Below are 40,865 nucleotides of genomic sequence, written 5' to 3'. Positions count from 1 at the left end.
TTCATAAGAGCAAGCTCTTAATCCATTCGCTCGACTTGCATGTATTAGGCACGCCGCCAGCGTTCATCCTGAGCCAGGATCAAACTCTCCAATAAAGTTAGTTTGTCTAGCATCTAAAATAAAAATTGACGTTTCACGTTGTTTGTTTCGTTCAGTTTTCAAAGAACTACTTAGTCGCTCATTTGCGACTTCCTTATGTTAACATCTTCATTTTTCAATGTCAACTAAGTTTTTTAATTTCTTTTTTGTCGTTTTCTGCGTTTCCGCATCAGCGACGGTTATTAATATATCATGCAGTATATACAGGGTCAATACTTTTTATAAAAAAATTTCACATCCCGTTAAAAACTTAAAAACCGCTGTAAAAATCATTATAGCATCCATTCATTCTTGGCTTTCCTCCTATTCATTTCATATCTTATCTCTTTATCAATTTACACGAGAGTGAAAATTCTAAATTTTATGTTATATTATTAGTATAGGAGCGTGGTGAGAATGAGCATTAAGTATTCAAACAAAATCAATAAAATCCGGACCTTTGCATTAAGTTTAGTATTTATCGGCCTCTTCATTGCATACTTAGGTGTCTTTTTCCGCGAAAACATTATTATTATGACAACGTTTATGATGGTTGGCTTTTTAGCTGTTATCGCTAGCACTGTCGTTTACTTTTGGATTGGTATGTTATCTACTAAGACTATCCAAATTATTTGTCCAAGCTGTGATAAGCCAACCAAAATGCTCGGCCGTGTCGATGCATGTATGCACTGCAATCAACCTTTAACACTAGATCGAGATCTAGAAGGAAAAGAATTTGATGAAAAGTATAATAAGAAGAGTTATAAATCATAAGTATCAAGGGAAATACGAATTTGCAACAATACAAACGTTTCAACTCATTAAAAAGTTGATTTCTTAAAAAATCAACTTTTTAATTGTTTTATTAAATTTATTACACCTATTTTTTCGAAATAACAGTAAACATCCCTGTCATATTAGGCGAATAATCTTTAAAATCATATTTTTCGTAGAATGATGTTTTACCTTGCGACGCAAACAAACCAATGAATGCTTTATCTGGAGTATTCCCATTTAAGTATTCTACTAAAGTATTCATTATTTTCTTTCCAATACCATTCTTTTGATAATCTGGATGAACCACTATATCTTGAATATAGAAATAGATAGCCCCATCACCAACAATTCTCCCCATGCCGATGATTTGATTATTATCCTTGACTGTTATACAGTAAATCGAATTTTGAAGTGATATTTCCGCCACCTCAAAGTTCATATAGTTAGTCCATCCCACAGAATCACATAAATATTTATATTCTTCCAATGTTGGAATGTTATTTTTAATCTCATATTTCTTCAAAATGTCCCCTCCAAGAATTCATTTCCACCAATACAAAGTAAATTCGACAAACTTTTATCTAACCCTTCTTACTAACTTAGCACTGTAAATCCCGATTAACCTCACGCTAATCCTTATATAATAAAGAAAGAGGCTGACGTATAGCCGTCAGCCTCTTTCTTTATTATATATTACGCCTTATGACACTCTGGACAAACGCCATAAATTTCTAAGCGATGACTATTGATAACGAAGCCTGTCGTTTTCGCAGCTTCCTCTTCCAGCTTTTCCAAGCCTCCATAAGGAAAATCAACAATCTTACCACATTTTTCGCAAATCACATGATAATGTTGACTTGTAACATAATCAAATCTACTTGAAGCGTCTCCATAAGTTAATTCCTTTACAAGTCCAACCTCTTTAAACACACGTAAGTTATTATAGACAGTTGCAACACTCATATTTGGAAACTTACCTTCTAATGCTTTATAAATATCATCCGCTGTTGGGTGCGTCATTGATTCCACAAGGTACTCTAAAATAGCATGACGCTGTGGAGTAATGCGTACACCCGTATTTTTCAGCATTTCTAGCGCTTCTTTTAATTCTTCTTTGACCACCGTCATGCACCCCGATTCTATACGGATTATTATTTTATAATTCTTATAAAGAGTGTACTCCTTTTCTTATAAATCGTCAATATTTCTACTATAAGTATGTAGTTTATTTTTATATTCAGGACTTGTTTTTATGTATCTTTCCCTTTTTTCTTCATATATTCCATAGAAAAAAGTGCGACATAATCGCACTTGGAATACTATCATCTGAGGAGGTATGCCCTACACTTCCACTTTATGTAAGGCAGTAAAATATGTATAGACACTTGCCTTGTTTCTGCATATTTTATCTCCAATGTAGATTTATTTTATATAAGAAAGAACATCCTCAATATGTCCTTTCACTTTCACTTTACGCCACTCTTTTACAAGTTCACCGTCTTTATTAATAAGGAATGTAGAACGCTCGATTCCCATATACTCTTTCCCAAAGTTCTTTTTTAACTTCCAAACATCGTATAACTCTGCTACTTTATGATCTTCATCTACTAAAAGTGTAAATGGCAATTCATGTTTCTCAATGAATTTCAAATGTCTATTCGCTGAATCAGGACTTACTCCAAGAATAACCGTATCCTTCTCTTGAAATACTCCATACGCATCACGAAAATCACATGCTTCAGTTGTACATCCTGGCGTCATATCTTTCGGATAAAAATAGAGAACTACATTTTTACCGCGGAAATCAGCTAGGCGAACTTCTTCTCCGTTACTTCCCTCTAATGTGAATTCTGGTGCCATTTCTCCTACTGTAATCATAGTTATCACTCCTACTCTTTTCCTTTACTATAACAAATGCTTCCTTATTTTTCATTGTCTATTACAGACCTCATCACAAAAGCAAAAGGGAGTGTATATCCAATTAGCGCTTCTGCGATTGCAATCCATCGCCCAATTCCAATCGGAGATATGTCACCATATCCAACAGACAATAGAGTAACTGCGCTAAAATATAAACAAACTTCGACGAGTTGAAAAGAATGAGCGTTCAAACTTTCTCCGTCCTCTTTCAAAACTGCGAAACCCATTTCCTCTAATACAACGTAACTTAATCCAAATGCGATTAGTACTGTTGTATAGATTAAAAATAATGTGGCCAAATTATAGAGCGAAAAAAAACGCGTTGAATCCGAATAGGAACTCCATAATAATTGGACACTTTTCAAAATAGCGATTGCTGCAATTAATAGAATAAATCCCCATAACATGTCCTCCACCTCATTTTATATGTATGAGGTGGAGAACTGATTTATCCCTTAGAAACGAACAAGCTTCTATAATTAATTACCCGCGCCACGATACCTTTTTACCCCTTGATTCCAGAGGGTGATTGCAATCGTAAAACAGATAACACCAACAATTGGCGTCGCAAATGCATAACTATTCCATTCTGTTTTTCTTAAAAAGTATGCCGCTGGATATACTCCAACAAACGCAAACGGTAAAACAAACGTTAAAATGAAACGAATTACACGATTATAAATATTAACAGGATAGCGCCCGTAATTACCTATGTTATACATAAGAGGCATAATTGAACTTTTCGCATCCGACCAAAAACCAAGGCTCGCCAGCGTAACAAATATCCCTCCATATACAAGTGCTCCTCCTCCTACCATCAATATAAATAAGAAGAAATCATACCAGTAAAAAGATAATTGTAACTCCACAGCTGCATATCCCATTACAACAATCCCTGTAATAGCTCCAATTAAAGATTCAAGTTCCATTCTTTCTAATATAATTTGAAATAGGCTATGGATCGGCCGCGTTAATACACGATCCATCTCCCCTTTAATAATGTATCGATCATTAAAATCCCATATATTAAAGAAAGCTGAAAAGATGGCAAATGGTACTAAAAAGAAACCATAAATAAAGATTACTTCTTCTCGACTCCATCCCTTCAATGCTTGTGTATGCCCAAATACAACGAGAATAAATATTAAATTAACTGCTTGAAGCGATAAATCAGAAAGTAAACCAACGATAAAATCGCCTCGATACTCCAATTTTGTTTTTATATATTGACTTGCATATTGTAAAAATAAGTTTATATATAGCATCTCATCATCCCCCTTGTACAATTAGACGTTTTCTCGCCGTTCTCCACATGAGTACAATTGGAATAATAAGTACAATCGCCCAAATCACTTGAAATACTAAAGCCTCATACAACTTACTCCCCTGTATACCTTCAGAAAAAATCATACTTGGAATATAACTAATAGCCTGAAACGGTAAAAACATCATTGCTTTTTGGGCCCATAGCGGATAAAAACTAATTGGTAATAATAGACCTGAAAATAAATCAATAACAACGCGTTTTGCATACATAATCCCACTATTATTAAATAGGAAAAACGTAAGCATTCCCGTCATTAAATTAATTTGTGTATTAATAATAAAACTAAATATTAAAGATAAGAAGAAATATAACCAAGTTTGAAAATTTGTTGTAATTTGCAACGAAAATAATAACGTAACGATAACCATGCCTGGAATGGAAAAGAAGGCAAAACGGAATATTCCCTCGCCAAGACCTTGCATAACTTTCATTCCCAAATAGTTATACGGACGAATTAATTCTACAGCCACACGTCCTTCTTGAATCTCCATCGCAATTTCCCTATCTATATTATTAAAATAGAAGGCACGTGCCATCCACGCGATTGCGATATACGTGGTCATTTGCGAAATAGATAAACTTTCAATATTCTCTTTTCCGCTATAAATTGCTTGCCATAAAAAATAGTAAGCACCTATATTAATCGTATAAATTAAAATCCCGCTATAGTAATTTGTACGATACGCAAGCATCATTAAAAAGCGAATTCGAATCATTTCAATATACTTACCCATGCGTAATACCCTCTTCATAAATGTTACGAATAATTTCCTCTGTAGACACTTCGTTAATTTTTAAATCTTTAATTTGAAAGGCTTGTACTACTTTAGAAATAAGCATTGAAATAATAACTTCTTCATTCGGAATTTTTGCAACCCATGCATTTTCCTCTTTTGCTTTCGACCAAACGACATGATTATCTGGCATAACCATTGATAAAGCCTGATAGGAAACTGGTGCAACAAACTGAAAGTGAATTTCCTTCTCCGCTCCCCACTGCGTACGAAGATTATTTAAAGAACCGTCATACATAATATTTCCTTCATCCAGCATGATAACGCGCTCACATAAAGCTTCAATATCAGTAATATCGTGTGTTGTTAATAAAATTGTTGTTTTATAACGTTCATTCATTTCTTTTAAAAATTCACGTATTTTCAATTTCACAAGTACATCTAACCCAATTGTTGGCTCATCTAAAAATAATAACGGTGGATTATGAATTAAGGCTGCCGCTAATTCACAACGCATCCTTTGACCAAGAGATAATTTTCGAACTGGTTTATCTAATAAGGGCCCTATATCTAACGTTTCAATTACGTGCTCCATATGCTCCTTATACTGAGCGTCTGATACACCATACACTTTCTTTAATAAACGAAACGATTCTTGTACTGCAATATCCCACCAAAGTTGCGAACGCTGTCCAAAAACAACACCAATTGTTCTTACAAATTCTTCTCTTTGTTTATGTGGGTTCATTCCATTTACTGTGATTTGCCCTGATGTCGGAGTTAAAATCCCCGTAAGCATTTTAATTGTTGTTGATTTACCAGCACCGTTCTCACCGATATAACCAACCATTTCACCTTGCTTTACAGTAAAAGATACATCATTTACTGCTGGTACTATTTTATAATTACGATTTAATAAATCGCGAAATGCACCCTTTAAGCCCGGACGACTTGAATAGGCTGTAAACTCTTTACGTAACCCTTGTACCTCAATTACCGATTTCATAATCGGACCCCCCTCCTAAATGTCACAACGAATAGTTTACCCAACTGCCTTCGCTATCACAAACAATACGTCTTTTCGAAAAACATGTTAGAATAATACATAGATTTTTGTAAGGAGATGAATTGTAGTGAATTTCACAAAGTCAGAAGCATTACATAAAGAAGCTTTAGAGCATATCGTTGGCGGTGTTAACAGTCCTTCTCGTTCTTTTAAAGCAGTTGGCGGCGGCGCTCCTGTTGCTATGGAACGTGGGAAAGGCGCTTATTTCTGGGATGTAGACGGAAATAAATATATCGATTATTTAGCAGCATACGGTCCTATTATTACTGGACATGCTCATCCGCATATAACAAAAGCAATTACAACAGCTGCTGAAAATGGGGTACTTTATGGAACACCAACAGCGCTAGAGGTAAAATTCGCAAAAATGTTAAAAGAAGCAATGCCTGCATTAGATAAAGTCCGTTTCGTAAACTCTGGTACAGAAGCAGTGATGACAACGATTCGTGTTGCTCGTGCTTATACAGGTCGCACAAAAATCATGAAATTTGCTGGTTGTTACCACGGTCATTCTGATTTAGTACTTGTGGCAGCTGGATCTGGCCCTTCTACTTTAGGAACTCCTGACTCAGCTGGCGTACCACAAAGTATTGCACAAGAAGTTATTACCGTTCCATTTAACAATGTAGAAACTTTAAAAGAAGCTTTAGATAAATGGGGTCATGAAGTAGCAGCTATCCTGGTAGAACCGATCGTTGGAAACTTCGGTATTGTAGAGCCTAAACCTGGATTCCTTGAAAAAGTGAATGAACTTGTTCACGAAGCTGGCGCACTAGTAATTTATGATGAAGTTATTACTGCTTTCCGCTTTATGTACGGCGGTGCTCAAGACTTACTTGGTGTTACACCTGACTTAACAGCGCTTGGTAAAGTTATTGGCGGTGGCTTACCAATCGGTGCTTACGGTGGTAAGAAAGAAATTATGGAACAAGTTGCTCCGCTTGGACCTGCATACCAAGCTGGTACAATGGCAGGAAACCCTGCTTCTATGGCATCAGGTATCGCTTGTCTAGAAGTACTTCAACAAGAAGGGCTTTATGAGAAATTAGATGAACTTGGTGCAATGCTTGAAAAAGGAATTTTAGAGCAAGCAGCGAAACATAATATCGACATTACATTAAATCGTCTAAAAGGGGCTTTAACTGTATACTTCACAACTAATACAATTGAAGATTACGATGCCGCACAAGATACAGACGGTGAAATGTTCGGTAAATTCTTCAAGCTTATGCTTCAAGAAGGAGTTAACTTAGCACCTTCTAAATACGAGGCATGGTTCTTAACTACAGAACATACAAAAGAAGATATTGAATATACAATCGAAGCTGTCGGCAGAGCATTTGCTGCCCTAGCAGACAATAAATAATCCCGTCATTAAAAGGAAAAAAGAAAGCTCACCTTTCTTTTTTCCTTTTTTCTATTTCATAAATTACGTATTAATAGTATAATTATTCATAATTATCTGTTTTATATTCTTTTACAGCATTACTATCTCTGTGTACAAGGTGATTTGCGCCTTAAATAGTAAGATTATTCTAACTTTTAAAAGAGGGGGGATTGACGGATGCTCAATAAAAAAAATACATGGACACCGTCTTTATTTCGAGATTATAGAAATGCAGAACATGATGCGTGTGGAATCGTTTCCGTTATGGAGAAACGAAAAATTGCTACAAAAGAAAACATTGACCTTTGCATACAATCACTCGTCAAAATGAATCATAGAGCTGGTTTCATTAATGGCGAGGGCGATGGCATCGGCATTCACATTGATATACCAAAAACACTTTGGAATGAAAAACTAAAAAGTAGCGGATATAATCCAACGATTGTGGATCATCCCCACTTTATCGTTGGACATTTTTTTCTAAATAAAAAAGAAAACATTACTGCCTTAAAAGATTATATTCGTACGCAATTAAACAACAAAAACTTTACTATTATTTTCGAAAGTGACGATGCAACAAACTCAGATGCGCTCGGTCCACTTGGTAAACAAGAAGAACCTTTATTTTGGCAAGTTGCCCTTATCGCAGAAAACGAAATTATAAATATTGAGCAAACATTATTTTCTGTCACAATAAAAATAGAGGAAAACGAAGCAATTCATGTTGCTTCATTAAGTCATGATCATGTTGTATATAAAGTTCTAGGTGCTGGTGATACGCTTGTTGCCTACTATAATGATTTACAACATCCGCTTATCGCTTCAACTATGACATTAGGACATAACCGCTACTCTACTAATACATTATCTAATTTTTTTCGTGTACAACCATTTAGCATTCTCGGACATAATGGTGAAATTAACACAATTGCGAAATTACGCGATCAAGCTGAAATGATTGATGTACCACTTACTGCAGGAGGCAGTGACTCTCAAGATTTAAACCGCACCTTAGAAACCCTACTTGTTCAATACGGCTACAGCTTATTTGAAGCAATGGAAATTCTATTCCCACCAATTATTAATGAAATTAAACTTTATGAAACACCTTTACAAGATTTATATACGTATATACGTGAAGCATGGGGACATTTTGCACAAGGACCAGCTGGCATCATTTCCCGTTTTAAAGATGAAGCTGTTTTCAGCGTTGATTCCCTTGGATTACGCCCAGTATGGAAAGTAGAGACAGAGAGCTCTTATATTTTCTCTTCTGAACCTGGAGTTGTATCACCAACTAAATATGTAGCAGAACCAAAACCACTCGCTCCTGGAGAAAAAGTCGGATTAAAATGGAATGAACAAGATGAACTTGTTCTTTATGAATATGACAAATATCAAATCCAAGTATATAACCGTTTTAAAAAGCGAATTGATACTACCAATTACCATTTAAATTTATCTATCCCTGAAACGAAAAAAATCCAAGGGCTATGTGATTCTGTTCAAGTTGAAACGAAAGAATACGTCGCTTTCGGATGGGACCGAGAACATATTCAACTTCTTGAACAGATGGCAACAAAAGGCGTTGAGCCAATACGCTCACTTGGGCATGACTCACCACTTGCCGCACTCGATACTGATAGACGAAATATCGCTGACTTTATTAAAGAAAGTGTAGCTGTTGTTACAAACCCTGCAATTGACCGTGACCGTGAAATTGAACACTTCTCTACACGTACTGTACTTGGAGAGCGTCCAAGTTTATTAAGCGGCGCAAAACGGCCATTTGTAGTTGAAATGCTTTCACCAATTATTTTAGAAGGCAGCGTGGCACAACCTATTGCAGAGGAATTACACACAATTACGTACGAACAACTCATAGAGCTATTTAAGACTCATAACTCTATCGCCACAATCTCTGCTACATTCAGCTCGTCAGAAACTCTGCAATGCGCATTAAGCCGCATTAGTTCTGAAGCGATAGCTGCTGTTAACAATGGCGCTTCCCTACTAGTATTAGATGACGCAAAAGCCCATCTAAATGAACGATTGTGGATTGATCCACATTTAGTTACCGCTAAAGTACATCAAGCATTAAGTGAAAATAAATTACGCCGCAATTGTTCTCTCGTTATACGTTCTGGTGCTCTTCGCTCCTTACATGACATTGTCACGCTATATGGATTAGGAGCAGATGGTATTAATCCATATTTATTATTCGCGACTGTAAATGATGGAACAAAAACACCAATTACGAATCTATATACTGCACTTAATAAAGGATTAGAAAAAGTCATTTCAACAATTGGAATTCATGAGTTACGTGGTTACGGACGTCTCTATTCATCTATTGGATTACATGAAGAAATCGCAAATATATTACAGATTACAAATTTCTTCGGTTCAAATGATTTAGCCTTTTCACTTGAATCACTTGTTGAAGATGCAAAAATACGAGCAGAGGATTATAACAATCCTAAAATTAGAATGCGAAAATCATTTCATATATTCCCGCGAATTTGGAAAGCAATCGGCGATGTTGCAAAAGGAAATTCTTATGATGATTACCGTGACAAGTTAAGTGAACTAGAAGAGAATAATCCAATCGCAATCAGACACCTTGTTCAAACGAAACAAACAAAACATGTCGTTCCAACTGAAGAAGTATCTATCGGCATCAAAAATCATAATTTACCATTTATTATTAGTTCTATGTCATTTGGTTCTCAAAACGAAATTGCCTTTCGCGCATATGCAGAAGCAGCCGATCAGCTAAATATGATTAGCTTGAACGGTGAAGGCGGCGAAATTAAAGATATGATTGGAAAATATCCACATACACGTGGACAACAAGTAGCATCTGGGCGATTTGGAGTAAATGCCGAACTACTAAACTCATCAAACTTAATTGAAATCAAAATCGGTCAAGGCGCAAAGCCTGGGGAAGGTGGGCATTTACCTGGTTCAAAAGTGACAGCCAAAATCGCTGAAGCACGTAATGCGACAATCGGCTCAGATTTAATTTCGCCTTCTAATAACCATGATATTTATTCAATTGAAGATTTAGCTCAAATGATTACAGAAATTAAAACAGCTAATCAACTTGCCAAAGTAGCCGTGAAAGTCCCTGTTGTTCCTAATATCGGAACAATTGCTGTCGGTATCGCCAAAGCTGGCGCTGATTTTATTAACATTAGCGGATTCGATGGCGGAACAGGCGCTGCACGTATTCACGCATTGCAGCATGTAGGTCTCCCTGTAGAAATTGGTGTTAAAGCCGCTCACAACGCTTTATTAGAAGCAAGCATGAGACATAAAGTAGAGATTTGGGCAGATGGTGGTATTCGAAGTGTAAATGATGCCTTGAAAATCATGCTCCTCGGAGCAAACCGTATTGGATTTGGCACACTATCAATGATTGCAATCGGCTGTACTACTTGCCGTGGGTGCCATCTAGATACTTGCCATGTTGGAATTGCGACACAAATCGAGTCTGAAGCACAAGCAAAAGAACACGGGTTACGCCGCTTCGTCCCACGCGAATTAGAAAGCGCAGTTGCTGGCCTGCTAAATTTATTCACCTCTTTCGGTGTAGAACTAAAACGATTAACAGGACAGCTTGGTTATACAAATTTACAAGCAATTGTTGGGCGTTCTGATTTATTAGAGCAAGTTCGAGGCGAAAATTTATTAAACTTACGTAATTTACTACAAATAATAGAACATCCATCTGTTACAACAACAGAAGGCGTATCGGAAAAACAATTTAAGACAGTTCATTCCGCTGACTCAAAAGAATTGGTAGGCGTTGGTGTAGAGCAACGCGTTATGGGTGGTCTAGAATCATGTTATCGCGTTCGCAGTAAACTATATGAAGCTACTCAACTTGAACCACTTACATTAAAGTATACGAATGGTTCTATTCCCGGAAATGGGTTAGGTGCTTACAATAGTGAAAATTTATTTATACACGTAAATGGCGGCGCACAAGATGGCATTGGTAAAACTTCCTTTGGTGGTGGGATTTATATAACGAAATCAAAAGGAAAAGACGGAGTATATTATAACGGTTCTGTCGGAAAAGGATTTGGATATGGTGCACAAAAAGGGGCACTATACGTACAAGGGAACGCTGATGCTCGCGCTGGCATTCGCCTTTCTGGGGCAGACATGATAATTGGAGGTAGAATAACAAAACCACTCCGTGAAAAAGAGCAAGGAAATATAGGTGCATACTCCAATATTAAAGGTTTTGCTTTTGAATATATGACAAACGGGCGAGCGCTTGTTTTAGGTGACCCTGGTCCATGGATTTGCGCTGGCATGACTGGCGGTGTTGTTTATTTGCGTCGTGATTCAAACTTAGGCTTAACAGAACAGGCCTTAAAAAGAAGAATCGCAAAAGGCGCAAATGTTACATTACAACCAATTAGTAAAAATGGTTTGAAAGATGTAACTGAATTATTGCTAGACTATATTCGTGTACTAAACGAGCACGAGCAATATGAGGAAGTTGCTTTGTTAACACCATTATTAGATGATATACAGAACAAGTTTTTTGAGATTATCCCGAAAAAAGAACAGGCAGATCCATCTATCTCAACAGAGTAAAATGAGTAATTTTCATTATTAAGAAAAAATTGACGAAGTACGCTTCTCATAGTAATCTATAGTAACAATTTGAGACCTGCTGAAATTCAGCAGGTTTTTTTACTAAAAACTGATGTTTAAAAGGAATTAGGAAAAATTATAAAGTGAAACTTTAATTAGCCTACACCAATCGGACGTTTACCGGCATCCAGCTTCTGAATTTTGAGGCGCGAATCTTACTACTCACAATTAGCGGGATAAAATGAACACTAATTTCTTTTAACGTCACTAAAATATCACTTGCTAACATATTGTAATGAATGTATAGTATCATGTTGTACATTCATTATGACAAGAGAAAGGATCTTATTAAGGGTATGAAACTTGGTGCTCGCATTTTAAAAACGGGTATTGCCATCACGTTAGCTTTATTTGCTTGTATTTTACTTCAATTACCGAGTCCGGTATTTGCGGGAATTTCAGCTATCTTTGCTGTTCAACCGTCTGTATACCGTTCTTATTTAACAGCACTTGAACAAATTCAAGCAAATGTAATTGGTGCGATATTTGCTATCGCATTTGCTACTGCTTTTGGACATAATCCTTTTATTATTGGATTAACATGTATATTAGTAATTGCTCTTACATTACAATTACGATTAGAAAACACAATATCAATTGCTTTAGTAACAGTTATCGCCATTATGGAGTATCAAGGCGAAGATTTCTTTAGTTTTGCCTTACTTCGATTTGCGACGATTATGATTGGTATTATTGCGGCTTCACTTGTAAATTTAGTATTTATGCCGCCAAAATATGAAACAAAACTTTATCATCGTATCGTTGATAATACAGAAGAAATTGTAAAATGGATTCGAATGAATAGCAGGCAGGCTTCTGATTTTACAACGCTAAAAACTGATATTGATCGTATGAAAGAAAAAATGATCAAACTAAACCATTACTATTTGCTGTATAAAGAAGAAAGAAGCTACACGAAAAAAGTAAAGTTCGCAAAAATTCGTAAGCTCGTTTTATTCAGACAAATGTTAGCGACAACAAGCCGTGCTTTAAGTACGTTAAAATCATTACACCGTACTGAAAATGAACTGCGCTATATGCCGGAAGAATTTCAGGAATCTATCCAAAACGAACTTGACTCATTAACGCATTATCATGAACAAGTTTTATTAAAATTTATTGGTAAAGCAAAAAAACAACAATCAGTCGAAATGCTTGATGAAGTTGAAACAGGTAAACAAGAATTAATTGATATCTTTATGGAATATCAAAATAAAGACGATGAAGAAGCATATAAAACATGGTTACATCTCTTCCCTCTTATTTCTTCCATCATTAACTATAGTGAAGAAGTAGAGCATTTAGATTTGCTTGTAGATAGCTTCTACACATACCATAAACCAGAAAAAGAACTCCAAATCGATGATAAAAAAGAAGACGAATAAAAAAACAGCTCCTTTTATGCTAAAGGAGCTGTTTCTGTTATATGTTGAAGTTGATATAAATTGTAATAAAATCCTCTTTTTTGCATTAACTCTTCATGAGAACCAGTCTCTTTAATCTCACCGTCTTCAATGTAAATAATCGTATCAACATGCGTAATCGTCGCTAATCGATGTGCAATTATAATCGTTGTCCGGTCAGCAGCTAACGTCTGAAGCGCCTCTTGAATATACCTTTCATTTTCTAAATCTAATGCTGAAGTTGCTTCATCTAATATAAGTACCGAAGGATTCTTTAGAAACACTCGTGCAATTGCCACGCGTTGTCTTTGCCCGCCCGATAGCTTCACACCACGTTCTCCAACGACAGTATTATAACCATCTGGTAAGTCTATAATAAAATCATGAATTTGCGCAGCTTTAGCAGCTGCAATCACCTCTTTCTCTGTAGCCTTCGGGTTTCCATATAAAATATTAGCTCCAATTGTATCGCTAAACAATAAATTATCTTGCAGTACAATTCCAATATGACTACGCAAATTTCTCATATTATACTTTCTTACATCTATGCCATCTACATAAACCGTGCCTTCAGAAACATCATAGAAACGCGGGATCAAACTAGCAAGAGATGACTTTCCTCCCCCACTTGCTCCTACAAGCGCTACTTTCTCTCCAGGCTGCATAGTTAATGACAAGTTGTGTAATATCTCTTTTTCATCTACATTATAACGAAAAGAAACATTGTCAAATACAATTTCTCCATTTAATTTTTTCGTTTGTACCGCATTTGGCACATTAACAATATCGTATTTTTCATCTAACAGTTCAAACACACGGTCCATCGATGCAAAAGATTGTGTTAATGTTGTAGATGAATTAACAAGGCGGCGAAGCGGACTATATAAACTATCCATATATCCAACAAAAGCTACCATCGTTCCTAGCGTTAACTGTCCTTGAATTACTTCATATGCTGCAAAACCAATCACAAGTAACGGACCTAAATCGGTTAACGTATTTACTGCCGAAAATGTTCTTGCCGTCCAACTTGTATGGGTTAATGCTTTCGTTAAAAATTCATTATTTCTTTTTTCAAACTGCTTCCCCTCATACTCTTCTAACGCAAAGCTACGTGTCACTTGCATTCCTTGAATACGTTCATGCAAATACCCTTGCATCGTCGCTAACGCTTGTGAACGCTCTTTCGTCAATTTCCGAAGACGCCCGAAAAAATATTTCACTGCAATTACATAAATAGGTAAAATCAATAACGCAACAAATGTTAATTTTATATTCATAGAAAACATAACAATGATAGCAATAGCAATTGTTGCAGTATCTAACCAGACGTTCATCAAACCAGTAATTACAAAATCTTTCGTTTGTTCTACATCATGGATGACACGCGAAATAATCTCCCCTGTTTTTGTATTGGAGTAATAACGTAAACTTAACTTTTGTAAGTGACCGAAAATATGCTTCCGCAAATCATACAGTATTGTATTTGCGATACGTTGGGCGAAATATTGACGATAATATTCAATCGGTGGTCTTAATACCGCAAAAATAAAGAAAGCAATTCCAATCGCTGTTATTAATTGAGATGTTTTATCTTGAAGTGAGCCAGCGCCTTGAATTACATCATCGATAATATACTTTAATAACCACGGCATAATAAGTGGGATACCGAACTTAACTAGTCCGATAATAATTGTAATAGCAATAAGCCACCGATATGGTTTAACAAATTGTAAATATCTTTTTATGCCTTGCACATAATCCCCCCTCTAATAGGACAAACCTGCCGGGAAGCCCCCTGCAGGTTTGTTTTAATTTCTGTACATTAAATATCGTTCATACCACATATCTACGAAATCTGGTGCAAATGGACCTTTTCTTTGATGAATCCACTGTGTTAAATGTGCTACATTTCGTTTTAAAATTGTATCAATAACAGGTGGATACTGCATAATTTCACTATGTTTTTCATACTCATCTTCATCTAGAAGCGTATATGTCATATCTGGATATACTTTAATATCTAAATCATAATCAATATACTTTAATGCTTCAGGATCATACGCAAAAGGTGAGCTTAAATTACAATAATAATATACGCCATCTTCCCTAAGCATCCCAATCACATTAAACCAATAGTTGGCATGAAAATAGCAAATTGCTGGTTCACGAGTAATCCATGTTCGGCCATCCGATTCTGTAACTACTGTACGATCATTCGCTCCGATTACAAGACTCTGTGTCCCTTTTAAAATTGTTGTTTCTTCCCACATTCTATGAATGGAGCCATTATGTTTATAACTATGTATTTGTACTTTTTCTCCTTCTTTGGGAAATCCCATATATGCTCCCTTCTTTCAACTGCAAATGCCCTTTGAACGGCATTCACTTTTTTTCTATTATAACTTTTTTGTCGAAATTTTAAAACTAAAGGGATAAGACTCTATTTTTCAAACTGAATATGTAGGAGGTTTATCGTTGAATACTATGCCCCCACCGCTTCTTAGGAGATAAAAGGATTGTACTGTATTATTTATAAGCGAGGACATGTAATAGAAAAAGCCCTTCTCTATTTCCATACAAAGAAGGACTTTTCACCTAAAGATAACAATATATCTTATCCTAAATTTGAAATCATTTTTTCAGTTGCAAAAGATTGAATTACACTATTCGTTTGCTCTTCAAATTTCTCATGTAACATCTTCAACGCTACTTCTGTTCTATATATTTCCTGGCGGATAAAATGCAGTTCTTTTTTATCGCACGTATCTTTTTCATTCATTTCAATTTGTTGATACTTCTCTAGATGTGCTTGTAACTTTAACAATTCATCCATCGTTTCTAATTGCTCCCCTACCAACTTATCAAAATCGTTCATTACTTACCCCCTTTTGGACTTATTCATCAGTTATTATTCCTAATTACATAATTCTAATTGTTAACTTCCTTCTCCTTTGACTACATTTGTTGACTTATTAGAAGTTATGTCGTTCGCTTTCTTTTCATTACAACGATCCACGCAAAAAGAAAACACTTCTCCCGAATTAGAGAAGTGTTTTTCTTTCATTACTGATTTGAGCTAGAAGATTGTGATTGTTTTGCAGCTGACTTAGCATTTTGTTTTTTCACAGCATGCACGTCTGTTTCAGTTGCAAATTCTGTACCATAACTAGCGTTTGCACTTTGTGCACCAGAAGCTTGTGCTTTCTTTGCTTCTGATTGTGCGTTTGCTTGTTTTACTGCTTGTACATTTGTTTCAGTTGCAAATTCTGTACCATAACTAGCATTTGTACTTTGAATGCTAGCACCAGAAGTTGCCTTGTTATAACCTTGTTGTTTTTTACTCATCTTTCTCACCTCCACAATCAATAATGTAACCAATTCACTTAGAAGCTATCCGTAATTTTCTTTTGAATAATTTCCGCATATATCTTTTGTTACTTATTCAAACTATAAGAAATGGAGGTGGAAATATGTATATAGGACGCGATATGACTGAACTAACGATGATTTCAAAAAATGAATGGAAAGAAGATGAATTAGCTTATTTTCATCACTCACTACAACAGGTTCTGCCTTATTTAAATGTAGAAGGGCAGAGTATTTACAAAGAAATTGTAGTAGAAATTGAATCAAGAGGCGGCTTACAAGAAGGTGAAGCTAGTTGGACTCATGGGACAAAAATTTCTTACGATTAAAAAAGTGTTCCCTAGATTGGGAACACTTTTTTATTTATTGCATTGTAATTTTCTCCACACAATTTTCATAAATAGTACGGTGTGATTTTGAGAAAGGTAATTGCTCAAACACCTCTTTCGATACAAATTTTAATGTATCTGTATCAACAATATTACCGGTTACTTTTCCGTAAAATACAAATATATCCCAAGTACGATGTGTAAACGTATGTTGTACATTCATTGCGTATTCATCAATAGAAACCTCGAGCTCAAATTTTTCTTTCATATAATCTATAAGCTGTTCCTTCTGATTTCGAATACCTTCTCCAAGTTCAGCATTAGGAAACTCCCACATGTTAGCTAACAAACCTGTACTTGGACGTTTATTAATAACGTAACGACCGTCTTCAGTTTGAAGTACGCCTGCAACAATAGGTACCATTTTAGGAGCTTTCGCTTTACTTTTTACTGGTAATTCTTTTTGAACACCTTCAGCATATCCTCTGCAATGCTCACGCACAGGACAAAGTAAGCACGATGGATTTTTAGGAATACAAATCAATGCACCTAATTCCATCAATCCTTGATTAAAATAAGATGGGTTTTCTACTGAAATAATTTCACGCACAATCTCTTCAAAAACTTTTCGAGTCTTTGGTTTTGCAATATCATCCCATACTGATAAAATACGAGATAATACACGCATAACATTTCCATCAACTGCCGGCTCTGGTATACCATATGCGATACTTAAAATAGCACCTTTTGTATATGGTCCTACTCCTTTTAACTTTTCAATTTTCTTTACATCACTTGGTACAACCCCACCGTATACTTCTTTTACCTCTTTTACTGCCGCATGTAAATTACGTGCTCTAGAATAATATCCTAAACCTTCCCATGCTTTTAATACTTCTTCATCATCTGCGTTCGCTAACGCTTCAAGTGTAGGAAACTTCCCCATAAAATTTGCGTAATATGGTTTTACAGCTTCTACTCTTGTTTGCTGCAACATAATTTCAGAAACCCAAACACGGTATGGATCTTTATTCTTTCTCCACGGTAAGTCACGCTGTTCTTCTTCAAACCAACCAATTAAATCATTTTGAAACTGCTCTATATTAAAATTGTTTAGTATTTCAAGTGTCAAACTTGATCCCCCTCATTTTTTTGCATATAAGTACTATTATAAAGATTTTAGGAAAAAATTTAAGTAAGATGACATAGGAAATAGAAGGCAAAGGACTTGAGGTATCGAATAAAAAGAGTTACATTAATAAAAAACGGAGGTGGATTTCTATGGACACAGCCACTCACCTTGTTATGGGTGTCACTTTAGGTAGCTTAGCAACATTAGATCCAGCCATAGCACAAAGTGATATTGGCCCCCAAGCTGTTATGCTTGCTACAATTGCTGGTTCCAACATTCCTGACATTGACACAGTTCTAAAATTGCGTAATAACGCTAAATATATAAGAAATCATCGTGGGATTACTCATTCTATTCCCGCGGTAATTCTTTGGTCATTCCTTATAAGTGGCATCTCTTTCGCCTTCTTTTCAGAAGCTCCATATCTTCATCTACTACTTTGGTCATTTATTGCCGTCTTTCTTCACGTCTTTGTAGATATTTTCAACGCCTATGGTACACAAGCATTACGACCTTTCACAAAAAAATGGGTCGCACTTGGCATAATTAATACATTCGATACCGTAATTTTCTTTATCCATATACTTGCAATTGCTTGCATGCTCGTCGGTTCTCATAAGGGATATACAGCTTTAGCGGCATATATATTAATGATTGTTTACTATATCGGACGGATTATGATGCACAGAAATATAAGAAGCGTTGTACACAAACGTTTCAAAAATGTCGAAAAGATTATCATTTCTCCTTCTTACCGATTTTATCATTACCATTTAGCAGTCGTTACGGCTGATTATTACTACGTTGCGAGATGGCACCGTGGTAACATCATGATATATGACAAGTTCGATCGGGTACCGTTCCCAGACAACAATATTATGCGAGCAGCTAAACAAGATGAAAACATCTCAGCCTTCCTATCTTTCTCTCCTGTATATCGCTGGGATATTTTTGATCATGACCATTATTATGAAGTACGATTCATTGATTTACGATATCGAAGTAAAGATTATTATCCATTTGTTGCAATCGTTCAGCTCGACCACAATTTAAATATTATTAATTCCTATACAGGATGGATCTTTAGTGAAGAAAAGCTTCGAAAAAAACTGGAATTACTTCCACATTAAAAAAAGCGACTTAAGTCGCTTTTTTTAATGTTTCAAATGATCTTCTTGATTAATTAAATGACTATACTTCGGATTATTTGTCCGCATTTCATGAAGGCGTACACCATGATTATTAATCCATGATCGTACCACTTGTTCCGTCATTTCATCGCCTTGATAACGACCTGATTTTGCATAAGTTGTTTGAAAATCTTCCCATAGTAACTCAACCCACGCACGAGCTTGTGCGTAAGAAAGCTTGTCATTCTTGTCTAATAATTCTTTCGTTAATGTTTCATAAATATCATTCATATTATAATCTCCTTTTACCTATTTATCCCTTCATTTCTAAAGGATAGTTTCTTCAATTTTGCACATTCTATAATTGATACTTCTTAAAAAGGTATCAACCGATAATGAGGAGGGCGTTCGCAATGGGTAAACAAGCCGAATTTTGGTCTGAGTCAAAAAACAACAGCAAAATCGACGGTCAACCGAAAGCGAAATCACGCTTCGCTTCGAAACGACCTAACGGCACAATTAACACGCACCCACAAGAACGTATGCGTGCTGCAAATCAGCAGGAAGAGTAGTACAAATTAAATTAACTTCCTACACGAGGTGATAAAGATGAGCTACCGTGATCGCTTAGATAGTCGTTCTGAATTATTTAACCATACGTGGACTCGTCCAAAACATGCGAAAGCGCAAGTTAACGGACAGACGCAACAAACCCAGTCTCTCATTATATTGGCAAATGAATGTAAAAAACGCCAATTTTAGAATCTCCTATCTCCTTTAACGCCTACCAAAGATGAAAACCAGAGAGATATGTGCTCTCTGGTTTTTATTTTTCTTGCAATAAGGAAATTGGTATGCCAATCTCTTCATTATCATTTTGCTTATATCCCCAAGCAAATACCCCATTGAAATACGTAATTTTAAATAATACACCAGGTTCTTCTACTAATTCATATGTTTCACCAATATGGAACTTGTTTATATCCGTCATATAAGCACGAGCCATTGCCATTTTTCTCATTAATACATCAAATTCATTGACAATCCCAAGCTGCTCAGCTTTTACTGCTTGCTCCTTCAAAGCGCCAATTTCTTCCCTTAGCTCATGCGGTGTCATTTCACTGTAGCGTTTTGGCATATTCATCTTATTCTCCTCATTCCTCTTCGCGTTTCATTTGCAAAAATATCTCGATTTCATCAATAGAGAATCCTTTTCGATATAACGCTTGTTTCATCTTGTTTTCAAATGTCCATCCATCATGCTTCTTATATTTCTCATAATATTTATTCCCATGATAGTGTAACGCTTCTTGTTGCTTTTCGTCATCTTTTTCGTCTTTCAATTCTTCCAAACAAATTTGAATTACTTCTCTAGAATATCCTTTTCGAACAAGCATCTCATCTAACTTTAGTTTCATTTGTAAAAAAGAATGTTTTTGATAAGATTTTTTCTTCTTCTCTATGAGAAACAAGGCATTCTCAATTTGCTTTTCCTTCGGATATTCTTGTAAACTATGTGTAATAATTAAATCCTGAACACCTTTATTTAATAACTCTCTTTTAATAACAGTTGGACCTTTTCGATTCACATTACTTTGCGTTCGCGTATATAAAACAGCATACTCTTTATCATTAATATATCGGTCATGTAATAATTTCGAAACGACTTCAGAGATGATGGCCTGTCCCACTTCTTTTTTTCGTAAAAAATCTTCTATTTCTTGTTTTGTTCTCATTTGATAGGATAAATAGGAGATTGCTTGTAAATATGCTTTTTGTACTTCTTCATTGTACAAAATATTCCCTAACTCGATTTCATCAATTTCTAAGCCCTTTTGTAATCCATGTTTTATTAAGATTACTTGATCCACACTAAATCCGTACTCTTCGCCTTGACCTTTATCAATATAAATATTAAATCGTTCTTTCGATCGTTTTTGTACTTCTATTTTTGTAATGACAGCCATACTCTCACCTCTCTATTATTTTAACATAGTCGAGGAACATTTTTTCTTTTCAAGAATATATATAATGAGGAGGAAATACTTGTGAAAATCGCAATTTCTGGTGGTACAGGCTTTATCGGTAAATCCCTTTCTACTTTTTTTATTCAAAAAGGATATACTGTTTACATTCTCACACGAAAAAAAACTACTGAAACTTCCGACCCTAACCTTCAGTATGTTCAATGGACACCAGATTTACAAACCTTCCCCCTCTCTTCTATTGATGTAGTTATTAATCTAGCCGGAGAGTCTATTAATAGTAGATGGACAAAGCAACAAAAGAAAGCCATTTTAAACAGTAGAATTCAAACAACAAAAGGACTCATTAAACAATTGCAGGGACTCCATACAAAGCCACACACATTTATTAACGCAAGTGCTATTGGATACTACGGAACATCTGAAATAGAGTCTTTTACAGAACAGCATGAGACTCCTGGAAATGACTTTTTAGCAAATACAGTATATTCATGGGAACAAGAAGCATCTAAAGCACGTTCTCTCGGAATACGAACAATCTACGCAAGATTTGGAGTCGTATTAGGTGCAAATGGAGGAGCTCTTCCAAAAATGCTACTTCCCTATCAATTCTATATCGGCGGCACCATTGGTTCTGGGAAACAATGGTTATCATGGATTCATATAGACGATGTCGTTCGTATGATGGATTTCATCATACACAAAAAAGAAATTGATGGTCCTCTTAATATGACAGCACCAACACCCATAAGAATGAAGGAATTTGGAGAAAACATTGCAACTATAATGAACAAGCCTCATTGGTTGCCTGTACCTTCATTTATCATTCAAACTTTATTAGGTGAAATGAGCATACTTGTACTAGAAGGGCAACGTGTATTACCCATTAAGGCAATTGAACATGGATACCAATACACATTTCCGGCAATAGACCATGCATTACAAAATATACTTTCGCATACAATGTAGTACTTCTAAAACACAATTTTACATGGGCTCTTTCAAAACTTTCATTTTCTAGGATCCGAAGCATTACCATACAAATAACCTTTCAGTTACTTTCCCTTAACTTCCATTAGCATTATAAAGTAACAGAAATGAGGTACCTATGAAAATATTGCTCAAACAAGCCATTGTATACCCTATTACATCTCAAAAGTTTCAAGGCGATGTACTCGTTACAGGAGAGCGAATTACCGAGGTCAAACCTTTTATTCAACCTACTCAAGATATGACCGTTATAGATGCACGAGCACTCCATCTCTTACCTGGCTTTATTGATGTCCATACTCACCTTGGTCTCTATGATGAAGGCACTGGTTGGGCTGGAAATGATGCCAATGAAACATCTGAAGTTTCAACACCACATATTCGTTCTTTAGATGGAATCCATCCTTTGGATATCGCCTTTCAAGACGCTGTACAAAACGGAATTACAACCGTTCACGTTATGCCTGGCAGTCAAAATATTATCGGGGGGACTACTTGTGTAATAAAAACAGCTGGAACTTGTATTGATCATATGATTATTCAAGAACCTGCTGGTTTAAAGATTGCCTTTGGAGAAAATCCTAAAAAAGTCCATAGTAATGGAACAAAAGAATCCATTACACGTATGGGGATTATGGGGTTACTTCGGGAATCATTCTATGAAGCACAACACTACGGGCACGAAGCTGATTTTCGAATGCTTCCTATTTTAAAAGCATTACGTCGTGAAATACCCGTACGTATCCACGCTCACCGAGCAGATGATATTAGTTCTGCGCTACGCTTTGCAACGGAATTCAACCTCGATCTACGTATTGAACATTGTACAGAAGGACACTTTCTTGTTGAAGAGCTTTCGAAACATAATTTGAAGGTTTCAGTTGGTCCCACTCTGACACGTCGTTCTAAAATCGAACTAAAAAACAAGACATGGGATACTTACCATATATTATCTAAAAATGGTGTGGAAGTTTCTATAACAACAGATCATCCCTATACACCCATTCAATATTTAAATATTTGTGCCGCTGTCGCAGTAAGAGAAGGATTAGACGAGAAAACAGCACTAGAAGGAATCACCATATTCCCAGCGCGAAATTTGCGTTTAGAGGATAGAATTGGAAGCATCGAGGTTGGAAAAGACGCCGATCTCGTGTTATGGACTCATCATCCTTTCCATTATTTAGCCAAGCCTGTACTAACTATGATTGATGGAAAAATAATTTACAAAAAAAATAAAAAAAACTAGTTTATTTTTTTGACTAGATAAAGTATTATACGATTATAAACTGAATGAAACCATAATCAATTTGTGTCGTGATTATCATTTTCAAATTGATGAATGGGGAAGGCAAATGGTGCGCCACCAGCGTTAGAAACTGGTTCTAGTGGGTTCGATTCCCACCCCGAAATTTTTTAAAGATTGATATAAAAATTTCGAGGGTGGGGTGTTTTTTCGTCATGCTACCCTCGTGTGAGGAGGAGTTAGTATGTTGAAAAAACGCGACTTACACGACAGCCACGTTCTATACGAGTTAATGGTGGATCCAGCTGTCTTCCCTTTTGTGCGTCAAAAGGCTTATTCTTATGAAGAATATTTATTCTTAACAAAACAAACGATTGAAGCTGAAGAGCGTGGTGAATTAATTTCACGCACAATTTTAGATGAATGGGGTAACCCTATCGGAACAATTACTTTATTTGATGTGCAAGAAAAAGCTGGATTTCTCGGGACATGGCTTGGCAAACCATATCATGGAAAAGGCTATAATAAATTGGCAAAAGATTCATTTTTTAGTGAACTTTTCTATGAATTAGATATTGAAACAATTTTCATGCGTATTCGTAAAATAAATATTCGTTCTATTAAAGCTGCAGAAAAACTGCAATATGTGAATCTAGCAAACGAAACAAGAAAAGCCGTATATGATGAAATTAACGCAAACGAAGAAGTATATAACTTATATGAAATTCCAAAAGATCAATACACACTTGCTACAATGCGAGATACAACCTTCCAAGATGCTCATCAATTAAAAGAAGCATAATCTAAATTTTCTGAAATGATAATCAATCATTAACATTTTCCATATGCGTATATCCCCTCATGTCTTTGGAAACGATAAATAGTAACTTTAAGACACGAGGTGATTTGTAATGGATAAAAAGAAACGTGATAAAGCAAAAAACACATTATCTAGTACACAAGAAGTTCTCTATCAACGCGAATTTCAAAAAGCAGATCGTGCAGCAGGATATCGCTCGAAAAGCATTTAAAGTGAAAATGAATAATTAGAAGTTTCCCCCCTAATTATTCATTTTCATTACATAATTTTCTCGATTGATAGAAGTAAGCAAAAAAGCCCCTTATACATAATGGGCTTTATTTGCTGTGGACAACTTTATCCACAAAACCAACAGAATTGTTAGTAATTTTCAAAAACATTTAATATTTTTCTATATTAAAGCATATATCAGCTGTTTTAATTGTGGATATTTTTCTAAAAATTGTGGACAATGTGGATATAGTTGTTAATATTCCGACTTTACTGTTTAATGAAAGCGCAATCCTTTTGTGGATAACTGGCTGAATTTTCTTTGAAAATAATAAAGAACCCTCTTTACATATACAAAGAGGGTTTCATATTAAGTAAAAGATTGTGCAAGAGCAGGTGATTTAATAGGTATATGACGCGGTTCTGCATGATTTTCTGCCAAAATTGCATCTACAATATGACCAGCTGGCTCTGGAAGATAGATGCTTTTCATTGCTTCTTTCATTTGAAGAAGCTTCACATCATCTTGTAATAATGCCTCTGTTTTTGCAAAAACCTCACTATCATCGCGAATGACAACTGCTGCTCCCTTTCTTTCAAAGTACATCGCATTTTCATTTTCTTGTCCTGGAACAGGCTTATATAAAATGACAGGTACTTGCAACGCTGCTGCTTCACTTAATGTTATTCCGCCTGGCTTCGTAATCATACAAGAAGTAACACGGAATAATTCATCAATATTTTCAACATACCCAAACACTTTTAATACATCGGAATTTTGCTTCTGTAAACTTAATAAATCCTGTTTTAAAGCTTCATTTTTCCCACAAACGACAACTACTTGTAAATTAGGCACTGACATAAATGATTGGCATAGTTCTTTTACATTTCCTAATACCCCATGAGCACCTGCTACAATTAGTAAAATCTTTTTATTCTTACATAACTGATATTTAGTATATATGATTTCTGGATTTACCTTTAACTCAAAACTACTCCGAATTGGAATTCCTGTTTCAACAATTTGTTCCGCAGGTACACCGATATCAACCATCAATTCTTTCACATGATCCGTTGCAACAAAATAACGATCTACTTCTCGATGAATCCATATTTTGTGCACGCAAAAATCCGTTAATACGTTATAGACAGGAATTGAAATACCTGTTTGTTTCTTCAATTCTGGTACAGCGATAATTGGAAATGTATTAATTACAATATCTGGTTTCTCCACCTGTAATAGTGTTTTCAAACGTTTTCTTCCAAAGTTCGCATACCAAGATGCTATTTTCTTATCATAAATTTTTTCTACCCCGTAATAAAACAAACGATATAATTCTTTTCCTATTGTATAACTTTTTAAATATAGATATTTTGTAATGTCAGTTATAAATGGATGTGATTCTCCAAACAAGTCGCATACAATAACATCTTCAATTCCTTTTTGGCGAAATGTTTGTTCTAATGTTTTTGCTACTTGCACATGACCATTACCGTAATGTGCAGTTAATATTAAAACCTTGGGGTTTTTTATCAAACAAATCCACTCCTAGCTTTTTGTTTCTCCATATTGCATATACGACAATAGGAAAAACATTTTCCTTAAAAATTACATAAACAGATTCTAATAATTCCCTTTCAGCTATGTACCTGTCGTGGATATGCAAAGCATATAAGATTGACCCCTTAATCCTATCTGTGCTCATATCTTTACATTATACTTTCCTATAAGAGCTTTCGCAATAACTTACAAATGTTCTCTATTCCATGATACTCACTCTTTTACTTCTTAATTCTTTTTACTATTTTGATTTCCCTTTACAATTATGTAAATTTCTCCATTTATTCCGTACAAAATTATGGATATTCTACTTTCAGTATACTCTTTTATCAATATATACTCTAGATTTTATTGTAAAGAAAGCAAAAAGCCTAATCCAATATTTGGATTAGACCGCTTGTAAAATATATTTAGCATGTTCTACATTTTTCTCAGTAGGTGGTTCTACATTTGCGAGTGGATACTTGTGTCCAAGCGCCTCCCATTTATATACACCAAGCTTATGATATGGTAACACTTCAACTTTTTGAACATTAGACAGACTTTGAATAAAGCTAGATAGTTTTTGTAGATCCTCTTCATTATCCGTAACACCAGGAACTAATACGTGTCGTACCCAAATCGGTTTATTCTTATCCGATAAATAACGAGCAAATTGTAAAATATGTTCATTTGATTTCCCTGTTAATTTACGATGCTTTTTGGAATCGATATGTTTCAGATCCAATAAAACTAAATCTGTATAATCCATTAAAATATCTAGCTTATTTTGGAATTCTGGTTCCTCAGAATAACAACCACCAGAAGAGTCGATTGTTGTATGGATACCAGCCGCTTTACACTTTTTAAACAACTCAATTAAAAAGTCTAGCTGTAATAATGGCTCTCCACCGCTAACTGTTATACCGCCTCCGGAAGCTTCAATAAATGGAAGGTAACATGTCACATCCTGCATCACTTCTTCAACTGTTATTTCTTTACCTTTACCGATTTCCCACGTATCAGCATTATGACAATATTGACAACGTAATAAACACCCTTGTGTAAATATGACATAACGAATCCCCGGGCCATCAACAGTACCACAAGACTCTACAGAATGTATTCTTCCTTTTACCATGTTACTTCCTCCTTTATTGAAACAGCCTCCCTTCGCTATATATTAAGAGCGAAGGGAAACCTTTTTCATTTACATGCTTTCATGCATTGTACGGTTAATTACATCAATTTGTTGTTCACGAGTTAATTTAATAAAGTTTACAGCATAACCAGATACACGAATTGTTAATTGTGGATACTTCTCAGGATGTTCCATTGCATCCATTAATGTTTCACGGTTAAATACGTTAATATTTAAGTGGTGCCCTTCTTTTACTGCATAGCCATCAAGCATTGATACTAAGTTACGTACTTGTACATCATCTTCTTTACCAAGTGCTTTCGGAATAATAGAGAATGTATTAGAAATACCATCTTGTGCATCTTCATATGGTAATTTAGCCACAGATAATAATGAAGCTAATGCACCTTTTGTATCGCGTCCATGCATTGGGTTCGCACCTGGTGCAAATGGTTCTCCAGTACGGCGGCCATCTGGAGTATTACCAGTTTTCTTACCGTAAACAACGTTAGATGTGATTGTTAAGATTGACATTGTATGAACAGAGTTTCTGTATGTTTTATGTTTACGAAGTTTATTCATAAATGTTTTTACAAGATTTACAGCAATCTCATCTACACGATCATCATTGTTACCGTATTTAGGGAAATCTCCTTCAATCTCGAAGTCAACTGCAATACCATTTTCATCACGAATTGGTTTTACTTTTGCGTACTTAATTGCACTTAATGAATCTGCTACTACAGATAGACCAGCGATACCTGTTGCCATTGTACGAAGAACGTTTGTATCATGAAGTGCCATTTCAATACGTTCATAGCTATATTTATCATGCATGTAATGGATAACATTTAATGTGTTTAAATATAGACCCGCTAACCATTCCATTGTCATATCAAACTTATGCATAACTTCTTCATAATTTAATACTTCAGAAGTAATTGGTGCGTACTCAGGACCAACTTGTGCTTTTGACTTTTCATCTTTACCACCGTTAATCGCATATAATAATGCTTTCGCTAAGTTTGCACGAGCTCCGAAGAACTGCATTTGTTTACCGATTCTCATTGCAGATACGCAACATGCAATACCGTAATCATCGCCGTATTCAGGACGCATAATGTCATCATTTTCATATTGAATTGCTGATGTTTTAATAGACATTTTCGCACAGTAGTTTTTAAAGTTCTCTGGTAATTGTTTAGACCAAAGAACAGTTAAGTTTGGTTCTGGAGCTGGTCCTAAATTATCTAATGTATGCAAGAAACGGAATGAGTTCTTTGTTACTAATGGACGACCATCTAATGCCATACCACCGATAGATTCAGTTACCCAAGTTGGGTCACCAGAGAATAATTCATTATAATCAGGTGTTCTTGCGAATTTCACAAGACGTAATTTCATAATGAAGTGATCTACAATTTCTTGTACTTCTTCTTCTGTTAAAGTACCATTTGCTAAATCTCTTTCAATGTAAATATCTAAGAATGTAGAAGTACGTCCAAGACTCATTGCAGCTCCGTTTTGCTCTTTAATCGCTGCAAGGTATGCGAAGTATAACCATTGGAATGCTTCTTGTGCATTTGTTGCTGGCTTAGAAATATCGAAGCCATGAGAAGCAGCCATTTCTTTTAACTCTTGAAGTGCACGCATTTGCTCAGATAACTCTTCGCGTAAACGCATTGTATCTTCGCTCATTACACCACCAGTTAAATTCAAATCAGCTTTTTTCGCTTCAATTAAATGATCAATACCATATAACGCTACTCGGCGATAGTCACCGATAATACGTCCACGTCCGTATGCATCTGGAAGACCAGTAATAACACCTGATTTACGTGCATTTCTCATTTCTGGTGTGTATGCATCAAATACACCTTGGTTATGAGTTTTTCTCCACTCTCTAAAAATACGACTAAGTTCTTTATCCATTTCGTATCCATAAGATTCACAAGCTTGTTCTGCCATACGAATACCACCATATGGTTGTAAAGAACGTTTAAATGGTTTATCAGTTTGGAAACCGACTACTTTTTCAATATCTTTATTTAAGTATCCTGGGTCATGTGATGTAATAGAAGAAACAATTTTTGTATCCATATCAAGAACGCCACCGTTTTCACGTTCTTTCGTTGTTAAATCCATTACTTGATCCCAAAGTTGTTTCGTTGCTTCAGTTGCTTCTGCTAAGAAAGATTCGTCCCCTTCGAAAACGTTTACATTATTTAAAATGAAATCGCGAACATCAATCTCTGCTTTCCATTTTTCACCTTTAAAGTTTTCCCATGCGTTTTTAACATTTTCTAATACTTGAGTCATCCTAATCTCCTCCATTTTTGATTAGTACAGGACTAAGATTTTTTATATAACAGCTTACACACTTAGAATACTACTTTTTTACGAAAGTGAACGAAATAGTTGTGACATGTTTGTGAAATGTTGAGCAAACTACTATATATATAGTGTTAACTTCATTTAAAAGTCTTTAAAATTAACCCTTTCCTTAATTGTATTTTTTTGGTATCCTTATATACGAGTCCTATTTTGTAATATAAGAACAATACCCATTGTAGAGCTGTAATACTCTTATCTCCTAATCTGTTATAGTTTTTATAACAGAACAAAAAAGTGTACACATGTTGTACACTTTTTTTGTTACTTCTATAAAACATCTCTTTTTCTATTGCCATCATAGAATCTGCCACGATTGTCTGTTAATGCAATTATTTGATCTAGTCCTTCTATATGATCACCTATAATTCGAAGTACAGCTGGTGGATGACCTATTTTAGCAAAATGTTCACTGGGACGAATACGGTTCATCTTATCGACCTCAACACGACTTACACATGCAACTTCAAATCCTGAAAGAATAGCTTTCACTTGGGCTACACACGGCGCCAGTAAAGATCTATACCCAATTTCTTTCAAACACTTACGGCTAAACGCATTCGGTACAGCGATAAGAGAGCCTACGCCTAGATCTTTTCTATCACAAGCTAAATTTAATGCATATTTAAATGCAGTTACAAGATGAAGCGGTACTCTTAAATCTAAATAATGATTTAGATCATTTAATGCAACATCTGTTCCATCTGCAATAGCTTTCGCAAAAGGATATAGCTCACTCGCTGGAATAACAAAATCGCCATCTATAAATAACACAATTTCTCCTTTTGCAAAATACGTTCCAAGTGAGCGCCCCACATCATTTCCGAGTGCTTCTTTATATACAATTGTCGTTGCCCCTTTGTCTTTTGCAATTTTTTTCGTTTTATCTGACGAACCATTTACGACAACGATAATTTCGAAGGGTTCAATTTTGCGAAGCTCTTCTATAACGTTTCCAATTGTTTTCTCTTCATCTTGTACGGGAATAACAACCGATAGTTGCTTTCCTTTATAGAAATCAGATGTAACACCCCACCCTTGATAAAACTCTTCAAAACTTAAAGTATGATAGACACTATCCCTTTTCCTATTTCCATCATAATATCCTCCGCGCTCATCACTGCTTAATATCCGTTCTGCTACTGCTTCTATATGATCACCTATCATTCTTTTTTCAGATTGGGAAAGATTTGTCCCATATGCAGCATGCTGGAATGGACGAAATTTATTCGGCGTAATAACGTCAATAGCACAATGACGACTAATTCTCCATTTACTTTGAACTAGGCGTAAATGAGCCACAATAGGATTAACAAAACATTCATATCCGATGCTTTGAACGACTTCTTTCGTCAGCGCATGAGGTACATCTAATAAAGAATTCATTTTTAATTCTTCACGCTCTAACATTGCATTTAATATTTGGCGCCATACTGTAATAGAAGTGGTTTTTTGCCTTTTTAAAAATAATGCATCCAAATTATTTAAAACTACATCTGCCTGATCGTATAAAATCGGATTAAGGAATAATTTTAATTTTGAAGTTGGAATAGCAAAATCACCATCTATAAATAGTAATACATCACCTATCGCATGTTTTGCGCCGACTGCACGTCCAACATCGTTCCCTAGTAGCTCTGTATGCTTGATTACTTTACACCCTAAACGATCTGCAACATCTTCTGTTCCATCATTACAACCGTTTGCTACTACAATGATTTCTACTGGATTTAATGGTCTTACCGATTGAATAACGTCTGAAATCGTATCGACCTCATTACATGCAGGAATAATAACAGATAATGACTTAGCCATTGTTTTGTTCACGAAACCACTTAATTGTTTCCTTCAATCCGTTTTCCCACGTTACTTTCGCCTGAAATTGAACAAGCTCTTTTAATTTTGTTACATCTGGTCTTCTATTTGGAATTTCTTCAAAACCATGAGGATATACTTCTTCAAAAGGCACTTGGACAATCTTCGAAGAAGAATTCGTTAATTTTTTAATTACTTCTGCTACTTCTTTTATGCTCTTTTCATTCTCAGAACCTATATTAATAATCTCACCATTTACCTTCTCATCCATTGCCCGAATTGTTGCCTCTACCGCATCACTTACATACGTAAAACAACGTGTCTGCTTTCCATCTCCATATACGAGAATGTCTTCTCCTTGCAGTGCCGCGCGGATAAATCGCGGGATTACTCCTGCATATGGACCATCTTTCGCTCTTGGACCATAAATATTAAAGTATCGAACAATCGTTACTGGTAAACCTTCTAATGCGTACCCTAAACATAATGTCTCTTCCAACGTTTTACAAACTGCATAACTCCAACGAATTTTAGAAGTTGCCCCGTACAATCGATCTCCCTCTTCAGAGAAAGGCGGCTTGGCCTTACCATATACTTCTGAAGTAGAAGCAAAAACTACTTTCTTCTTTCCTTTTAACGCTGCTTGTAAAACATTTCTTGTCCCATCAAAATTCGTTTCTATGAGCTCTATACTTTTTTCCATTGTTGTTTTCACACCTAAAATTGCTGCTAAATGAAACACGACATCATGCTGATCTACTAATTCATAAATAGAATTTTTATCTAAAACACTTATTGGAATAACACGGATTTCTTTCATTAACTCTTTATGGTACTTATTTTTACCTTTATAAAAGTTATCCACAACAGTGACCTCATAACCTCTTCTCATCAACTCTTCAGCTAAATGCGACCCGATAAATCCGGCCCCACCTGTAATTAAACATTTCTTACTCATTTACTCACCTTCTTTACAATCCCGCGTGTATCTATTACTCGATCCATTCCTTTAAAAAGCTTCCAATCAATATTAGAATGATCCGTTAAAATTAAAATACAATCCGCTTTTTTAACTTTTTCTTCATCTAAAGAAACAGATTGGTACACCTTATCTCCAATTTCTGCGGAAGAAATATAAGGATCATGATATTCTATCTCGTATCCTTGATTTCTTAATAATTGAATAATCGGTAACGCTGGTGATTCTCTCAAATCATTTACATCTTTTTTATACGCAATCCCTACAATTAACACCGTTGCAGGTAATTGCACCACACTTTTTACTTTCCGGACCATTTTCTCTGGCATTTCTTCATTAATTATATGTGCAGCCTCAATTAATTGACTAATTGCCCCATTCTTTTTTATTCTCCATTGAAAATATAAAGGGTCTACGGGAATACAGTGTCCCCCTATCCCTGGCCCTGGCCAATACGGAGTAAACCCAAATGGTTTTGTAGATGCCGCTTCAATGGCCTCATAAAAATCAATGCCTAAACTTTCACATAGTGTGTTTAGTTCATTTACTAAAGAAATGTTAACTAAGCGCTGAATATTTTCAAATAGCTTGCACATCTCTGCTACTTTCGGAGAGCTAACAGGTACAACTTCGTCAAAAATGGTACTATATAAATCCTGTACCTTTTGTTTACACTTTTCTGTTTGTCCACTAATAACTTTTGGAATAGCTTGAACTGAATATTGACTATTTGCTGGATCAATTCTCTCAGGGGAATATCCGATATAGAAATCTTCCCCTACCTTTTTACCATTTTGAGAAATAATAGGTAGGATGACTTCTTCAAGTGTGCCTGGATATGTGGAGCTTTCAAAAATGAAGGTTTGTCCTTTTTGAAGGTTTTGTTGTATATAATGCGAAGCTGAAATGAGGGCACTTAAGTCTGGTTCTCTTTGTTCATTAATTGGAGTCGGGACAGTGACAATAACATAATCACTATTTTGAAAATCAGCAATGCCTTGATCCGGTGTATTTACTGTTAATTTTTTTTTCGTCAATAAACTTTGTAACTCTTTAGAAGAAACATCCGGAATATAACTTTCTCCTTTTATAATTGAGTCTATTTTTCTAATATCTTTATCTAATCCAAGTACTGTATGCCCTCTTTCTGCAAAATGTACCGCTAAAGGAAGGCCAACATACCCTAGCCCAATAATAGCTACTTTACTACTATTCATTTGTATTCTCTTCTTCCCTTCTCAATTGTTGAATTACATCTCTATCTCTATCTCCATCTGTAAAACCACCACGTTCGTCCGTACATTGTAATAAATACGCAACCGCTTCAAGTTGATCACCGAAAATACGATCAAATGCTGAAATACGCCCATTTACAAATTCGTGTTGCTCTGGACGTACGCGATTTGTTTTTATAACATCTACTAACTCTACTGTTGTAATAGAGAATCCTTCTAAAATAGCTTTCACTTGTGCTAATGGCGGAATGATAAGGGAATCATATCCTATTTTCTCTATTACCTTCTTATGAATGGCATGTGGTACAGCAGTTAGTGAGTTATTCCATAAATCTGGTCGTTTCGCTATCAAATTCACAAAGTATTTTCCCATACTAATTGGATCTGCTGGATGAAACATATCTAATAAGCATTGTAAATCATTTAACACCACGTCATTTCCATCTTCAACAGCATGTAAAAATAGAGTGAGTTTTTTTGCTGGAATAACAAGATCACTATCAACGAATAAACAAATATCTGCCGTAGCATGCATGGCACCTATTGCTCGTGCTACATTATGTCCAAGCGCCTTCGTAAATTCAACAACAATAACATTCTCTAGCTTTGCCTGTTTAACAGTCTCAACATCTGCTCCATTCGCGACAACTATAATTTCATCTACACCTGCTTCTTTCACTTCTTTTATAACAGACCTTATGGTTATTTTCTCTTCTGATACTGGGATAATGGCACTATATTTCGCTTTATTCTTTTGTAATAAAACTGGTTTATACTTTCCTACAAACTCTCTATCTCTATTGTTCTCTGAAAAACCACCGCGTTTACCATATGTTTCGATTACGTATTGTAAAGCTCGCAAATGATCACCCATAATACGACTAGTCGCTTTCGGATAAGGAGAGCCAGGTGATGTACCAGTATGCACAGGTCGAACTTTATTTGTGTAGATGACATCAACTGAAGCCATATCAGAAATATCTACTCCTCTAGACATCGCCATCGCTTGAAATAATGCTGGATCTGCTAAATTCCACCACCCCAGTTTTTCAATCACTTTACGACTTATCGCATGTGGTATTGCAATTAAAGATCCTACAACAAACTCTTTCTTGTTCAAATAACGATTTAACATATATTTTCCAACCGTCGTATAATGCGGTCTCATCTTCAAGTAAACGGACCATGTTAAATTATTTAAAACAATCTCATGCCCTTGTCGTATTCCTTTAATAAAATTGTATAATTCTTCACTTTTCATGACGATATCACCATCTAAAAACAAAACAATCTCACCTTTTGCTTCTCTAGCACCAATTGCCCGTCCCACATCATTACCAAGAGAATCTCTATAATAAATCACACGGCAATTATGCTGTAATGCTATTTCCTTCGTCCCATCTGTAGATCCATTATCTACTATGATAACTTCATATGGTTCGAGTTTTCTTACCTCTACTAAAACTTTTGATAAAGTACTTGCTTCATTATGCACTGGAATAACAACTGACACTCTCATACTTGTATCACTCTTACCCTTCCAAGCGAACATAAGCAATAATAGGAATACGCACAACTACATCTTCTGGTGGTCCATAAGAAGGAGAAGTACGAACAATTACTGCCCCATCCGTCACAGATAAAAGAACGCCTGCAATGATTTCTACAGCTGTCACAACTTGCACTAGTTCGCCAACATGGTTACGTAATTCATCAGTAAATAACATATATAACTCTCCTTTCTTAAGCTTCTTTAATTGATATAATACTTGTAAATGGTAATAAAACTTCAGTTCCTATTCCTTCTTGCAATGTTAAAAAGTCATCACCAACTGCTACAATAACACCTGTTAATTGTCCAACTGTCACCGTAATCTCTACGCTTTTACCTAAATACTGCTTTGCAATTTCTTTAAAAGGTGATGTATTGCATTCTTTTAAAATGTTACAAATAATAGATTGAAATCTACTTGATTCAATAACTTCTTCCGTAGCTTGCTTAGAGTTTCTTTGAATAAATCTCGCGAAGTTTTGTGAAAATAAAAGTCTTTCCACAGCAGGCAATAACTTATTATCTAAAAAATAATCTAATTGTCTATTAAACAATCTTGATAATTTATGCCAATATTTTCTGAACAGACACATACACTTCTCCTCCTATTATTTTTAGATTATAAAATTTTACATCCATACATCTTAATGTATACAAAATGGATATTTTTGTGATAGGTAAGACATACATTTTCTAAAAGAAATATTTGTTTCAGAGCATAAAAAAAACTATCCAAAAGGATAGTTTCTTACACTTCAATATTCCGCAATATCGAATAAATGTCATTATTCACTTTACCAAATGATTTAATATTATTTTGAATGTTAGATAATAAAACAACATATACACTGCCATTTTTACTAAATCCGTTTAAGCAATTCCAACCTGGCATTACACCATGATTCGAATAGCTTCCTGGGTCTACGTACCATCCAAACCCGTAATCCTTTTTTCCACCCGTAAACATTTGATCGTAACTCTCTTTTGAAATTAATTTTCCAGAGTATAACGCCTCATTAAATAAATATAAATCATGTGCACTCGTATATATATCACCACAACCATAAAGTTGTGACATGCTTGGAATATTAGGTGTTGTCATATTATTATTTACTATTTTATAACCCGTTGATGGGAATCTTGTTTGTTCTAACGCTGTGCCAAAGCCAGAATGTTTCATACCCGCAGTAGCAAAAATATGTTGTTTAATATATTCTTCGAGTGACTGCCCACTTACCTTCTCTGCAATATAAGCAAGTATAGAGTAGTTCGAATCAGAATACTTCCACTTCTCTCCCGGACCACCAATACGCTTTTGATTTCCTATCCGCTTTATCAGTTCTTCATGAGAAATATCTTCTTTTCCCTGCTCATATTCGGGAATCCCTGATGTATGTGTTAATAGATGTTTTAGCTGAATATTATTACCTTGTGGAAAATCTGGAATATACTTCGCAACAGTATCTTCTACTTGTAATTTATTTTGATCTTTCAATTGCATAATAGCAGTTGCTACAAACGCCTTTGAAATAGAACCAATATAAAAAGTCGTCTCTGAATTATTCGGTACTTGCTGCTCTTTATTTGCCATACCGTACCCTTTATTCAGAAGAACTTTTCCGTTCTTCACAATAACAGCTGTCCCGCTAAATCCTGCGTTTTGTAAATACTGGTCCAATTGAGCGTTTTCATTAATTTCTTGAGGTGGTCCTTCAGCAGGTTTCTCCGCTGCTTGCGCTTGCTTCATTTGTTCTTCCTGCTCTTTTTGTTTTTGCTTCTGTACTTCTTGTTTCTTTTTTTCTTCTTTCTTTTTTAACTCTTCTTGTTTCTTCATTTCTGCTGCCGCTTTTAAAGTTTCTTCTTTCTTATTATGCGCAACAATTTTTGTATACATGAAATATACAAGTGATAATAGTAAGACGAGAATGATTGTTCTTTTTATGTATACAATCGGCCGATGTGCTTTCCCATTCGCATTATTTTTTTCCTGATCCATAATTGCTTTTTTCCCCTTACTCACCAATAATTTAATTCCTCTACTAAAGATTCGTTTTAGTAGATTATGGATAATCCATTCTATATCATCCCTACTTTATCACGCACTGCACATATTACCAACCTATATGTACAAAAAAGAAAAAGAAAATTTACAAAAGTAAGATTCCCGTTAAATTATTAACAAAAAAAAGAGGATATCCTCTAAAAAATTGATGTTATCAATCTTTTGGGACATCCTCTTATCTCATTATTTATACGTGTTTTTTCATATCATCGGCAACAGATTCAACATTTGTACCTACGATAACTTGTACACTAGTATTACTTAATTTCATAACACCTTTTGCACCAGCACGTTTTAATGCTGCTTCATTTACTTGACCAGCATCTTTTACTTGTAAGCGTAGACGTGTTGCACAGTTATCAATAACTGTTAAGTTTTCTTTTCCGCCTAAAGCTGCTACGTAAGTTTCACCAATTGAACCTGCAACTGGTGCATCACCATCTTCAACTAACTCATCGTCATCTTCACGACCAGGAGTTTTTAAATCGAACTTCTTAATTAAGAAGTAGAATACTATGAAATAAATTGCTGCGTAAATTAAACCGATACCTGCTAGTAAGACTGGTTTTGTTGCAATACCGAAGTTTAAAGCATAATCGATTGCACCGGCACTAAATGAGAAACCATCATGAATGCCAAGTGATGTTGTAATGAATAAAGAAAGACCTGTTAGTACAGCATGAATACCATATAATACTGGTGATAAGAACATGAATGAGAATTCAATAGGCTCTGTAATACCAGTTAAGAATGAAGTTAATGCTAGACCAGCTAACATACCAGTAACTGCTTTACGCTTTTCTGGTTTAGCAGCTGCAATCATTGCGAAACATGCTGCTGGTAAACCGAACATCATAACTGGGAAGAAACCAGTCATAAACATACCTGCTGTTTTGTCACCTGCAAGGAAACGAGCAATATCACCATTAACAACATTACCTGCTGCATTTGTAAAGTCCCCAAATACAAACCAGAAGTATGTGTTCATTACGTGGTGTAAACCAATTGGGATTAATAAACGGTTTAATAAACCAAATAATCCTGAACCAATTGCACCTAAATTAACAATTCCATGAGCTAATGCATCAATACCATTTTGAATTGTTGGCCAAATTTGTGCAAATAGAATTCCTAATATCAGCATCACAACTGATGTAACAATTGGAACGAAACGTTTTCCAGCAAAGAAACCTAACCATTCTGGAAGTTTAATCTTATGGAATTTATTATAAAGAAGTCCTGCTATAACACCAACAATAATACCACCTAAAACTTTCATATCTACTTTAGTCGATAATTCAGCAGCCTTAGATACTTGTGTCATTGTATCCGCAAGCTTAGATGGATCTACATTTGCGCTATTACCTATTAAATCTTGGACTTTACCTAATTTACCTTGTAATTCAGCAGTTGAATACCCTTTGCTAAGTGCATCAATACTATTTTTCATAACAAGATAACCAATTGCACCTGCAAGACCTGCTGCACCACTACCATCCACTGAAAGACCGATTGCAATACCAATTGCAAAAATAAGTGCTAAGTTATCAAAAACTGCTGCGCCGGCCTGTGCCATAACAGGAATATCAAATACATCTGGTTGCCCTAAACGAAGCAATAATCCTGCTGCTGGTAGTACTGCGATCGGAAGCATTAAAGCTTTACCAATACGTTGTAAAAACTGCAACATTTTAATTCCCCCTAATTTAATTTATGAAATCGTTATCATTATAAGTACGCTTTAGAAAACGCTTTCTATTACATAACCATAATAACATATAGTTGTATAGATGTGTAGTTTTTATTTCCGAACTTTTTATGGATAAATCTCCTATTTCCAAACTGTTATATAAAAGGAAAATTCTCCTTTTTAAAATACAGAATACTCGAAACGAAAGACCTATTATAGCACATTGAACTTTCGTTTTATCATTCCACTTTTTCATGTTATTATTTATTTCCGAGCATATCGGGAAAAGTAAACTTAGTTAATTCAAAATAGGAGCGTTGGTACTATGCAGTGCATTGAAACAAACAACTTACAACAGTTGTTAGAACAAGTAAAACCATATACAAAAAAAGGAAAACTTGCTACTTATATCCCCGAACTAGGAAATGCAAATCCAGACGATTTAGGGATTGCCATTTTCCATAAAGAAACAGAATATATCCATGCAGGCAACTCACAAACACTATTTACTCTTCAAAGTATTTCCAAAGTAATTACACTTGCCCTTGCCCTTTTAGACCGTGGTGAAGAATATGTATTTTCTAAAGTTGGAATGGAACCAACGGGTGACCCATTTAATTCTATTATTAAGTTAGAAACGACAAGTCCGTCCAAACCCCTTAATCCAATGATAAATGCAGGAGCATTAGCTATTACAAGCATGTTAGCAGGAAAAGATAACGAGGAAAAAATGGAACGTATTCTTCATTTTGTACGTGAAATAACAGATAATCCTACTATTAATTATTCCTCTAAAGTTGCCGATTCAGAACTAGAGACAGCTTACCTAAACCGTTCACTTTGTTATTATATGAAACAAAACGGAATTATCGATTGTGATATTGAAGAACTTATGGATTTATATACTCGTCAATGCGCAGTTGAAGTAAACTGCATCGATTTAGCACGTATCGGCTTAATTTTTGCAATGGATGGATATGATCCATATAAAAAGAAACAAATCATCCCTAAACATATTACAAAAATTTGCAAAACATTTATGGTCACATGTGGTATGTATAACGAATCTGGTGAATTTGCAATTCGTGTTGGTATTCCTGCAAAAAGTGGTGTAGCCGGTGGTATTTTTGGCTGCGTAAAAGGAGACATGGGAATCGGTATTTTCGGACCAGCTTTAGATGCAAACGGAAATAGTATTGCTGGTTTTAAAATTCTTGAACTTCTTTCTGCTCAAGAAGGTTGGAGTATTTTTTAATCGCGAGTTATCCTGCTATACTAGCAGGATTTTTTATTTCGCCAAAACCTCCCTTTTGTCAGTTATCAATACTCTTACAAAAACAGTGCTGAAAGTTTCTCTATATCATGCATATTTGTTCCCCCCTCCTGAATAATATAGTACAACCTAGCGCTATATGTGGAGGTGTGAAAGATGAAACTAATATTTCAAATGGGAAAACAACCTGTTCTTGAAAAAACAATCCTTCTTTTTATATTGAGTATTGTAGAAAGCTTGAAGTTAAAAGTTGTTTCACTCGACGAAGCTCACCGATACATATTCAATTTAGAAGTACTTGAATTATTAATGGATCGGAACATCGATGATCAAGTACTTGAACTTATTCATTTCGGGATGGGACTTGAAGACATTTATCATGTGCTTCCTGAAGAACTTGAGCATACGATTGAGGAATTAAAGTGGCTTTGCATTCAAGTATTAAGTGAGTACAGTATGCATGAAGAATCCGAACAATTAATTGAAGATATACGGTAAAAAAGCACCTATGTAGGTGCTTTTAATGTTTTTTTAAACTATTTTTATACGCCTCAATATTTACTGGTAGCTCTTCCTCTTCCAAAGTATGTTCATTTACATCTTTATGAAT

42 protein-coding genes, 1 rRNA gene and 1 pseudogene (1 of these 44 cut by a window edge) are annotated in these 40,865 nt (G+C 35.3%); 14 read left to right on the top strand and 30 right to left on the bottom strand.

Annotated elements, in window-relative coordinates:
- A 16S ribosomal RNA gene (locus tag ACTFR3_RS21745) occupies positions 1 to 95 on the bottom strand; the annotation flags it as partial.
- A gap of 400 nt (positions 96 to 495) precedes the next feature.
- Between ACTFR3_RS21745 and ACTFR3_RS21740 the strand changes: the two genes are divergently transcribed.
- A complete protein-coding gene (locus ACTFR3_RS21740) occupies positions 496 to 852 on the top strand; it encodes a YgzB family protein (protein WP_000025058.1) in 357 nt (118 codons plus the stop codon).
- A 106-nt stretch (positions 853 to 958) separates the two neighbouring features.
- Here the strand turns inward: ACTFR3_RS21740 and ACTFR3_RS21735 are convergent, their stop codons facing one another.
- The 7 genes from ACTFR3_RS21735 to ACTFR3_RS21705 form a co-directional block, all read right to left on the bottom strand.
- Complete coding sequence (locus tag ACTFR3_RS21735; RefSeq protein WP_000759735.1) at positions 959 to 1,378, bottom strand: GNAT family N-acetyltransferase; 420 nt, start codon at positions 1,376 to 1,378, stop codon at positions 959 to 961.
- 170 nt (positions 1,379 to 1,548) lie between these two features.
- Complete coding sequence (gene perR / locus ACTFR3_RS21730) at positions 1,549 to 1,977, bottom strand: peroxide-responsive transcriptional repressor PerR (protein WP_000237829.1); 429 nt, start codon at positions 1,975 to 1,977, stop codon at positions 1,549 to 1,551.
- 300 nt (positions 1,978 to 2,277) lie between these two features.
- On the bottom strand, positions 2,278 to 2,733 hold the full coding sequence (gene bcp, locus ACTFR3_RS21725; protein WP_000633710.1) for a thioredoxin-dependent thiol peroxidase: 456 nt from the start codon (positions 2,731 to 2,733) through the stop codon (positions 2,278 to 2,280).
- A 44-nt stretch (positions 2,734 to 2,777) separates the two neighbouring features.
- Positions 2,778 to 3,182 carry a potassium channel family protein gene (locus ACTFR3_RS21720; RefSeq protein ID WP_000964343.1) on the bottom strand — a complete coding sequence of 135 codons (405 nt, stop codon included), beginning with the start codon at positions 3,180 to 3,182 and terminating at the stop codon, positions 2,778 to 2,780.
- Between the two features lie 72 nt (positions 3,183 to 3,254).
- A complete protein-coding gene (locus ACTFR3_RS21715; RefSeq protein ID WP_000965773.1) occupies positions 3,255 to 4,040 on the bottom strand; it encodes an ABC transporter permease in 786 nt (261 codons plus the stop codon).
- Positions 4,041 to 4,044: 4 nt separating this feature from the next.
- Positions 4,045 to 4,836, bottom strand: coding sequence for an ABC transporter permease (locus ACTFR3_RS21710; RefSeq protein ID WP_000521519.1), 792 nt, complete (start codon positions 4,834 to 4,836; stop codon positions 4,045 to 4,047).
- The gene (locus ACTFR3_RS21705; protein ID WP_000843655.1) at positions 4,829 to 5,842 is read right to left on the bottom strand and encodes an ABC transporter ATP-binding protein; all 1,014 of its coding nucleotides are present in this window, start codon (positions 5,840 to 5,842) and stop codon (positions 4,829 to 4,831) included. Before ACTFR3_RS21705 ends, ACTFR3_RS21710 begins: the two co-directional genes overlap by 8 nt.
- 127 nt (positions 5,843 to 5,969) lie before the next feature.
- Here ACTFR3_RS21705 and hemL point away from each other — a divergent pair, with 127 nt between their 5' ends.
- The 3 genes from hemL to ACTFR3_RS21690 all read left to right on the top strand — a co-directional run bounded on the left by hemL (position 5,970) and on the right by ACTFR3_RS21690 (position 13,348).
- A complete protein-coding gene (gene hemL / locus ACTFR3_RS21700; protein ID WP_001011863.1) occupies positions 5,970 to 7,268 on the top strand; it encodes a glutamate-1-semialdehyde-2,1-aminomutase in 1,299 nt (432 codons plus the stop codon).
- A 198-nt stretch (positions 7,269 to 7,466) separates the two neighbouring features.
- Positions 7,467 to 11,903, top strand: coding sequence for a glutamate synthase-related protein (locus ACTFR3_RS21695; protein WP_000932762.1), 4,437 nt, complete (start codon positions 7,467 to 7,469; stop codon positions 11,901 to 11,903).
- Between the two features lie 356 nt (positions 11,904 to 12,259).
- Positions 12,260 to 13,348: an aromatic acid exporter family protein gene (locus tag ACTFR3_RS21690; protein ID WP_000765787.1), complete on the top strand. Its 1,089-nt coding sequence runs from the start codon at positions 12,260 to 12,262 to the stop codon at positions 13,346 to 13,348.
- Positions 13,349 to 13,362: 14 nt separating this feature from the next.
- Here the strand turns inward: ACTFR3_RS21690 and ACTFR3_RS21685 are convergent, their stop codons facing one another.
- From ACTFR3_RS21685 to ACTFR3_RS21670, 4 genes are all read right to left on the bottom strand, one after another.
- Positions 13,363 to 15,123, bottom strand: coding sequence for an ABC transporter ATP-binding protein (locus ACTFR3_RS21685; RefSeq protein WP_001161599.1), 1,761 nt, complete (start codon positions 15,121 to 15,123; stop codon positions 13,363 to 13,365).
- A 54-nt stretch (positions 15,124 to 15,177) separates the two neighbouring features.
- Entirely contained in the window at positions 15,178 to 15,708 is a 531-nt protein-coding gene (gene ntdP / locus ACTFR3_RS21680) for a nucleoside tri-diphosphate phosphatase (protein WP_000506622.1), read from the bottom strand.
- A 275-nt stretch (positions 15,709 to 15,983) separates the two neighbouring features.
- The gene (locus ACTFR3_RS21675; protein ID WP_000997575.1) at positions 15,984 to 16,244 is read right to left on the bottom strand and encodes a YgaB family protein; all 261 of its coding nucleotides are present in this window, start codon (positions 16,242 to 16,244) and stop codon (positions 15,984 to 15,986) included.
- Between the two features lie 188 nt (positions 16,245 to 16,432).
- Positions 16,433 to 16,714 carry a gamma-type small acid-soluble spore protein gene (locus ACTFR3_RS21670; protein WP_000039035.1) on the bottom strand — a complete coding sequence of 94 codons (282 nt, stop codon included), beginning with the start codon at positions 16,712 to 16,714 and terminating at the stop codon, positions 16,433 to 16,435.
- A gap of 125 nt (positions 16,715 to 16,839) precedes the next feature.
- Here ACTFR3_RS21670 and ACTFR3_RS21665 point away from each other — a divergent pair, with 125 nt between their 5' ends.
- Positions 16,840 to 17,064, top strand: a complete 225-nt coding sequence (locus ACTFR3_RS21665; protein ID WP_000275436.1) for a hypothetical protein — start codon at positions 16,840 to 16,842, stop codon at positions 17,062 to 17,064.
- Positions 17,065 to 17,098: 34 nt separating this feature from the next.
- On the opposite strand, the gene mutY is transcribed toward ACTFR3_RS21665, so the two are convergent.
- Positions 17,099 to 18,196: an A/G-specific adenine glycosylase gene (gene mutY / locus ACTFR3_RS21660; protein ID WP_000171397.1), complete on the bottom strand. Its 1,098-nt coding sequence runs from the start codon at positions 18,194 to 18,196 to the stop codon at positions 17,099 to 17,101.
- 149 nt (positions 18,197 to 18,345) lie between these two features.
- On the opposite strand from mutY, the gene ACTFR3_RS21655 reads away from it, so the two are divergent.
- Complete coding sequence (locus ACTFR3_RS21655; RefSeq protein WP_000379135.1) at positions 18,346 to 19,326, top strand: metal-dependent hydrolase; 981 nt, start codon at positions 18,346 to 18,348, stop codon at positions 19,324 to 19,326.
- A gap of 24 nt (positions 19,327 to 19,350) precedes the next feature.
- Here the strand turns inward: ACTFR3_RS21655 and ACTFR3_RS21650 are convergent, their stop codons facing one another.
- Complete coding sequence (locus ACTFR3_RS21650) at positions 19,351 to 19,617, bottom strand: YfhJ family protein (protein WP_000998166.1); 267 nt, start codon at positions 19,615 to 19,617, stop codon at positions 19,351 to 19,353.
- Positions 19,618 to 19,739: 122 nt separating this feature from the next.
- On the opposite strand from ACTFR3_RS21650, the gene ACTFR3_RS21645 reads away from it, so the two are divergent.
- Entirely contained in the window at positions 19,740 to 19,898 is a 159-nt protein-coding gene (locus tag ACTFR3_RS21645; protein WP_000517891.1) for a small, acid-soluble spore protein K, read from the top strand.
- 37 nt (positions 19,899 to 19,935) lie between these two features.
- Entirely contained in the window at positions 19,936 to 20,088 is a 153-nt protein-coding gene (locus tag ACTFR3_RS21640) for a YpzG family protein (protein WP_000122093.1), read from the top strand.
- 64 nt (positions 20,089 to 20,152) lie between these two features.
- Here the strand turns inward: ACTFR3_RS21640 and ACTFR3_RS21635 are convergent, their stop codons facing one another.
- Together ACTFR3_RS21635 and recX are read right to left on the bottom strand one after the other, a co-directional pair.
- Entirely contained in the window at positions 20,153 to 20,470 is a 318-nt protein-coding gene (locus ACTFR3_RS21635) for a YfhH family protein (RefSeq protein ID WP_001057020.1), read from the bottom strand.
- Between the two features lie 10 nt (positions 20,471 to 20,480).
- A complete protein-coding gene (gene recX, locus ACTFR3_RS21630) occupies positions 20,481 to 21,293 on the bottom strand; it encodes a recombination regulator RecX (protein ID WP_000268502.1) in 813 nt (270 codons plus the stop codon).
- An 81-nt stretch (positions 21,294 to 21,374) separates the two neighbouring features.
- Between recX and ACTFR3_RS21625 the strand changes: the two genes are divergently transcribed.
- The 4 genes from ACTFR3_RS21625 (at position 21,375) to ACTFR3_RS21610 (ending at position 24,578) form a co-directional block, all read left to right on the top strand.
- On the top strand, positions 21,375 to 22,280 hold the full coding sequence (locus ACTFR3_RS21625) for a TIGR01777 family oxidoreductase (protein ID WP_000684382.1): 906 nt from the start codon (positions 21,375 to 21,377) through the stop codon (positions 22,278 to 22,280).
- Between the two features lie 139 nt (positions 22,281 to 22,419).
- On the top strand, positions 22,420 to 23,550 hold the full coding sequence (locus ACTFR3_RS21620; protein WP_000698319.1) for an amidohydrolase: 1,131 nt from the start codon (positions 22,420 to 22,422) through the stop codon (positions 23,548 to 23,550).
- 241 nt (positions 23,551 to 23,791) lie between these two features.
- Positions 23,792 to 24,349 (top strand): GNAT family N-acetyltransferase, encoded by a 558-nt coding sequence (locus ACTFR3_RS21615; RefSeq protein ID WP_000914737.1) that lies wholly within the window; start codon positions 23,792 to 23,794, stop codon positions 24,347 to 24,349.
- 109 nt (positions 24,350 to 24,458) lie between these two features.
- Entirely contained in the window at positions 24,459 to 24,578 is a 120-nt protein-coding gene (locus ACTFR3_RS21610) for a YfhE family protein (RefSeq protein ID WP_000358482.1), read from the top strand.
- Between the two features lie 369 nt (positions 24,579 to 24,947).
- On the opposite strand, the gene ACTFR3_RS21605 is transcribed toward ACTFR3_RS21610, so the two are convergent.
- The 13 genes and pseudogenes from ACTFR3_RS21605 to ACTFR3_RS21545 form a co-directional block, all read right to left on the bottom strand.
- The gene (locus ACTFR3_RS21605) at positions 24,948 to 26,114 is read right to left on the bottom strand and encodes a diglucosyl diacylglycerol synthase (RefSeq protein WP_000594693.1); all 1,167 of its coding nucleotides are present in this window, start codon (positions 26,112 to 26,114) and stop codon (positions 24,948 to 24,950) included.
- A gap of 412 nt (positions 26,115 to 26,526) precedes the next feature.
- Complete coding sequence (gene pflA / locus ACTFR3_RS21600) at positions 26,527 to 27,258, bottom strand: pyruvate formate-lyase-activating protein (protein ID WP_000238459.1); 732 nt, start codon at positions 27,256 to 27,258, stop codon at positions 26,527 to 26,529.
- 69 nt (positions 27,259 to 27,327) lie between these two features.
- Positions 27,328 to 29,577 (bottom strand): formate C-acetyltransferase, encoded by a 2,250-nt coding sequence (gene pflB / locus ACTFR3_RS21595; protein ID WP_000195471.1) that lies wholly within the window; start codon positions 29,575 to 29,577, stop codon positions 27,328 to 27,330.
- A 152-nt stretch (positions 29,578 to 29,729) separates the two neighbouring features.
- On the bottom strand, positions 29,730 to 29,951 hold the full coding sequence (locus ACTFR3_RS21590; RefSeq protein ID WP_002094217.1) for a hypothetical protein: 222 nt from the start codon (positions 29,949 to 29,951) through the stop codon (positions 29,730 to 29,732).
- Positions 29,920 to 31,464: a glycosyltransferase family 2 protein gene (locus tag ACTFR3_RS21585; protein ID WP_440044806.1), complete on the bottom strand. Its 1,545-nt coding sequence runs from the start codon at positions 31,462 to 31,464 to the stop codon at positions 29,920 to 29,922. Before ACTFR3_RS21585 ends, ACTFR3_RS21590 begins: the two co-directional genes overlap by 32 nt.
- The gene (locus tag ACTFR3_RS21580; protein ID WP_000037020.1) at positions 31,457 to 32,422 is read right to left on the bottom strand and encodes an NAD-dependent epimerase/dehydratase family protein; all 966 of its coding nucleotides are present in this window, start codon (positions 32,420 to 32,422) and stop codon (positions 31,457 to 31,459) included. Before ACTFR3_RS21580 ends, ACTFR3_RS21585 begins: the two co-directional genes overlap by 8 nt.
- Complete coding sequence (locus ACTFR3_RS21575; protein ID WP_001088925.1) at positions 32,419 to 33,660, bottom strand: nucleotide sugar dehydrogenase; 1,242 nt, start codon at positions 33,658 to 33,660, stop codon at positions 32,419 to 32,421. Before ACTFR3_RS21575 ends, ACTFR3_RS21580 begins: the two co-directional genes overlap by 4 nt.
- Positions 33,653 to 35,197, bottom strand: a complete 1,545-nt coding sequence (locus ACTFR3_RS21570; protein ID WP_001266466.1) for a glycosyltransferase family 2 protein — start codon at positions 35,195 to 35,197, stop codon at positions 33,653 to 33,655. Before ACTFR3_RS21570 ends, ACTFR3_RS21575 begins: the two co-directional genes overlap by 8 nt.
- Positions 35,198 to 35,210: 13 nt before the next feature.
- Entirely contained in the window at positions 35,211 to 35,405 is a 195-nt protein-coding gene (locus tag ACTFR3_RS21565; RefSeq protein ID WP_000899469.1) for a hypothetical protein, read from the bottom strand.
- Positions 35,406 to 35,421: 16 nt separating this feature from the next.
- Positions 35,422 to 35,823, bottom strand: coding sequence for a hypothetical protein (locus ACTFR3_RS21560; RefSeq protein ID WP_000335532.1), 402 nt, complete (start codon positions 35,821 to 35,823; stop codon positions 35,422 to 35,424).
- A gap of 155 nt (positions 35,824 to 35,978) precedes the next feature.
- Positions 35,979 to 37,226 carry a serine hydrolase domain-containing protein gene (locus tag ACTFR3_RS21555; RefSeq protein WP_000371812.1) on the bottom strand — a complete coding sequence of 416 codons (1,248 nt, stop codon included), beginning with the start codon at positions 37,224 to 37,226 and terminating at the stop codon, positions 35,979 to 35,981.
- A gap of 253 nt (positions 37,227 to 37,479) precedes the next feature.
- The gene (gene nagE, locus ACTFR3_RS21550) at positions 37,480 to 38,982 is read right to left on the bottom strand and encodes an N-acetylglucosamine-specific PTS transporter subunit IIBC (protein WP_000938900.1); all 1,503 of its coding nucleotides are present in this window, start codon (positions 38,980 to 38,982) and stop codon (positions 37,480 to 37,482) included.
- A 141-nt stretch (positions 38,983 to 39,123) separates the two neighbouring features.
- A pseudogene (locus ACTFR3_RS21545) lies at positions 39,124 to 39,238 on the bottom strand (transcriptional regulator).
- A 69-nt stretch (positions 39,239 to 39,307) separates the two neighbouring features.
- On the opposite strand from ACTFR3_RS21545, the gene glsA reads away from it, so the two are divergent.
- Positions 39,308 to 40,237 (top strand): glutaminase A, encoded by a 930-nt coding sequence (gene glsA / locus ACTFR3_RS21540; RefSeq protein ID WP_001149850.1) that lies wholly within the window; start codon positions 39,308 to 39,310, stop codon positions 40,235 to 40,237.
- A gap of 174 nt (positions 40,238 to 40,411) precedes the next feature.
- Positions 40,412 to 40,753: a DUF3969 family protein gene (locus tag ACTFR3_RS21535; protein ID WP_000766604.1), complete on the top strand. Its 342-nt coding sequence runs from the start codon at positions 40,412 to 40,414 to the stop codon at positions 40,751 to 40,753.
- A gap of 22 nt (positions 40,754 to 40,775) precedes the next feature.
- Here ACTFR3_RS21535 and ACTFR3_RS21530 read toward each other — a convergent pair whose 3' ends face one another.
- Positions 40,776 to 40,865, bottom strand: the 3' portion of a protein-coding gene (locus ACTFR3_RS21530) for a hypothetical protein (RefSeq protein ID WP_000532409.1). Its footprint extends 69 nt past the window's final position; only the last 90 of its 159 coding nucleotides appear in the window; its start codon lies off the right edge, out of view; it ends in the stop codon at positions 40,776 to 40,778.

It is taken from the genome of Bacillus cereus group sp. MYBK14-1 (assembly GCF_051916885.1).
Classification (GTDB): domain Bacteria; phylum Bacillota; class Bacilli; order Bacillales; family Bacillaceae_G; genus Bacillus_A; species Bacillus_A cereus.
The sequence above is the reverse complement of the archived record's forward strand: the minus strand, read 5'-3'. Positions and strand labels throughout refer to the sequence as shown.

What these genes read in the sequence shown, in the direction of transcription:
- ACTFR3_RS21690 (WP_000765787.1), top strand. Translation starts at nt 12,260, where the DNA reads ATGAAACTTGGTGCTCGCATTTTAAAAACGGGTATTGCCATCACGTTA.
- ACTFR3_RS21705 (WP_000843655.1), bottom strand. Translation starts at nt 5,842, where the DNA reads ATGAAATCGGTAATTGAGGTACAAGGGTTACGTAAAGAGTTTACAGCC.
- ACTFR3_RS21610 (WP_000358482.1), top strand. Translation starts at nt 24,459, where the DNA reads ATGGATAAAAAGAAACGTGATAAAGCAAAAAACACATTATCTAGTACA.
- ACTFR3_RS21580 (WP_000037020.1), bottom strand. Translation starts at nt 32,422, where the DNA reads ATGAGTAAGAAATGTTTAATTACAGGTGGGGCCGGATTTATCGGGTCG.
- ACTFR3_RS21575 (WP_001088925.1), bottom strand. Translation starts at nt 33,660, where the DNA reads ATGAATAGTAGTAAAGTAGCTATTATTGGGCTAGGGTATGTTGGCCTT.
- bcp (WP_000633710.1), bottom strand. Translation starts at nt 2,733, where the DNA reads ATGATTACAGTAGGAGAAATGGCACCAGAATTCACATTAGAGGGAAGT.
- ACTFR3_RS21570 (WP_001266466.1), bottom strand. Translation starts at nt 35,197, where the DNA reads ATGAGAGTGTCAGTTGTTATTCCAGTGCATAATGAAGCAAGTACTTTA.
- ACTFR3_RS21710 (WP_000521519.1), bottom strand. Translation starts at nt 4,836, where the DNA reads ATGGGTAAGTATATTGAAATGATTCGAATTCGCTTTTTAATGATGCTT.
- ACTFR3_RS21655 (WP_000379135.1), top strand. Translation starts at nt 18,346, where the DNA reads ATGGACACAGCCACTCACCTTGTTATGGGTGTCACTTTAGGTAGCTTA.
- ACTFR3_RS21640 (WP_000122093.1), top strand. Translation starts at nt 19,936, where the DNA reads ATGAGCTACCGTGATCGCTTAGATAGTCGTTCTGAATTATTTAACCAT.
- ntdP (WP_000506622.1), bottom strand. Translation starts at nt 15,708, where the DNA reads ATGGGATTTCCCAAAGAAGGAGAAAAAGTACAAATACATAGTTATAAA.
- ACTFR3_RS21665 (WP_000275436.1), top strand. Translation starts at nt 16,840, where the DNA reads ATGTATATAGGACGCGATATGACTGAACTAACGATGATTTCAAAAAAT.
- ACTFR3_RS21650 (WP_000998166.1), bottom strand. Translation starts at nt 19,617, where the DNA reads ATGAATGATATTTATGAAACATTAACGAAAGAATTATTAGACAAGAAT.
- ACTFR3_RS21740 (WP_000025058.1), top strand. Translation starts at nt 496, where the DNA reads ATGAGCATTAAGTATTCAAACAAAATCAATAAAATCCGGACCTTTGCA.
- ACTFR3_RS21695 (WP_000932762.1), top strand. Translation starts at nt 7,467, where the DNA reads ATGCTCAATAAAAAAAATACATGGACACCGTCTTTATTTCGAGATTAT.
- ACTFR3_RS21555 (WP_000371812.1), bottom strand. Translation starts at nt 37,226, where the DNA reads ATGGATCAGGAAAAAAATAATGCGAATGGGAAAGCACATCGGCCGATT.
- pflA (WP_000238459.1), bottom strand. Translation starts at nt 27,258, where the DNA reads ATGGTAAAAGGAAGAATACATTCTGTAGAGTCTTGTGGTACTGTTGAT.
- ACTFR3_RS21535 (WP_000766604.1), top strand. Translation starts at nt 40,412, where the DNA reads ATGAAACTAATATTTCAAATGGGAAAACAACCTGTTCTTGAAAAAACA.
- ACTFR3_RS21615 (WP_000914737.1), top strand. Translation starts at nt 23,792, where the DNA reads ATGTTGAAAAAACGCGACTTACACGACAGCCACGTTCTATACGAGTTA.
- ACTFR3_RS21565 (WP_000899469.1), bottom strand. Translation starts at nt 35,405, where the DNA reads ATGTTATTTACTGATGAATTACGTAACCATGTTGGCGAACTAGTGCAA.
- ACTFR3_RS21645 (WP_000517891.1), top strand. Translation starts at nt 19,740, where the DNA reads ATGGGTAAACAAGCCGAATTTTGGTCTGAGTCAAAAAACAACAGCAAA.
- ACTFR3_RS21635 (WP_001057020.1), bottom strand. Translation starts at nt 20,470, where the DNA reads ATGAATATGCCAAAACGCTACAGTGAAATGACACCGCATGAGCTAAGG.
- recX (WP_000268502.1), bottom strand. Translation starts at nt 21,293, where the DNA reads ATGGCTGTCATTACAAAAATAGAAGTACAAAAACGATCGAAAGAACGA.
- ACTFR3_RS21620 (WP_000698319.1), top strand. Translation starts at nt 22,420, where the DNA reads ATGAAAATATTGCTCAAACAAGCCATTGTATACCCTATTACATCTCAA.
- ACTFR3_RS21670 (WP_000039035.1), bottom strand. Translation starts at nt 16,714, where the DNA reads ATGAGTAAAAAACAACAAGGTTATAACAAGGCAACTTCTGGTGCTAGC.
- ACTFR3_RS21720 (WP_000964343.1), bottom strand. Translation starts at nt 3,182, where the DNA reads ATGTTATGGGGATTTATTCTATTAATTGCAGCAATCGCTATTTTGAAA.
- ACTFR3_RS21585 (WP_440044806.1), bottom strand. Translation starts at nt 31,464, where the DNA reads ATGGCTAAGTCATTATCTGTTATTATTCCTGCATGTAATGAGGTCGAT.
- nagE (WP_000938900.1), bottom strand. Translation starts at nt 38,982, where the DNA reads ATGTTGCAGTTTTTACAACGTATTGGTAAAGCTTTAATGCTTCCGATC.
- glsA (WP_001149850.1), top strand. Translation starts at nt 39,308, where the DNA reads ATGCAGTGCATTGAAACAAACAACTTACAACAGTTGTTAGAACAAGTA.
- ACTFR3_RS21675 (WP_000997575.1), bottom strand. Translation starts at nt 16,244, where the DNA reads ATGAACGATTTTGATAAGTTGGTAGGGGAGCAATTAGAAACGATGGAT.
- ACTFR3_RS21560 (WP_000335532.1), bottom strand. Translation starts at nt 35,823, where the DNA reads ATGTGTCTGTTCAGAAAATATTGGCATAAATTATCAAGATTGTTTAAT.
- pflB (WP_000195471.1), bottom strand. Translation starts at nt 29,577, where the DNA reads ATGACTCAAGTATTAGAAAATGTTAAAAACGCATGGGAAAACTTTAAA.
- ACTFR3_RS21590 (WP_002094217.1), bottom strand. Translation starts at nt 29,951, where the DNA reads ATGATGGCAATAGAAAAAGAGATGTTTTATAGAAGTAACAAAAAAAGT.
- ACTFR3_RS21715 (WP_000965773.1), bottom strand. Translation starts at nt 4,040, where the DNA reads ATGCTATATATAAACTTATTTTTACAATATGCAAGTCAATATATAAAA.